The organism is Burkholderia sp. HAN2018 (assembly GCF_024704855.1).
Classification (GTDB): domain Bacteria; phylum Pseudomonadota; class Gammaproteobacteria; order Burkholderiales; family Burkholderiaceae; genus Burkholderia; species Burkholderia cepacia.
This window is the reverse complement of sequence record NZ_QOBB01000015.1, coordinates 1-57,671: the sequence shown is the minus strand read 5'-3', so window position 1 is coordinate 57,671 and position 57,671 is coordinate 1. Positions and strand designations below refer to the sequence as shown.

General features: G+C 65.5%; 46 protein-coding genes and 2 riboswitches (1 of these 48 running past the window's edge). Of the genes, 27 read left to right on the top strand and 19 right to left on the bottom strand.

Features of this window, described 5'->3' with window-relative positions; genetic code table 11:
• The 6 genes from DPV74_RS05815 to DPV74_RS05790 form a co-directional block, all read right to left on the bottom strand.
• A protein-coding gene (locus DPV74_RS05815) for a serine hydrolase (protein ID WP_119336745.1) crosses the window boundary here: on the bottom strand, nt 1–461 show its 5' portion. 802 nt of this gene lie to the left of the window's left edge; the window shows 461 of its 1,263 coding nt (coding positions 1–461); its start codon is at nt 459–461; its stop codon lies beyond the left edge, outside the window.
• A gap of 135 nt (nt 462–596) precedes the next feature.
• Nucleotides 597–1,553 (bottom strand): transporter, encoded by a 957-nt coding sequence (locus DPV74_RS05810; RefSeq protein WP_119336746.1) that lies wholly within the window; start codon nt 1,551–1,553, stop codon nt 597–599.
• A gap of 36 nt (nt 1,554–1,589) precedes the next feature.
• Nucleotides 1,590–2,117, bottom strand: a complete 528-nt coding sequence (locus tag DPV74_RS05805) for a flavin reductase family protein (protein WP_060316759.1) — start codon at nt 2,115–2,117, stop codon at nt 1,590–1,592.
• A 5-nt stretch (nt 2,118–2,122) separates the two neighbouring features.
• On the bottom strand, nt 2,123–3,361 hold the full coding sequence (locus DPV74_RS05800) for a styrene monooxygenase/indole monooxygenase family protein (RefSeq protein ID WP_119336744.1): 1,239 nt from the start codon (nt 3,359–3,361) through the stop codon (nt 2,123–2,125).
• A 64-nt stretch (nt 3,362–3,425) separates the two neighbouring features.
• On the bottom strand, nt 3,426–4,214 hold the full coding sequence (locus tag DPV74_RS05795; RefSeq protein WP_119336743.1) for an SDR family oxidoreductase: 789 nt from the start codon (nt 4,212–4,214) through the stop codon (nt 3,426–3,428).
• Nucleotides 4,215–4,254: 40 nt separating this feature from the next.
• Nucleotides 4,255–5,502: a dienelactone hydrolase family protein gene (locus tag DPV74_RS05790; protein WP_119336742.1), complete on the bottom strand. Its 1,248-nt coding sequence runs from the start codon at nt 5,500–5,502 to the stop codon at nt 4,255–4,257.
• 352 nt (nt 5,503–5,854) lie between these two features.
• On the opposite strand from DPV74_RS05790, the gene DPV74_RS05785 reads away from it, so the two are divergent.
• Together DPV74_RS05785 and DPV74_RS05780 are read left to right on the top strand one after the other, a co-directional pair.
• Nucleotides 5,855–6,880 carry an AraC family transcriptional regulator gene (locus DPV74_RS05785; protein WP_119336741.1) on the top strand — a complete coding sequence of 342 codons (1,026 nt, stop codon included), beginning with the start codon at nt 5,855–5,857 and terminating at the stop codon, nt 6,878–6,880.
• Between the two features lie 348 nt (nt 6,881–7,228).
• On the top strand, nt 7,229–9,406 hold the full coding sequence (locus DPV74_RS05780; protein ID WP_119336740.1) for a TonB-dependent siderophore receptor: 2,178 nt from the start codon (nt 7,229–7,231) through the stop codon (nt 9,404–9,406).
• Nucleotides 9,407–9,428: 22 nt separating this feature from the next.
• Here DPV74_RS05780 and DPV74_RS05775 read toward each other — a convergent pair whose 3' ends face one another.
• Nucleotides 9,429–10,235: a response regulator gene (locus DPV74_RS05775; RefSeq protein ID WP_027792706.1), complete on the bottom strand. Its 807-nt coding sequence runs from the start codon at nt 10,233–10,235 to the stop codon at nt 9,429–9,431.
• 1,146 nt (nt 10,236–11,381) lie between these two features.
• Here DPV74_RS05775 and DPV74_RS05770 point away from each other — a divergent pair.
• The 5 genes from DPV74_RS05770 to DPV74_RS05750 all read left to right on the top strand — a co-directional run bounded on the left by DPV74_RS05770 (nt 11,382) and on the right by DPV74_RS05750 (nt 18,913).
• The gene (locus tag DPV74_RS05770) at nt 11,382–15,716 is read left to right on the top strand and encodes a YadA-like family protein (protein ID WP_119336739.1); all 4,335 of its coding nucleotides are present in this window, start codon (nt 11,382–11,384) and stop codon (nt 15,714–15,716) included.
• A 135-nt stretch (nt 15,717–15,851) separates the two neighbouring features.
• Entirely contained in the window at nt 15,852–16,142 is a 291-nt protein-coding gene (locus DPV74_RS05765) for a hypothetical protein (protein WP_124544445.1), read from the top strand.
• A 146-nt stretch (nt 16,143–16,288) separates the two neighbouring features.
• Nucleotides 16,289–17,203: a hypothetical protein gene (locus DPV74_RS05760; RefSeq protein ID WP_119336738.1), complete on the top strand. Its 915-nt coding sequence runs from the start codon at nt 16,289–16,291 to the stop codon at nt 17,201–17,203.
• Nucleotides 17,204–17,518: 315 nt separating this feature from the next.
• The gene (locus tag DPV74_RS05755; RefSeq protein ID WP_027792704.1) at nt 17,519–17,926 is read left to right on the top strand and encodes a VOC family protein; all 408 of its coding nucleotides are present in this window, start codon (nt 17,519–17,521) and stop codon (nt 17,924–17,926) included.
• A gap of 237 nt (nt 17,927–18,163) precedes the next feature.
• The gene (locus tag DPV74_RS05750) at nt 18,164–18,913 is read left to right on the top strand and encodes an SDR family oxidoreductase (RefSeq protein WP_060316894.1); all 750 of its coding nucleotides are present in this window, start codon (nt 18,164–18,166) and stop codon (nt 18,911–18,913) included.
• Nucleotides 18,914–18,947: 34 nt separating this feature from the next.
• On the opposite strand, the gene DPV74_RS05745 is transcribed toward DPV74_RS05750, so the two are convergent.
• The gene (locus DPV74_RS05745) at nt 18,948–19,478 is read right to left on the bottom strand and encodes a toxin (RefSeq protein ID WP_119336737.1); all 531 of its coding nucleotides are present in this window, start codon (nt 19,476–19,478) and stop codon (nt 18,948–18,950) included.
• Nucleotides 19,479–19,881: 403 nt separating this feature from the next.
• Between DPV74_RS05745 and DPV74_RS05740 the strand changes: the two genes are divergently transcribed.
• A complete protein-coding gene (locus DPV74_RS05740; protein WP_240439930.1) occupies nt 19,882–21,096 on the top strand; it encodes an MFS transporter in 1,215 nt (404 codons plus the stop codon).
• Nucleotides 21,097–21,305: 209 nt separating this feature from the next.
• Here DPV74_RS05740 and DPV74_RS05735 read toward each other — a convergent pair whose 3' ends face one another.
• Nucleotides 21,306–21,437 (bottom strand): hypothetical protein, encoded by a 132-nt coding sequence (locus DPV74_RS05735; protein ID WP_257942958.1) that lies wholly within the window; start codon nt 21,435–21,437, stop codon nt 21,306–21,308.
• Between the two features lie 303 nt (nt 21,438–21,740).
• On the opposite strand from DPV74_RS05735, the gene DPV74_RS05730 reads away from it, so the two are divergent.
• The 3 genes from DPV74_RS05730 (at nt 21,741) to DPV74_RS05720 (ending at nt 28,494) form a co-directional block, all read left to right on the top strand.
• Nucleotides 21,741–23,438 carry a M4 family metallopeptidase gene (locus DPV74_RS05730; RefSeq protein WP_021158125.1) on the top strand — a complete coding sequence of 566 codons (1,698 nt, stop codon included), beginning with the start codon at nt 21,741–21,743 and terminating at the stop codon, nt 23,436–23,438.
• A gap of 569 nt (nt 23,439–24,007) precedes the next feature.
• Nucleotides 24,008–26,110, top strand: coding sequence for a bifunctional diguanylate cyclase/phosphodiesterase (locus tag DPV74_RS05725; RefSeq protein WP_119336735.1), 2,103 nt, complete (start codon nt 24,008–24,010; stop codon nt 26,108–26,110).
• Nucleotides 26,111–26,163: 53 nt separating this feature from the next.
• The gene (locus DPV74_RS05720; RefSeq protein WP_119336734.1) at nt 26,164–28,494 is read left to right on the top strand and encodes a bifunctional diguanylate cyclase/phosphodiesterase; all 2,331 of its coding nucleotides are present in this window, start codon (nt 26,164–26,166) and stop codon (nt 28,492–28,494) included.
• 104 nt (nt 28,495–28,598) lie between these two features.
• Here the strand turns inward: DPV74_RS05720 and DPV74_RS05715 are convergent, their stop codons facing one another.
• Nucleotides 28,599–30,710 carry a radical SAM protein gene (locus tag DPV74_RS05715; protein ID WP_119336733.1) on the bottom strand — a complete coding sequence of 704 codons (2,112 nt, stop codon included), beginning with the start codon at nt 30,708–30,710 and terminating at the stop codon, nt 28,599–28,601.
• A gap of 516 nt (nt 30,711–31,226) precedes the next feature.
• On the opposite strand from DPV74_RS05715, the gene DPV74_RS05710 reads away from it, so the two are divergent.
• Nucleotides 31,227–31,514: a hypothetical protein gene (locus DPV74_RS05710; protein WP_226151172.1), complete on the top strand. Its 288-nt coding sequence runs from the start codon at nt 31,227–31,229 to the stop codon at nt 31,512–31,514.
• Between the two features lie 118 nt (nt 31,515–31,632).
• Here the strand turns inward: DPV74_RS05710 and DPV74_RS05705 are convergent, their stop codons facing one another.
• The 4 genes from DPV74_RS05705 to DPV74_RS05690 all read right to left on the bottom strand — a co-directional run bounded on the left by DPV74_RS05705 (nt 31,633) and on the right by DPV74_RS05690 (nt 35,731).
• Nucleotides 31,633–33,777, bottom strand: a complete 2,145-nt coding sequence (locus DPV74_RS05705; protein WP_119336732.1) for a tryptophan 2-monooxygenase oxidoreductase — start codon at nt 33,775–33,777, stop codon at nt 31,633–31,635.
• 144 nt (nt 33,778–33,921) lie between these two features.
• On the bottom strand, nt 33,922–34,098 hold the full coding sequence (locus DPV74_RS05700; protein ID WP_162922960.1) for a hypothetical protein: 177 nt from the start codon (nt 34,096–34,098) through the stop codon (nt 33,922–33,924).
• Between the two features lie 118 nt (nt 34,099–34,216).
• Nucleotides 34,217–35,239, bottom strand: a complete 1,023-nt coding sequence (locus DPV74_RS05695; RefSeq protein WP_119336731.1) for an ABC transporter substrate-binding protein — start codon at nt 35,237–35,239, stop codon at nt 34,217–34,219.
• Between the two features lie 138 nt (nt 35,240–35,377).
• A riboswitch (guanidine-I (ykkC/yxkD leader) is annotated at nt 35,378–35,499 on the bottom strand.
• Nucleotides 35,500–35,569: 70 nt separating this feature from the next.
• Nucleotides 35,570–35,731, bottom strand: coding sequence for a hypothetical protein (locus tag DPV74_RS05690; protein WP_205571892.1), 162 nt, complete (start codon nt 35,729–35,731; stop codon nt 35,570–35,572).
• 202 nt (nt 35,732–35,933) lie between these two features.
• A riboswitch (guanidine-I (ykkC/yxkD leader) is annotated at nt 35,934–36,067 on the top strand.
• 57 nt (nt 36,068–36,124) lie between these two features.
• Between DPV74_RS05690 and DPV74_RS05685 the strand changes: the two genes are divergently transcribed.
• The 7 genes from DPV74_RS05685 to DPV74_RS05655 all read left to right on the top strand — a co-directional run bounded on the left by DPV74_RS05685 (nt 36,125) and on the right by DPV74_RS05655 (nt 45,450).
• The gene (locus DPV74_RS05685) at nt 36,125–36,880 is read left to right on the top strand and encodes an urea amidolyase associated protein UAAP1 (protein WP_060084668.1); all 756 of its coding nucleotides are present in this window, start codon (nt 36,125–36,127) and stop codon (nt 36,878–36,880) included.
• 11 nt (nt 36,881–36,891) lie between these two features.
• Entirely contained in the window at nt 36,892–37,548 is a 657-nt protein-coding gene (locus DPV74_RS05680; RefSeq protein ID WP_059699337.1) for an urea amidolyase associated protein UAAP2, read from the top strand.
• Nucleotides 37,545–41,153: an urea carboxylase gene (uca, locus tag DPV74_RS05675; protein ID WP_119336730.1), complete on the top strand. Its 3,609-nt coding sequence runs from the start codon at nt 37,545–37,547 to the stop codon at nt 41,151–41,153. Before DPV74_RS05680 ends, uca begins: the two co-directional genes overlap by 4 nt.
• Nucleotides 41,150–43,009 (top strand): allophanate hydrolase, encoded by a 1,860-nt coding sequence (gene atzF / locus DPV74_RS05670; protein ID WP_119336729.1) that lies wholly within the window; start codon nt 41,150–41,152, stop codon nt 43,007–43,009. The genes uca and atzF overlap by 4 nt, the downstream gene beginning before the upstream one ends.
• A gap of 64 nt (nt 43,010–43,073) precedes the next feature.
• A complete protein-coding gene (locus DPV74_RS05665; RefSeq protein ID WP_027792689.1) occupies nt 43,074–44,048 on the top strand; it encodes an ABC transporter permease in 975 nt (324 codons plus the stop codon).
• Between the two features lie 45 nt (nt 44,049–44,093).
• Nucleotides 44,094–45,008, top strand: coding sequence for an ABC transporter ATP-binding protein (locus DPV74_RS05660; RefSeq protein ID WP_021158111.1), 915 nt, complete (start codon nt 44,094–44,096; stop codon nt 45,006–45,008).
• A gap of 124 nt (nt 45,009–45,132) precedes the next feature.
• The gene (locus tag DPV74_RS05655; RefSeq protein WP_205571891.1) at nt 45,133–45,450 is read left to right on the top strand and encodes a hypothetical protein; all 318 of its coding nucleotides are present in this window, start codon (nt 45,133–45,135) and stop codon (nt 45,448–45,450) included.
• A 272-nt stretch (nt 45,451–45,722) separates the two neighbouring features.
• Here the strand turns inward: DPV74_RS05655 and DPV74_RS05650 are convergent, their stop codons facing one another.
• Entirely contained in the window at nt 45,723–46,106 is a 384-nt protein-coding gene (locus DPV74_RS05650) for a hypothetical protein (RefSeq protein WP_060084694.1), read from the bottom strand.
• Nucleotides 46,107–46,355: 249 nt separating this feature from the next.
• Between DPV74_RS05650 and DPV74_RS05645 the strand changes: the two genes are divergently transcribed.
• The 5 genes from DPV74_RS05645 (at nt 46,356) to DPV74_RS05620 (ending at nt 49,140) form a co-directional block, all read left to right on the top strand.
• On the top strand, nt 46,356–46,796 hold the full coding sequence (locus tag DPV74_RS05645) for an Hsp20/alpha crystallin family protein (protein WP_060196843.1): 441 nt from the start codon (nt 46,356–46,358) through the stop codon (nt 46,794–46,796).
• A 15-nt stretch (nt 46,797–46,811) separates the two neighbouring features.
• On the top strand, nt 46,812–47,219 hold the full coding sequence (locus DPV74_RS05640) for an Hsp20/alpha crystallin family protein (RefSeq protein WP_119336728.1): 408 nt from the start codon (nt 46,812–46,814) through the stop codon (nt 47,217–47,219).
• Between the two features lie 346 nt (nt 47,220–47,565).
• The gene (locus tag DPV74_RS05635; RefSeq protein WP_060084675.1) at nt 47,566–48,129 is read left to right on the top strand and encodes an Hsp20/alpha crystallin family protein; all 564 of its coding nucleotides are present in this window, start codon (nt 47,566–47,568) and stop codon (nt 48,127–48,129) included.
• A 67-nt stretch (nt 48,130–48,196) separates the two neighbouring features.
• Nucleotides 48,197–48,439 carry a hypothetical protein gene (locus tag DPV74_RS05630; protein WP_059699325.1) on the top strand — a complete coding sequence of 81 codons (243 nt, stop codon included), beginning with the start codon at nt 48,197–48,199 and terminating at the stop codon, nt 48,437–48,439.
• A 515-nt stretch (nt 48,440–48,954) separates the two neighbouring features.
• Complete coding sequence (locus tag DPV74_RS05620; RefSeq protein ID WP_119336727.1) at nt 48,955–49,140, top strand: hypothetical protein; 186 nt, start codon at nt 48,955–48,957, stop codon at nt 49,138–49,140.
• Nucleotides 49,141–49,321: 181 nt separating this feature from the next.
• Here DPV74_RS05620 and DPV74_RS05615 read toward each other — a convergent pair whose 3' ends face one another.
• Nucleotides 49,322–49,636, bottom strand: a complete 315-nt coding sequence (locus DPV74_RS05615; protein WP_027792681.1) for a hypothetical protein — start codon at nt 49,634–49,636, stop codon at nt 49,322–49,324.
• A 645-nt stretch (nt 49,637–50,281) separates the two neighbouring features.
• On the opposite strand from DPV74_RS05615, the gene DPV74_RS05610 reads away from it, so the two are divergent.
• Both DPV74_RS05610 and DPV74_RS05605 read left to right on the top strand, forming a co-directional pair.
• Nucleotides 50,282–50,515 (top strand): hypothetical protein, encoded by a 234-nt coding sequence (locus DPV74_RS05610; RefSeq protein ID WP_027792680.1) that lies wholly within the window; start codon nt 50,282–50,284, stop codon nt 50,513–50,515.
• Between the two features lie 55 nt (nt 50,516–50,570).
• Nucleotides 50,571–51,371, top strand: coding sequence for a Fic family protein (locus DPV74_RS05605; protein ID WP_059699319.1), 801 nt, complete (start codon nt 50,571–50,573; stop codon nt 51,369–51,371).
• A 667-nt stretch (nt 51,372–52,038) separates the two neighbouring features.
• Here DPV74_RS05605 and DPV74_RS05600 read toward each other — a convergent pair.
• The gene (locus DPV74_RS05600; RefSeq protein WP_060084679.1) at nt 52,039–52,977 is read right to left on the bottom strand and encodes a response regulator; all 939 of its coding nucleotides are present in this window, start codon (nt 52,975–52,977) and stop codon (nt 52,039–52,041) included.
• Nucleotides 52,978–53,221: 244 nt separating this feature from the next.
• Between DPV74_RS05600 and DPV74_RS05595 the strand changes: the two genes are divergently transcribed.
• A complete protein-coding gene (locus DPV74_RS05595; RefSeq protein WP_021158078.1) occupies nt 53,222–53,695 on the top strand; it encodes a thioesterase family protein in 474 nt (157 codons plus the stop codon).
• A 13-nt stretch (nt 53,696–53,708) separates the two neighbouring features.
• Here DPV74_RS05595 and DPV74_RS05590 read toward each other — a convergent pair whose 3' ends face one another.
• Together DPV74_RS05590 and DPV74_RS05585 are read right to left on the bottom strand one after the other, a co-directional pair.
• Complete coding sequence (locus DPV74_RS05590; RefSeq protein ID WP_119336726.1) at nt 53,709–55,151, bottom strand: sensor histidine kinase; 1,443 nt, start codon at nt 55,149–55,151, stop codon at nt 53,709–53,711.
• Between the two features lie 927 nt (nt 55,152–56,078).
• Nucleotides 56,079–57,569 (bottom strand): ISNCY family transposase, encoded by a 1,491-nt coding sequence (locus tag DPV74_RS05585; protein WP_119336725.1) that lies wholly within the window; start codon nt 57,567–57,569, stop codon nt 56,079–56,081.
• Nucleotides 57,570–57,671: the final 102 nt, after the last annotated feature.

The following is a 57,671-nucleotide window of genomic DNA, read 5'->3' as shown; positions in this document are numbered from 1 at the left end:
CTGCGCATGGTCAGCAACTGTTCAATCGTGATCGTATTGCCGTTGGGCACGTTCGCGACGAACTTGCTGACGGTGTCGCCGAGGCTCAGCCGGCCTTCCTGCACGAGTTGCAGGATCACCGTGCCGGTCCATGTCTTGGTCACGCTGCCGACGCGAAAGTGCGCGTTCGTCGGTATCGGCGTGTTCGTGCCCCGCACGGCCGTGCCGAACGATTCGAGCCAGTTCCCTTGCGGCGATTGCACATAGACGACTGCGCCGGGTGTCTGCGTATCCGCGAGCAGGGCGTTGATCTGCGGGCGCGCCGCGTTCGCGAACGCCGGCACGCTCGAGCCCGGCGAACTGTCGCCGCCGCACGCGGAAACGGCGATGCCGATGACCACGGCCGGTGCGACGGCCACCATGCCGTGCGCCAGCCGCCGCGATACGTTCGACAAGAACCGGGAGGTTGCTGAAGGATTCATCGCGCGGGTCCTCCGTGGTCGTGACGTATTGCCTGCGTTGTCTTCTCCAAAACTATAGGACAGGCGCGCCGGTGCGGGCAGCATGCATCATTCGTCCGACGAAACCGGCCGGGCCCGTTCGTCCGGTCGAGGCCCTCACTGAAAATGATGCACGTACCGCAGCACCATCCGCGTGCCCTGCGGCCGGTTCCGCGCATAGGTCTCGAAATACGCGTTGAACATCAGGTGATCCTGCTGCGAGAAGCTGTACATGGCCCCCGGGCCGATCGCGAACACGGCCTCCCGCGTGCCCGGCACGTCCTGCCCGTTTTCCTTCATGTCGGTGGTCTGGCGCAGCCAGTAGCCGTTGAGCCCCAGCCGCAGGCCGGGGCGCACCTCGTACTCGGTCGCGAAGTTCGCGTGGATCGCCTGGCCGGCCTGCGTCGACGTCACGTCCGGGCCGAGCGACGTGGCCGGCCGATGGTTGGTCGCGTTCCACAGATAGTGCAGCCGCCACGACACGGTCCATTTCGGCGTGAGCCACAGCGTCGCCGCCCAGTACGGGTCGAACGACCAGACATGGCTGCCCGGGTTGATCGCGCGCGACGGATCGTACGCGCCGGTCGGCGCGATGAACTGGAATTCCACGCGCTGCGCGAAGCGCGGGCCTTGCGCGCCCATCACCGGATCGAACTGGACGAACGGGCCGATCAGCAGGTCGCCGAAGCCGGCGCGCGCATTCAGCGCGACGTTGCCGATGCCGTCGTCGGTCCGCGCCGACGCGACCCACGGCAGGATCACGTCGAGGCCCGGATGCATGCCCGCGAACGTCAGCGGCGACTGATAGACGAGCTGGCTCAGCCCCGCGAACAGGTCGATGTCCTGCTTCGGCAACCCGACCTTGTTGCCCGCGTTGTCGTTGACGCGGCCGGCCGTGTAGTACTGCAGGTACTGCGTGCCGTACCAGCCGGAGCCGGCCGGCGGCATGCCGTCGAGGAAGCTGGTCATGCCGAGGTTGACCGCCGGCAGGTCGGTTGCGCGGGCCGGCGCGCTTGCGGCCATGCCGGCGATCGAGAGGCCCGCGACGACGAGCAGGCGAGAGCCGAATTTCATGTTCACCACCTCCTGGTTGTTTATCGGTATAACTAATCAAACGGTTCGAAAAAGATCGGGGTGATCGGCGATCGCACGATACTGGCCCGCGTGAAACACCAGCGGCGCCTTGCCGAACGCGGCGAACTGTTCGATCTGGCCGATGAAGAGCAGGTGATCGCCGCCTTCGTAATGGCCGACGTTGCGGCACACGAAGCGCGCGCTCGCGCCGTCGAGGCAGGGCACGCCGCCGGCGTCCGAATCCGCGTGCGGCACGCCGTCGAACTTGTCGGCGCTGGGCGTCGCGAAGCGGCGCGACAGGTCGATCTGGTCGTGCGCGAGGATGTTGATCGCGAAATGGGTGGCCGCGACGAAATCCGGGCGGCTCGGCGCGACCTTGCGGAGGCTCCACAGCACGAGCGGCGGATCGAGCGACAGCGACGAGAACGAATTGGCGGTGAGGCCCACCTTGCGTCCGTCGGCCGCGCACGTGGTGATCACGGTGACGCCGGTCGGGAACTGCCCGAACGCGGCGCGCAGCTGCATCGGGTCGAGGGTCGGGCGGTCGGTAGCGATCGTTTCCATGTCGGTTACTCCGAACGCGCACTGTGCTCGCGGATGAACGCCGCGCAGGCCGACGGCTCGAACCACCACGGCGAGAACCGGCGCGGATCGTCGAAGCCGTCGACGATCGCCGCGGCGAGCGACGGCAATTGGCCGGCCGCGCCGAGCAGTTCGAGGATGTGCGGCGGCGGCGGGGTGAGCAGCGAGTTAGTCCAGCGCACGACATGCTGCGCGTAGGCCCAGTAGCCTTCGAACGTCTGCTGCATCCAGTCTTCACTGAACGGCGCGGCATCGCGCGCGACGATCGCATCGAAATATGCGTTCGCGCATTTCGCGGCGTTGTTCGAGCCTTGCCCGGTGATCGGATCGTTGACGACCACCGCATCGGCCATCCCGAACACCGTGCGGCCCGACGGCAGCCGGAAGAACGGCTTGCGCACCGTCGGCGCGAAGCGGCCGGCCAGCGTGCCGTTCGGATCGGTGAGCTCGACGTCGCGACAGCGCTCGAATTCCCACGGCACGTATTGCCGCAGGAACGACAGGCTCCGGTCCAGATGCTGCTCGGGCGTCTTCACGTCGGCCCAGCAATCGAGCGGGCCGCCCGGAATGCCTTCGAACACCATGATTTCGCACGGGCCCGTCGTGGTCAGCGCGGGGAACACGAAATACTCGCCGATGCCGGGCAGCAGGTTGAAGCGCACGCGCGAATACGGCTGGCTCGGCGTCATCCCTTTCACATAGGTGAGGGCCAGCGCGCGTTGCGGGCGGTCGAACGCGCTGCGCGCGTCGTCGCGGCCGAGCAGGTTGACGATCTCGCCCTTGCCGGCCGCGAGCAGCACGAGGTCGTGGCTGCGCGCCAGTTCCTCGAGTTCGGGCACGCCGATGTCGCCGATGCGCACGTCCGCGCCACGGCGGCGCACGCCGTCGAGCCAGTCGGCCATCTTCACGCGCTGGTCGACCGACTGCGCGTAGCGGGTCAGCCGCGACGACCAGTCGATCGCCTTGCGGCCGCCGCTGTCCGGATGCGGTACCGCGATGCCGATCCCTTCGACGGACGGGCACGCTTCCTCCCAGGTGTTCAGGCCGAGGTCGCGTTCGATCTGCAGTGCGGTATGGAACATGCACTGGCTCGACATGACCTTGCCAGTGCGGATCTGTTCGGCGTCGCGATTGGTCGCGAGCGTCACGTGGTAGCCCTGGCCGAGCAGGGCGAAGGCGAGTTGCAGGCCGGACTGGCCGGCGCCGACGATGGCGATGCGTCTCATGGGGATGTCCTTGGTTGGCCGGATGCCGGCCGGAATGATTGCGGGAAGCGGCGGCGGGAAACGGTCACTCCGCGAGCCGCGGAATGGCCGGCACCGCCTGTTCGGGGCCCATTGCGGAATAACCGCCATCGACCGCGTAGTCGGCGCCCGTCACGAAGCTCGCCGCGTCGCTGCACAGGAACGTCACGACCTGTGCGACCTCGGACGGATCGCCGACGCGGCCGAGCAGGTGGAACGGCGCGGCGACGCGATCGGTCTTCGCGCGGTCGCCGTGCGTCAGTTCGTCCATCACGCGCGACCACGTCCATCCCGGCGATACCGAGTTGACGCGAATGCGCTCGGGCGCGAGATCCATCGCCATGCTGCGCGTGAGCTGGCGGATCGCCGCCTTGGACGTCGGGTACAGCCAGCGGCCGGTCTGCGCGCACTCGGCCGAGATCGAACTGAAGTTCACGATCGCGCCGCCGCCGCGCCGGGCCATGTGCGGGTGGACGGCCTTCGCGAGCATCGCGGCCGACACGACGTTGACGTCCATCGCGGCGAGCCAGTCGTTGCGGGTCGCCTGGATGCCGTTGTCGACGTAGCTGCACGCGAGGTTGACGAGCACGTCGATCGCGCCGAACCGCGCGACGATCGCCGATATCGCACGTTCGATCGCGCGATCGTCGGTGATGTCGAGCGCGACGAACATGGCCTTTTCACCGAGCGAACCGGCGACGCGCGCGCCGTTGTCCGCGTCGAGATCGAGTATCGCGACGCATGCACCGGCGCGGCTCAGGTCCTGCGCGACCGCGGCGCCGATCAGCGTGGCGCCGCCGGTGACGATCGCGACTTTGCCAGCAAGGGCAGTCATGGGGTGTCTCCGTGAATCGTGGGGTGAGGGAGGGGGCGCGTCAGTGCGCACCCGTCGACGGCTCGCTGTCCTGCCAGCGGCGCATCAGGCCGTTCGACGGCACGGTTTCGTCGAGCAGCTTGCGGGCCGTTTCGACGCCCGCGACCGGCAGGCCGGCCGGATCGAGCAGGCCGATCTGCACGAGCACGCTCGCCTGGTCCCAGTAGATATGCTCGTGATAGAGCTTGTCGCCGCGAAACTTGACGATCGCGACGAGTGGAATCTCGACGCGCTTGCCGGTGGGCGCGATGCCCGGCAGCATCCAGTCGATCTCGGTGGTGTGCGTGAAGCAGAACAGCAGCTCGTCGACGACCTGGCTCGCGCCGATCGTGCGCGAGATCGGCGTGATCGTCGTGTCGGGCGGATTCGCATGCACGAAGTGATGCGTGTAGAAGCGCTTGAGCTCGTCGTGGCCGACGCCGCCCGTCAGCGTCGGAACGTGGTTGACGTACGGCTCGGCGACCATCGTCGCCATCGTGGCATCGACGTTGCGCGTGGCGAATTCGTGTTCGAGATGCGCTTCCCACAGTGTGGACAGGTCGTAGTGCGGGCCGAGCGCGGCGCGGAACGCGGCGATCGCGCGCTGGTGGGCCATGACCGCGGCGGCCTTGTCGAAATGATCGCCGCCGACGCGGGCGAACGCGTGATCGACGCCCGGATACACATACACTTTGACGGCGTCGCGGCCGGACAGCGCGTCGGCGATGCGCTGCTGCGCGTCGGGCGGGCAGAAGCGGTCCAGCCCCGCGATCTGCAGCACGAGCCGGCCTTGCAGGTGCGCGGCCTCGTCCAGCGCCTGCTCGATGCCCACGCCGTAGTAGCTGACCGCCGCGGCCACGCCCGGCAGCCGGCACGCGGCGAGATAGGCGAGCTTGCCGCCGAGGCAGTAGCCGAGCACGCCGGCTTCGCCCGTGCATTCCGGTTGCTGCCTGAGCGCGTCCAGCGCGGCACCGATGTCCTCGACGCCCTTGTCTTCGTCGAACTCGCGATACAGGGCCATCGCGCGCTCGACATCGGCTGCCGCATGGCCGAGCTCGATCCCCGGCGCCTGGCGCCAGAACAGGTCGGGCACGAGCACCGTATAGCCTTCCTCCGCGTAGTAGTCGGCGGCCTCCCGCATCGTCGCGTTCACGCCGAAGATCTCGTGACACAGCACGATGCCCGGCCCCTTGCCGCCGGCCGGCGTGCTCAGGTAGGCGCGAAACGTTCCGCCGTCCGGCGACGGAATGTCGATGTGACGTCCTTTCATCTGTCCCTCCGTTGAATTCATTGCTGCGACGAGCCCAGTATTGGCGGACGAAACGTGCGCTTCTATCCGCTTTCTTCGGCCGGTATCCGCGAATTCCGGAAACCTGCGGCACCGGCCGCCGCGCGTGGGCAGGCGCGCGGCCGACTGCGGGTATGTGCGGATGCGGAAAGCCCGCACAGTTTTCTACGATGCGCGAACGGTCCGTTTCTTGCGTCGTTTGCGCGGGACTTGCGTGCTTTGGCGGCCGGACTGTCCGGATACTCCGGGCGCTATCCGGATCGTGCGGCGAATGCCCCCACACCGGGAACGCATGCACGGCGCGAGTGCAACCGAGCATGACGGGAGAACATCGATGGCGCAATTTTCCGGAACGGGCTGGCTGGCCGACACCGCCTGTTTCAATCACGACAACCTGCTGCTGCAGTCGAACGATGTCGACGAGGTGCGCGCGCGTGTCGCCGACGTCTTCAAGCCGCACCGGCTCACGCCGACCGGCGAATCGCGCGCGCTGCACAGCTGCATGCATCATGCGCGCTGGGGCAACCTGTCGTTGAACCTGCTCGATTACGGCGGCGGGGTCAGCATCGAGCCCGGGCCGCTCGAGCACTTCTTCCTGTTGCAGATCCCGCTGCGCGGCGACGCGGAGATCGAGTGCGGATCGGCGCGTTTCGTGTCGTCGCCGGGCACCGCGTCGTTGATCTCGCCGACGCTGCCGCTGAAGATGCGCTGGGGCGACGCGTGTCCGCAAGTCATCGTGCGCATCGAGCGCGAAGTGATGGAGCGCCATGCGCAGCGGCATTTCGGCGACGACCGGCGCGCACCGGTCGAATTCGAACCGGCATTCAGCCTGTCGTCGTCGCAAGGGGCGTGTCTCGCGCAGTTGCTGCCGGTCCTCGCCAGCGCGATCGCGACGGACGCGCATCCGCTGCGTCATCCGCTCGCGTTCGAGCCGCTCGAATCGACGCTGCTCAACCTGCTGCTGCACGGCCACCCGAACAGCGCGCGCAACGGCACGCGGCACCTGCCGGTGACGCTCGCACCGTTCTACGTGCGGCGCGTCGAGGATTACATTCGCGCCCATCTCGACGAGCCGCTGACGATCGAGCGGCTCGCCGACCTCGCCGGCGTGAGCCCGAGCACGCTGTTCGCCGGCTTCCGCCATCGCCACGGGATCACGCCGATGGGCTTCGTGCGGCAGTTGCGGCTGCAACGTGTGCGCGAGGAGTTGCTGGCCGACGAGTCGCCGGGGCTCGCATCGGTGACGGACATCGCGCTGAAATGGGGCTTCGCGCATCTCGGGCGGTTCGCGATCGAGTACAAGCGGGCGTTCGGCGAGTCGCCGTCGGCGACGCTCAGGATGCGGCGCGTGCGCGCCTAGTACCGCCGACGGCAGCCCACGGCCGTTCCCGGGGCGCATGCAGCCTGGCGTTCCCGTCTTTCATCTGCCTTCCTCGCGGGCCGCCGCATGGATCGATCCCGCGCCGGCCCCGCCTCCAACGCGCCAAACGCCGGCTTTTCCCGCCGGCGCACTTTTTTTAAAGACTCCGTTACGTTCGCCCGGTATGATCGCTGCGCTCGCGAACGACGCCATTGGCCGTTGCATGCCGACTCGCGCGCAACCAGCATCGCCGGCATGACAACACGGGGCGGGCGCCGGCGCTGCGTCGCGCCGAGATCGCGCCGCGATCAGATCGAATCGGCCACCAGCACGACGGAGCATGGAACGATGGTAACGGGGACGGGCGCGGCGAAACGCGCGATGGCGATCGCCGCCGGAGGCGCGTTGTACGTGGCGGCAGCGGGCGGCGCGCACGCGCAGGCATCGGGTGCGGCAGCGCCGCCGGCGGCCGTGCTGCCGGAAATCGACGTAACGGGGAAGGGCGACCGCTCGTCGAGCGGGCTCGTCGGGCTGCGCACCACGGCCGGCACGAAAACCGATACGCCGGTGGCTGAAGTGCCGCAGACGATCAACATCGTGACCGCGCAGCAGATCGAGATGACCGGCGCGACCGACCTGAACCAGGCGTTGCGCTACGTGCCGGGATTCGCGACGTTCGGCGCCGACAGCCGCACCGACTCGTATGCGGCGCTGCGCGGCTTCACGCCGACGCTGTACGTCGACGGCGTGGCCGCGCCGCATACGGCCGTGATCGCGGACTGGCGCGTCGACCCGTACACGATCGACTCGATCGCGGTGCTGCGCGGGCCGACGTCGGTGCTGTACGGCGCGGGCGAGCCCGGCGCGATCGTCGACGCGCACACGAAGCTCGCCGACGGCGAACGCGTCCGTGAAGCCGGCGTGCAGATCGGCAACGACGCGCGCAAGCAATTCATGGTCGATGTCGGCGATACGCTCGACCCGGACGGCCGGTACGCGTATCGCTTCGTCGGCGTGGCGCGCGACGGCAACGCGGAAACCGGCCCGAACGGCGACCGTCGCGTCGCGCTGGCGCCGTCGTTTCGCTGGCGGCCGAACGCCGACACTTCGCTGACGCTCTCGGCGACGTTCCTGCAGGACAGCGGCGATATTTCGTCGAACTTCCTGCCTGCGTCGGGCACGGTGCTGCCGAACCCGAACGGTCGCCTGTCGCAGGACATCTACATGGGCGACCCCGGGTTCAACGACTACCGGAAGAAGCAGTGGTCGCTCGGCTACGCGCTGGAGCACCGCGTGAACGCGATCTGGTCGCTGCACCAGGATGTGCGCTGGTCGCACCTGTCGCTCGACGACGCGACGGTGTTCGGCAACGGCTTCGCGCCCCGCAGCACCACCAACATGATGCGTACCGCAGGGCTGTTCCAGCTCAACTACAGCCGGCTCGACATCGACAACCACGCGCAGGCCCGCTTCGGCACGGGGCCGCTCGAACATACGCTGCTGCTCGGCGTGCAATACGACCGGCAGACGACGACCAACAGCGTGTGGCTTGCGATCGCGCCGTCGCTCAACCTGTATCACCCCGTATACCGGCCCGTCACGGACGCGATTTTCTCCGGCCCGACGTCGCTCGGCCACGTCGACCAGTACACGGCGATGAACACGTTCGGCGTATACGCGCAAGACCAGATCCGCTGGAAGCGCTGGACGCTGACGCTCGGCGGCCGCGAGGATTTCGTCAATGCGCGGTTCGACGACCGGACGGCCGGCAAGCAGGCGCGGCAGGACGTCAGTGCATTCTCCGGGCGCGTCGGGCTCACCTATCGGGGCGACGGCGGGCTGTCGCCGTATGTGAGCCATTCGACGTCGTTCGATCCCGTCATCGGCGTGCGGTTGTATGGCGGCGGGCTGCCGAAGCCGACACGCGGCACGCAGACGGAAGCCGGGTTGCGCTGGCAGCCGCCGGGCCGGAACCTGATGCTGAGTGCGGCCCTCTACCAGATCGACCAGACCAACGTCGTGACGCCGACGCCGGTCAATCTCGACCCGACCGGCACGACGTCCGTGCAGACCGGCAAGGTCCGCTCGCGCGGGATCGAGCTGAGCGCGGTCGGCAAGGTCACCCGCGAGTTGTCGGTCGTCGCGTCGTACGTCCATCAGGACGTCAAGAACGTGCAGGCGAACGACGCGTCGCTGAACCGCTGGCCGGTGGCCGTGCCGCTGCCGCGGCAGATGGCTTCGATGTGGGCCGACTGGACCTGGCGCGCGGGCGCGCTGTCGGGCCTCGGGCTCGGCGGCGGCGTGCGTTACCAGAGCGCGTCGGCGGGCGCGCCCGACAACTCGCTGACGGTGCCGGGCGTGACGCTGGTCGACCTGGCGCTGCACTACGAGATGCCGCACTGGCGGTTCGCGCTGAACGTCGCGAACCTGTTCGACCGGCGTTATGTCAGCGGTTGCCAGTCGTATAACGTGTGCGTGTTCGGCAACGAGCGGACCGTGCTCGCCAGCGCGAAATACAACTGGTAGGCGCGAGCGCACGGAACGCGTCCTACGCGTCGCGTTGCGGCTCCCGGCGCGCGGCGCGTTCACCGGCGTGGCGCTGGCGCCGCCACTCGGTCGGCGTGAGGCCGAAACGTTCGCGGAATGCGGTGGCGAAATTTGCCGGCGTGGAAAAACCGATCTCCTTCGCGATGCTGGCAATGCTGAGCGACGTCGAATCCAGCAGATCCTGCGCGATCCGCAGCCGCTCGTGCCGCAGATACTCGAACACCGTCTGGCCGAGATTGTCGCGAAACGCCCGCGACAGCCGCTTTTCATGCGTGCCGACCGCGCGTGCCAGTTGTTCCACCGTCGGCGGATCGTTCAGCGTCCGCGCCAGGTGGCGGATGGCCGCGCGCACGATGATGTCGTCGTCCTTGCCGGTCACGAACACGCTTTCCGTGTCGACGGGCCGCTCGCGCGTCGCCCGCGCGAGCTGCACGCGAATCCGCGCGAGCACTTCGGCCGGCTCGAACGGCTTCACCACGTAGTCGACGCAGCCGATCTCGAACCCCTCGAGGCGTTCGTGCAACGCGCCCGCCACGGTCAGGAAGATGACAGGAATCGCGCACGTCAGCGGATCGGCGGCCAGCAGCCGGCACGCGGTGAAGCCGTCCATGCGCGGCATCCGGACATCCATCAGGATCAGGTCGGGCATGAGCGCCTGCGCGCGCTGGCACGCCTGCAGCCCGTCGGATGCAATGCTGATCCGGCACCCGGTGCCGCGCAGGATGTCGATCAGCAAGCGAAGCTGGTCGGGCTGATCGTCGACGATCAGGATATGGGCGTCGCCCAATGCGGAGGTCGATGGATGCATCGTGCACCTGTTCTGGAATGGCTGCTGGCTGCGTTCCTGCGGGTGGCCGGCCCGGCTCGGATAATCGTTGGAAACTGCTCTATGGCAACGCACAAGCGCATCGATATTCGGATTTCGCGCAAACCGCGCGACAGACGACCGGTCGGCGTAATACCCGGCGTTGCTTGTATTGATCGCTGATCCGGTAAGGACGCGACGCGTTGCCGTCGCCGCGCGTGGAAAAGGGCGCGGCTGACCGTGTCGATGCGAGCCGAATTGTAGGGGGATATTTCGATTCTTGCCAGACGCATTGACTCTATTTGCTTCATTCGAGTTTTCTGATTCTTAATCAGATATTGCGATTTGCGTTGGCGGTGTGGCACCCTGATACCTGTCCATTTCCGCCATTTTCATTCTTGCCCGCATGCGATCGCGCGGCTCGGTGGTTTTTTCTGCAGAAATATTTTCGCTGGAATTTGTTTTTAATCCGCTTCGGCAAAGCATTTGTCCGCTCGACAAAACATCCGGATTAATTCCGGCGCCGCGAAATCGTTTGCGAGATGCGCATTTTTAACGCAACTTATTGAATATATTGGATTTTACAATCTATAAAGAATGTCGCCTTCAATAATTTAAGTGCGTGTCTCATAATTCGTCCGAACTTTGAACGCAGGGTTGCACGGGGCAGCACAAGGCACGGAGGGTTGTGACGGACGTTGCGTGATTCGGGGCCGTGGCATCAATTGATGCTCGTCCGAACGCATGTCCGTAGCGCTCAGGCGCACGTCCGGTTGCCGTCGATGAAATAAAAGAAGCGGGGTTGGTCGCGGTCGGCGCGACATCAAATCAGGGGTGTCCATAACGGCGGGTTGAATCTCCGGATTCAATCGATGGGCGAATTCGCCCATATAAAACGATATGCATTCCTAATGCATTAAGCGGATTAACGGAACGGGCCGTCACACCAACGGCGTGCCCGGGCTTTCGAACGTCCCGTCGCTACGGGCGGGCGATGCGTGTCGCCTTCGACACGCTCGGGCCGGGCATCGGAATCGGGTTCCGCACTGAAGTCGTAATCGTAATCGCAGTCGCAATCGCAGCTGAATCCTTCAAGCAAATTAAGTAGTCCGTATACAAACCAGACGCTACAAAACGGAGCAGAAGACCATGAAGAGGAAGCAGATTTCGGCGCTCGCCGCCGCCATGTTCACGGGCGCAGGTGTCCTGATCGCGGGGGCCGCGCATGCGGACAACTTCGTCGACCGCGGCAACCCGGACAACGCGCTGAACGGCCAGTGCATCGACGGGACGAACCCGCTGTGCGTGTCGACCAAGAGCGGAAGTTACGTGGCGGTGAGCACGGCAAACGTCACGATGGGGACGAACGCCAGGGCCGGTACCAGCGGGATCGCGATCGGCGACCAGTCGAATGCGAGCAGCAAGGGCGGCACCAGCAGCGGGGGCGCGATTGCGATCGGCGTCGGTTCGCAGGCGCTGGCAAACTCGGCCACGGCCATCGGCACGGTAGCCGTCGCGCAAGGCAATACGTCGCTCGCCGTCGGCCGCCAGTCGGCCGCGGTCGGCGACTTCTCGATGGCGCTCGGCAACGTCGCCGATGCGCGCGGCACGAGCTCGATCGCACTCGGCCACTCGGCGCTGGCAAGCGGCGACCGTTCGGTTGCGATCGGCGGTGCGAACCCGACTTCGAGCGACGGCGTGTCGGCCGGCGCGTCGTACGACGCGGCGACACAGACGCGCGCCGGCGGCACGCAATCCGTGGCGATCGGTGCGGGCGCGCAGACGAACGACAACAACCAGGTGGCGATCGGCTCGGGCAGCGTCGGCGCGAACAGCGGCGGCACGCCGGTGTTCGGCGGTACGGCTGCGCCGGTCGGCGGCGCGGTGTCGTTCGGCGCCATCGGCGCCGAGCGTCAGCTCAAGAACGTCGCGGCGGGCGCGGCCGATACGGATGCCGTCAACGTCCAGCAGCTGAAGAACGTGAACGGCACGCTCAGCACGAGCATCGCCAACGTCGACGCGCGCGTGACGTCGGTCGGCAATTCGCTGTCGACCACGATTTCGAACGTCGACCAGCGTGTGACCAGCGTGGGCAACAGCCTCAGCACCAGCATCGTGACGGCGACGAAGAACGTCGTGAAATACACCGACGATTCGCACGCGGCGATCGCGCTCGACGGCAGCAACGGCACCACGATCGGCGGCGTCGCGGCCGGCGTCGCCGACACCGATGCGGTCAACGTCGGTCAGCTGAAGGGCAGTGTCGCCCCGCTGCAGACGTCCATTTCGACGGCGGCATCGAACATCACGAACCTGCAAAGCAGCGTCACGGACATCAATACATCGCTGAGCACGGCAACCACGAATATCGGCAACCTGCAGGCGGCTGACGCACGCAACGTCAAGTACGACGGCCAGAGCGGCTTCGATTCGGTGACGTTCGCCGGCACGAACGGCACGACGCTGCACAACGTCGCGGCCGGTGTCGCCGATACCGACGCGGTGAACGTCGGGCAACTGAACGGCGGCCTGTCGTCGCTCAGCACGAGCGTGACGAACAACCTCAGCACGACGCTCGGCAACCTGAGCACGTCGATCACCAACCAGATCGGCGACGCGACGAAGAACGCGGTGCAGTACGACGATGACGCGCACAGCGGCGTGACGCTCGGCGGCAAGGGGGCGCAGTCGCCGGTCGGCCTGCACAACGTGGCGGACGGCGTTGCCGCGAGCGATGCCGTGAACGTCGGCCAGCTCGGCAAGGCAACCGACTCGCTGAACCAGTCGATTACGAATGTCGGCAACCAGGTCACGACGAACACGGGCAACATCGCGGCGCTCCAGCAGGACGCGCTTCTGTGGAACACGAACCTCGGCGCATACGATGCGAGCCACGGCGGCAACGGCCCGCAACGCATCGGCAACGTCGCGGCCGGCATCGCCGACACCGATGCGGTCAACGTCGGTCAGTTGAACAGCAGCGTCGCGCCGCTGCAATCGTCGATCTCGACCGCCGCGTCGAACATCACGAACCTGCAGAGCAACGTCACCGGCATCAATGCGTCGCTGAGCACGGCGACCACCAACATCAGCAACCTGCAGGCGGCCGACACGCGCAACGTGAAGTACGACGGCCAGAGCGGCTTCGACTCGGTGACGTTCGCCGGCACGAACGGCACGACGCTGCACAATGTCGCGGCCGGTGTCGCGAACACCGACGCGGTGAACGTCGGGCAACTGAACGGCGGCCTGTCGTCGCTCAGCACGAGCGTGACGAACAACATCAATACGACGCTCGGCAACCTGAGCACGTCGATCAACAACCAGATCGGCAACGCGACGAAGAACGCGGTGCAGTACGACGATGACGCGCACAGCGGCGTGACGCTCGGCGGCAAGGGCGCGCAGTCGACGGTCGGCCTGCACAACGTGGCGGACGGCACTGCCGCGAGCGACGCCGTGAACGTCGGCCAGCTCGGCAAGGCAACCGACTCGCTGAACCAGTCGATTACGAACGTCAGCAACAACGTGACGACGCTCGGCAACCAGGTGACGACGAACACCGGCAACATCGCGGCGCTCCAGCAGGACGCGCTCCAGTGGAACGCGAACCTCGGCACCTACGACGCGAGCCACGGCGGCAACGGCCCGCAACGCATCGGCAACGTCGCGGCCGGCAAGAACGGCACGGACGCGGTCAACGTCGACCAGTTGAACGCGGCGATCCAGGACGGCACGAGCCAGCTCGATGCACTCGCCGTGAAGTACGACGATGCGAGCAAGAAGCAGGTTTCGCTCGGCGCGGGCAACGGCGGGAGCCCGGTGCGCCTGACCAACGTCGCGGAAGGCAACGTCGCGGCCGGCAGCACGGACGCGGTGAACGGCGCGCAACTGCGCCGTGCAACCGACGGCACGGCGGCCGCGCTGGGCGGCGGTGCGACGGCGAATCCGGACGGCTCGATCAGCGCGCCGGACTATAAGGTCGGCGGCGGTTCGTTCAACAATGTCGGCGACGCGCTCACGAATCTCGACGGCCGCGTTCTCAACAACACGACGACGCTCGAGAATCACGAAACGCGCATCGGCAATGCGGAAACGAACATCGCCGGCAACACGGCCGCGATCGCGGGGCTGCAGCAGGACGCGCTGCAGTTCGACCCGACGCTCGGCGCCTACAACGCGGCGCGCGGCGGTGCACCGACGAAGCTGACGAACGTGGCCGACGGCAACGTCGCCGCGGGCAGCACGGACGCGGTGAACGGCGGCCAGTTGTCGGGCGTGAAGTCGTCGCTCGAACAGCAGATCACGCAGGTGTCCAACCAGGCGGGCGAGGCCGTGAAGAACGTCGTCAAGTACGACGTCGACGCGAACGGCAACCGGATGAATTCGGTATCGCTCATCGGCGGCGACCCGAATGCGGCCGTCGTGCTGAAGAACGTCGCCGCGGGCACCGCCGATACCGACGCGGTGAACGTCAAGCAGCTGAAGGGCGTGCAGTCGAGTCTCAACCAGCTCGGTGCGCTCGCGGTGCAGTACGACGACGCGTCGAAGAGCTCGATCACGCTCGGCGGTGCAGGCGGCACGCGCATCACCAACGTGCAGGCCGGCACGCTCAGCGCAACCAGCACGGATGCGGTGAACGGCTCGCAGCTCTACGCGACGAACCAGCAGGTCGCGAAGAACACGACCGACATCACGAACCTGCAGGGGAACGTGAACAACATCGCGAACGGCAAGGCCGGCCTCGTGCAGCAGCAGGATCCGAACGGCGCGATCACGGTCGGGAAGGACACCGGCGGCACCAGCGTGAACTTCTCCGGCACGTCGGGCGACCGCGTGCTGACCGGTGTCGCGGCGGGCGTGAAGGACAACGACGCGGTCAACATGGGCCAGTTCAACAACGCGCTGAAGAACGCGGCGGCCAACGACCAGATCCGTGCGGCGGCGACCGATGCGAACACGACGTGGATCGCACGTGCCGATGCCGGTTCGATCGGGTCGACGGCAACCGCAACCGGCAAGAACGCGGTGGCGGTCGGCCAGGGCTCCGTTGCCGATCGCGACAATTCGTTCTCGGTCGGTGCGATGGGCAGCGAGCGCCAGGTCACGAACGTCGCGGCCGGCACGGCGCCGACCGACGCGGTGAACGTGCAGCAGCTGAACGACAACCTGTCGACCGCCACGTCGCAGGCGAAGGGCTACACCGACCAGCGCATCGGCCAGGTGTACAACTCGTTCAACGACCTGAAGAAGGACATGTACGGCGGCGTGGCATCGGCAATGGCCGTGGCCGGCCTGCCGCAACCGACGGGCGCGGGCCGCTCGATGGTCTCGGCGGCGACGTCGAACTATCACGGCCAGCAGGGTTTCGCCGCCGGGTACTCGTACGTGACGGAAAGCAACCGCTGGGTCGTCAAGGCGTCGGTGACGGGCAACACGCGTTCGGACTTCGGCGCGGTGGTGGGCGCGGGTTACCAGTTCTGACGTTGTCCGCGCAGTATCGATCGAACGGTGGTGTCGGGCAGCGGTCGTGATGCCCGACATCGGCGGGAGATCCGTGGCCCGGGGTGTGTCTGTCGACCCCGGGCCATCGACGCTTGAGGCGTCGCGAAGAGCGGTATGGCTACGCCGGGCTCGTCCGGCAGCCGATGCCGTCGATGGATGATTTATTCGCCGATTGTGGAGATAATCGGCGCTGGCGCAATGCACTCCGCATTGAGCGTGTCCGAGCACGTCTTCCAGTCCCGTATTGGCGCCGACAACGACAAAATGAAAACGATGAAACCCGAGAACAGGATGCTTCCCGCGCAGCGCGTCGCGTTGCCGCGTCACATTGGGCTGCCTGCCTTCGCGGCGAGCGCCGCGTTGCCATCGGCTTTGCCGGCCGGTTACGGCGGCAGGTGCCGCTAGCGCCCGGACAATCCGCGCCATGGGTTCGACAAGAGAACCGGCGCCCGAATCGATCGGCCGGGCAACCGGTATCGAACGGCGATATCAATTGGTGCACCCGTGAGCGTGCATCGGGTCACTTGAAGACGCATCCGGGGTAAAGGCACATGATCGGGAAAGTTGCATGGCTGTCCGTCGTTTCGCTTCTGGTCGCGGCATGCGGGGATCGTTCCGGTCAGGCCGATACCGCGTCGAATGCGCAGCCGGCGGCCGCGTCGGCGACGCAGGCCGTTACCTCGCAGCGCGCAGGGCGCGACTCGCCCGTGCCGCCCAGGCCGGGCCAGGTGCTGGAGGGCATTTACCAGAAGGACGCGCATGGCGAGGCGACGATGGAGATCGCCAACGGAAGCCAGGCCACGTATTGGTACGGCCACGCGTTCGACCTGAACGGCGGCCGCTACTTCACCGGCTTCGCGTACGAGACGCCGAACAAGTACGCCGAACAGGAGAACACCGCCGAGCCGGCGCCCGATGCCAGGGTGACGATCACGGAGGCGACCTTCGAATGGATCTCGGACGGCGGCGTGGCCGGCTGGAACATGATCGAGTCGGAACGCTCGATCGGCGAGTTTGGCCGCTACGAAAAGGCTGACACGATCGACGACAGGGAACCGGCCGTGAGCACGACCCTGCCGGACGGACGGATCGTACTGGCCGTGCCGACCTGGTACCTGGCTTCCGGTACCCGGATCAAGTCGTTCGGCATGTTCGTCTATCGGCGCACCGATGCGTCCAGCAATCCTGACGATACCGACTGGACCTATGCCGGCAACGTATTTCGCGGTAACGACAGCGGCGCGGCATGCGAGGCCGCGGGTACCGGCAACCGGATACCGTGCGTGGAAAGCTCGTCGACGCTAACCTTCCTGCCGGCAGACGGCCGGGACTGGCCGCGCCTTCGCGTGGCGATGACCGGGACGGGCATCGACAACGCCGGCCGGAAAAAGACCGAGGGCGCCGCGGATGTCGTCGAATACCGGTTCAATCCGAAGACGAAGGTTTACGAAGCGGCGAAGACGTAGGGCGGCATGGGGCGTGTCGCTTTCAACGATGGTTCCACCTGTCCAGAAAGAGGATCCAATGGAGATGGCTCTCTCGAGCAATTAGGTGGGCGGCTGCCGGAAGTGATGTGGTTCAGCCAAATCACGGACAAATGCGAATGGCGCGATCCGCAGCGCTCGCAACCGCGCCCCGATCCGCGATTTCTCGCGGGTTCGCGCGCTGTCGAGCCAGGCGGCGAATGCGAATTGTCGAATGCGAGCCGCGGCTCGTATTCTGGGTGCGTCGGGCGGAACGGCATGGGGCCTCCGCCGATCGACGCATGACGGAGACTCGCAATGACTGCCATGACGCAAACCATGAAGCTCAATCACCTGAGCTTCCCCTCCGCCGACACACTGGCGACGGCCCGATTCTTCGAGCGGCATCTCGGCTTCACGATCGCGGGAAGCTGGGACAAATCCTGGATCCTCAAGCGCCCGGGCTTCGACGTAGTGATCGATCACGCCGGCGACGATGAGACCGCGTGGCCGACGAATTTCCACGTCGGGTTCGAACTGCCGAGCCTCGATGCCGTTCGCACGTTGTTCGAACGCTTCAGGGAAGAGGGCGTCGAGATGGTGACGGACGTCTTCAACAACGGGCGCGGTTCGCGTTTCTTCTGCCGCGCGCCGGGCGGCGTGATGTTCGAGCTGAACACGCGCGCGGATGCCGCGCCGGAATATCAAGGCACGTTCGACGACTGACGCCGGCAAGCGTCATACCGCGTTCGGGTGCCGGCGCGGGCCGCCGTTTCAATGACCGTGCAGGTCGGGAAGGCTGCGCATCTCCATCACGTGCAGATCGCCGCAGCGCGCGACATGGCCGTGCCGCACCACCCGCGATGCCGTTGCACCGGATTTCAACAGCAAGAAACGGAGTGTCTGCCTGCAAACGGTCGCCTACATTGCCGTGACTGACCTCACTCACGGGATGTGAAGAAGATGACCTTACTCGACGGGAAAGTCGCCATCGTCACCGGTGCCTCCACCGGAATCGGCCGGGCGATCGCATTGATGTTCGCGGCGCATGGCGCGTCAATCGTATTGGGCGCGCGAAGCGAATCCGCGTTGAATCAGGTGGCCAGCGAGATTCGTCGTCACGGCGGGCAGGCGTTCGCCTGCGCCGGCGACGTCTGTCACGTCGATACGCATCGAAGGCTCGTCGCGACAGCCCTGCGCGAGTTCGGCGGTCTCGACATCGCGATCAACAACGCGGGAACCGTCGGGCCGCTCAAACCGCTCGCGGACATCTCGCTCGACGATTGGCAGCACACGCTGTCTACCAATCTGACGGCCGCCTTCCTGGGCGCAAGCAACCAGATTCCCGCGATGCTCGAACGCGGAGGCGGCTCGATCGTCTTCACGTCCAGCTTCGTCGGAACCAGCGTCGGGCTACCCGGCATGTCCGCGTATGGTGCGTCCAAGGCCGGCTTGATGGGACTGGTGAAGGGCATCACCGCGGACTACGCGGCACGGGGGATTCGGGCAAACGCACTGTTGCCGGGCGGTGTGGACACCGCGATGGGGGGAGACCGTGAGCAGAAGGAATGGGCGGCCGGGCTCCACGCGATGAAGCGCATCGCCCGCCCCGACGAGATCGCATCCGCGGCGCTGTTTCTGGCGAGCCCGATGGCCAGTTTCGTTACCGGCTCGGCCCTGTTCGCCGACGGAGGCAATGCGGCCGTGAAGTGAATTCGCATCGCCGCAAACGCGCGTCGCGCCGCGCTCAACCGCCGGCGCGAACCAGCATGTCGATGACCGCGCGGGTGCGCGAAGGCAGGGTGATCTCCGTCCAGTGCAGATGCGCGTATTTCGGGTCGTCACGCAGGCCGGCGAACTTGACACGATTCCTGGCGAACGTGGTGTACGACCACAGCAGCACCGACTCTCGCGAAAATGCCATCCGCAGCGACTCGCGGTTGCCGTGCGAAAGTTCGGTGCGCATGAGCCCGCGGCTCAACGTGCGCCAGAGCACGCGGGAGAACACCGTCCGCCGCCCGAAGTTGAGCCAGATCACGTGAGTGGCTCTCGACCAGAGCACGTCGCGCACGGCGCTGTAGTTCCCGTCGGCGACCCATCGGTCGCCGGCCGTCGCGGCCAGCACGGCGCGCTCGAACTGTTCCGGCGGCACGGCAGTCCAGTCGGGGCCCCAGTAGAGTCGATCCAGCTCGATGTACGGGCAGCCTGCTGCCACCGCCAGTGCGCTGGAAAAGGTGGATTTCCCCGCTCCGCTGGTTCCAACGACGACGAAGCGCATGGGTTTGATCGCGGTTGAATGTTGAAGCCGGCTATTGTGCCTCATGCACGAAGCGGTCGCTCGGCTGCGGTTCGTCATTGAATATCGGCCATGGCCCTGCTTGCCCCACCACACTTCCTGCATTGTCGGGGCGGGCGGAGCCGGGAGCCCCTCGCCGCTCCGCAACGGTCATTTGAATTCGGCGTCTACCATTCGTTTCCCGCACCTTTGTACAATCAGCCGCTTCAGTCCTGCCGCCCACAACCGCGGCAAACCCCGAAAAAAATAACGTGAGAGAAACGATGGCGACCGAACCCGGATTTCAGACGCGCATGTACGCGGATAGCGCCCGCGACGGGAGCCCGTCATGTGCGCTCGAATGGGCAACGACCGGGTGCGCGTTCCGACCGGATCGAGGGCTGGCATGAGCGACAAACCCGTTCTTGCCGCCGGTGCGCCGTGCGAACCTGCGGCGTCGGCTGCTTCCCTGATGGCACTGGCGTGCCTGGTCGTATTCATGGCGCAAATGGCGACGACGGTGTACCTGCCGTCGCTGCCTGTCGTCATGCGCGAGTTGAAGATGACGCAAGGCGGCGCCGAGTTATCCATCTCCGCCTATGTGATCGGTGCCGCGCTGCCGGTGCCATTCTGGGGCGCTGCCGCGGAACGCTGGGGCCGGCGCGGCCCGCTGCTGATTTCGCTGCTGCTGTTCATTGGCAGCAGCCTGCTGCTCGCCGGCTGCACGGTCGCACCGGCGCTGCTCGTGTTGCGTGCCATCCAGGGCATCGGCGGCGGCGGCGCGGCGATCATCGCCCGAATCATCGTCCGCGACAAATGGCGCGGCGACGAACTGGCGCGACGCCTCTCCGTGTTGTCGATCGCCTTCATCACGGCCCTGGGCGGCGGCCAGTTCATCGGCGGGCTCATCGGCCGATACAGTCATTGGCAAACGGGTTTCGTGCTGATGGCCGTCGTCGCCGCGCTGTCGATCGCGTTGTCGTACGCGTTGCCGTTGAAGGCGGGAAGCCGAGCCGCCAAACCGTCGGGCCTGGCCGGTACCTACTGGCTCCTGCTGCGGCGCCCGGGCTTCCTGTGGCCAGCCTGCGCGGGCGGATTGGGGTTCGCGACGACCGTCACCTTGCAGGAGGTGAGCCCGTTCGTGTTCCAGGAACATTTCAAGCTGGCCGTGACGAGCTTCGGCAGTATCGGCCTGCTGCTCGGCGTGGCCTATTTCAGCGGGGCGATGCTGGTCAACCGTCTCGTGAGACGGCATGGCGGCGCCCGGCTGATGCATGCCGGCGCCGCGTTGCTTGCGTTCGCAACCACGTTGATGCTGGTGTCGTGGCTGAGCGGCCTGCTGACCCATTTCTCCGGCCTGTGGATCTTCATCGCGCTGTATTGCCTGGCGATCTTCGGCCAGGCGGTGCTGTTTCCGAACAGCATGGCGACCGCCGTCAGCGATGCGCATGAACACGGCGCGCATGCGATGGCCTTGTGCGGTTTCCTGCAGCAGGGACTGGCGGGCATCGCCGCGACGGCTGCGGTGCTGCAGCACCATGGCGGCACGTGGACGCTCGCTGTATTCGTGCTGGGGGCGCTGACGTGGCTGGTGGTGCAGGTCAAGGTGCGGGGCAGGTAGGCGGCCGACGTCGACGGATGGTCCATCGGCCGTATGCATCTCTCGCGAAAACAGCGGCGTGCGGCCGCGCATCCGCGTCACGCTGCGCGGATAGGGCGATACAAGAGGCAGTGTGACGCACTCATGCTGCCGGCTGAGCCGTACCGCTCAAACAAAAGATTCGTAGAAAACTTGTTCTCGCGCGTCATTCGCGAGGCTTTTACTACGAATTAAAAGGCAGTGTCATCAAGGGCGAGAATCGCAGGGGCATTAAAAATCCCGGCGGCGCGCCCGGAATGGCAATAATCAAAATCAATATTTAATAAAGCAAATAGCATCTGCCGCGCTACCTCGAGCTTCACACCCTCCATCCCGCCCGACCCGCGCCACGCACGCCTTTCCCCAGTAACGGCGGGCCCGTCACGCACATTCCGCCGATGCGGCGTTGCCGAAACCGGCATCGTAGCCGACGAGATCATTTCAGATTTCTCACCAAATCATGACTCGATTAACATCGCCGACAGAAAATATTAACCTGTCAGAAAATATCTTGTAATTATAAAAATGACCTTCTAGCATCCCTCTGCAGTTCGTGACATGTCCTGGATCAAAGTCTGTACTTGATGCATTCCTCGAACATCACCCATACATAACCGGGGGATTACATGAAGAAACTGTCTCGCCTGCTGTCCATCACCGCGATTACCGTCGCGAGTCTCAGTGCTTTTGCCCAGGCCGGCGACCAGTCGGCCACGGTCGACAAGGCACTGCAACTGATCCAGCAGAACCCGTCCGCCTTCAGTCTGGCCGCTGGCGGCGCAGCACGCACGTTGAAGTTCGCAGGGCCGCAGGCGAGTGCGCCGACGGACGGCGATCAATTCGAGGTGCGCGACGTGATCGTCGATCCCGACGGCACCGAGCACGTGCGTTTCGACCGCTTCTACGCGGGCCTGCCCGTGATCGGCGGTGACGTGGTCGTCCATTCGAGCAAGGGGCAGTTGAAGCAGGCGAGCGTGACCCAGCTCGCGCCGATCAATCTCGCCGGCACGATCGGCAAGGTCGGAAACCGCTCCGTGATACGCAACGCGCCCGACATCGGCAACGCCAGGGTCAAGCGCATCGCGACCGCGCGTTTCAACTCGGACGTGCGCCGCGTCGACGACGCGGAACTCGTGGTGTTCGCACGCGACGTCACGCCGACGCTGGCCTATGCAGTGCGCGTATACGGCAAGTCGAACGACGTGCACGGCGATGCGGTGCTGTACTACGTCGACGCACGCACGGGCGCCGTGCTCGATGCGCAGGACCTGATCAAGACCGCCGCCGCGACCGGCACCGGCCGCTCGCTGTACTACGGCAACCTGACGCTGACCACCGACCAGACAGGCACGAACGCATACCGGATGCTCGATCCGAATCGCGGCGGCGGCTCTGTGTACGACGGTCGCGGACTGATCGCGGAGGACGTCGAGCAGGCGACCGACCTGCCGATCTTCACGAGCAGCACGAACGTGTGGGGCAACAACGCGACCACCGACCGGCAGACCGTCGCCGCCGACATCGATTACGGTCTGGCGTTAACTTGGGATTACTACAAGACGACGCACAACCGCAACGGTATCTTCAACGACGGGCGCGGCGTGAAGAGTTTCGCGCACGTGGTGTTCGACACCGGCAGCGGCACGACCGGCGCGAACGCGGCATGGATGCCGTCGCACATCATGGTGTACGGCGACGGCCAGCCCGGCACGAGCCTGCCGAAGCCGGTCGTGTCGGTCGACGTGGCCGGACACGAGATGAGCCACGGCGTGACCGAGGCCACGGCGAACCTGAACTATTCGGGCGACGCGGGCGGGCTGAACGAAGCGACTTCCGACATTTTCGGCACGCTCGTCAAGTACTACGCGAACAACCCGAACGATCCCGGCAACTACGTGATCGGTGCGCGCGTGGTGAGCGGCGGCCTGCGCAAGATGTACAAGCAGGATCTCGATGGCAGGTCGTTCAGCTGTTACCCGTCCGGCGGATTCTCGTGGTCGAATCCGCGCCACGATCCGCATTTCACGTCGGGCGTCGGCAACCGCCTTTTCTACCTGCTGGCGGAAGGCCCGACGGTGCCGTCGACCGATACCGGCCTGACGAAGGCGAAACTGGTCTGCAACGGCGACACGACCTTCACCGGGTTGGGCCGCGAGAAAGCCGGCAAGATCTGGTACCGGACGCTGACCGTGTATCTGAACGCGAACTCCAGCTACCCGAACGCGCGGCGTGCGTCGATCCAGGCGGCGAACGACCTGTACGGCGCGAATTCGGCCGAAAGCGCGACGGTCGCTCGCGCATGGAGCGCGGTCGGGGTGAATTGATGGCGTTTGTGCCAGTGCGTTGAATGCCCGAGGATCGATCGCGTGGTGGCATTTCGTGTCGGAGAACGGAGAGCCGATCGAGGCCACGCGACGCCCGGGCAAATGACGGACGCGTGTTGATCGACCGCCTGCAATTGCGGGCGGTCGATCTCTGGAATCCGGTTTTTATCTCGCCAGCCACCTATCCCGTTCTTCGGCACTTCGTGCCGACATGGTTGCGCCTGCCGCACCTTCCTCGATAACCGCGCCGCGTTCCCTGGCCATCCGTGACGAACCCGGAAGAAACCTGACGGTGAAACGCGGCGGAATCCGGCCGTATCACCCATCGCCCACACCCGTCGGTCGATCGGCAAACCATCGGCCGATCCTTCGATATCCCGCCCCGTCTCGTTCCGGCACTTTTCCCAGAAAAAATATCTTCCGGGCAATCGTTTGCGTGCCGCCGCGCGGCGTTCAGTTTATTCATCGCATGCCGATATCCGGAAGGCGCGCCTGATCGAAGCGGCATCGCCCCGCGGTTTCGATCGGGAACGGCATCCACGCATGCGACGGATAGGGGAAGAAAGGTTTTGGCGACAGTTTTAGGGTGCATCGTTCAACGGCACAATCACTGGCTGGTCCTGCTTGCCGCGCTGTTGTGCGGGGCCGGCTCGTGGGTCACCGCGCGCCTGTTCCAGCGCACGGTGAACACCTCCGGCACGCAGCGGTTCGGCTGGCAGGTGCTGACGGCCATTTCGGCCGGCGTGGCGATCTGGTGCACGCACTTCATCGCGATGCTCGGCTTCGACGCCGGCGCGCCCGTGCAATTCGACCTGCCGCTCACGCTCGTGTCGCTGCTCATCGCGGTCGGCGGCAGCACGATCGGCTTCGCGCTCACGACCTGCCGCATCGTCAGGATCGCGCCCGCGCTCGGCGGCGCGATCGTCGGCGTCGCGATCGTGCTGATGCATTACACCGGCATGCTCGCGTGGCGGGTCGAGGGCATCGTGTCGTGGGACATCGGCTACCTGGTCGCGTCGGTGTTGCTGGCGATGACCCTCGCGGCGCTCGCGCTGCACCTCGCGCTGCGGCCGTCGCCGCACGCGGTCAACCAGATGGCCGGCGTGCTGTCGCTGGCGATCCTCGCGCTGCATTTCACCGGGATGTCCGCGCTGCGCATCACGCCGCTGACGCTCGACGGCGCGTGGACCGACGTGAACACGCTGCGTCCGCTGGCGCTGGCGGTCGCGGGTACGTCGCTCGTGATCGTCTGCACGGGGCTCGTGAGCTACGTGATCGACAGCAACGTGCGGGCCGAATCGCTCGAGCACCTGCGCCGGCTGGCATTGAGCGACATGCTGACCGGCCTGCCGAACCGGGCGAGCTTCAACGAGCGGCTGGACCTCGAAATCGCGCTGGCGCAAGAGCAGGGCACGAAGCTCGCGCTGATCGGCATCGACCTGAACCGCTTCAAGGAAATCAACGACCTGCGCGGCCACCACGCCGGCGACGAGGTGCTGCGCATCCTCGCGCGGCGCATGTCGAACCTGCTGCGCGAAGGCGAATTCGTCGCCCGCATCGGCGGCGACGAATTCGCGGCACTTTGCCGGATGGGCGACGACGCACGCCTGATGGACCTGCTCGAACGGCTCGAGCCCGCGCTCTACAAGCCGGTCAGGCTGGACGACTACGAGGTCGTGCCGGGCGCGAGCTTCGGTGTGGCCATCTACCCGGACGACGCAGCCACCAAGGCGATCCTTATCAACAACGCGGACCTCGCGATGTACCGTGCGAAGGGCAGCGTCGCGCAATCGATCTGCTTCTACGAGCCGGCGATGGACCTGATCGTCCGGGCGCGCCGCAGCCTCGCGGCCGACCTGCGCCGCGCGGTGGCCGACAACCAGCTGAGCATCCACTACCAGGTGCAGACGTCGCTGACGACCGGCGAGATCCGCGGCTACGAGGCGCTGCTGCGCTGGCAGCATGCGACGCTCGGCACGATACCGCCCACCGAGTTCATTCCGCTCGCAGAGGAGAACGGCGTGATCCTGGAGATCGGCGCGTGGGTGCTGCGCGAGGCATGCGCGCGCGCGGCCACGTGGGAGCCGCCCTATACGGTCTCGGTGAACGTATCGGCCGTGCAGTTCATGCACGCGGACCTGACGGCGCTCGTGGCGGACGTGCTCGAGGAAACCGGCCTGCCGGCGTCGCGCCTGCAGCTGGAGCTGACCGAATCGACGATCTTTGCCGGCCGCGAGCGCGCGCTGGATACGCTGCGGCAGATCAAGGCGCTGGGCGTGAGCATCGCGCTCGACGATTTCGGTACCGGCTATTCGTCGCTCGACACGCTGCGCTCGTTCCCGTTCGACCGCATCAAGCTCGACCAGTCGTTCGTCGCGGACGCGGAAGCGAAACCGCAGGATCGCGCGATCATCCGCGCCGTGCTCGCGCTCGGCAAGAGCCTGGGCATTCCGATCCTGGCCGAAGGCATCGAGACGCGCGACCAGCTCGTGCTGCTGGCCGACGAAGGCTGCGACGAAGCGCAGGGCTTCCTGCTCGGCAGGCCCGCACCACTCAACGAGATTGTCGGCAGCGGGCAGATCGCGCTGACCGGCAGCAACCGCGCCAGCGCGACGGTTCCCGCGTCCGGATCGGCCGTCACGGCCGAGATGGATCCGGGCCCGCGCCGGTAAGCGACAACGCCGGATACGGCAATCCGAACGCAGGTTGCAGCAGGCAGGCTCACATGAAAACCCACTACGCACGGATGGTCAGACTGGCAAGCATCGCGGCGCCGGCCCGGAACCCGGACCTGCTCGCGGCGCAATTCCGGGTATTCGCCGGCCAGCTCCCGGTGATGTACCTGATCCTCGTCTCGAGCACCTGGAGCCTCGCCGTCACGCACCTGCGCAGCACGCCGTGGTGGCTGTCGGTCGCGATGCCGGCCGGGATGACGCTCGTGTCGCTCGCGCGGCTGCTGCACTGGCGCCGCGCGCGGCTGGTGGAGCCGACGCCGGACACCGTGTCGCGTGCGCTCACGATGACGAACTGGCTGGTGATCCCGATCGCGGTGACGTTCACCCTCTGGGCGCTGCTGCTGTTCCCGTACGGCGACGCGTGGCAAAAGGCCCAGGTCGCGTTCTACATGGCGATCACGGTGATCGGCTGCATCTTCAGCCTGATGTACCTGCGCACGGCCGCGCTGATCGTGGCCGTGATCGTCAACGCCGCGTTCATCGCGTTCTTCCTCTCGACGGGCCAGCCGACGCTCGTCGCCACCGCGGTCAACATGGCTTTCGTGTCGGCCGCGCTGATCGCCGTCATCTCGGTCAACTACCGGGGCTTCGTGCGTACCGTCGACGCGCAGGCCGAATCGCGGATGCGCGAGCAGGCGCAGACGCGGCTGATGCGGATGATCGACGACATGCCGGTGGCCGTGATGACGGCCGACCCGGAGACGTTCCGCATCAACTACCTGAACACGGCGTCGCGAAACCTGCTGCGCTCGATCGAGCATTTGCTGCCGATCCGCGCGGACGATGCGCTCGGCGCGTCGATCGACTTCTTCCATCCGCACCCGCAGCACCAGCGCCGCCTGCTCGCCGATCCGGCGAACCTGCCGCATCGCGGCCGCGTGCGGCTCGGGCCGGAAGTGCTCGACCTCCAGGTCTCGGCGGTGCGCGATGCCGAGGGGCGCTACATCGGCCCGATGCTGTCGTGGTCGATCGTCACGCAGCAGGCCGAGGCGGAAGCGCGCATCCACCAGCTCGCGCATCACGATTCGCTCACCGGCCTGCCGAACCGCGCGACCTTCCTCGCCGAATTCGACGCGAGCCTGCGCCGCTCGGACAAGACGCTCGGGCTGCTCTTCATCGACCTCGACGGCTTCAAGCTGATCAACGACGCGTGCGGGCATTCGGCGGGCGACGAGGTGCTGCGCCAGGTCGCGGAACGCCTTCGCGGGCAGTGCCCGGAAGCGAGGACGATGTTCGGGCGCATCGGCGGCGACGAATTCGCGGTGCTGCTGCGCGACACCGACGCGGATGGCGCGATGGGCGCGGCCGCGCGGCTCGTCGACACGCTCGTCGCGCCCTATGCGCCGTCGCCCGAGCGGCAGTTCCGCATCGGCGCATCGATCGGCTGCGTGCTGGCGCCGCATCACGGCAACGACGCCGGCGTGCTGCTGTCACGCGCGGACATGGCGCTCTATGCGGCCAAGAAAGCCGGGAAGGGTACGTACCGGATGTTCTCGCCGGACATGGAAACGAGCGCGCAGGAGCGGATCGCGCTCGAATCGAAGCTGCGCGTCGCGCTGGACGAGAACCAGGGGCTGTACGTGTTCTACCAGCCGATCGTCGATGTCCGGACTCGCAAGGTGACGGCGCGGGAGGCCCTGCTGCGCTGGCATCACCCGCGCGCCGGCTGGATTTCGCCGGGCTACTTCATTCCGGTGGCCGAGCGCGGCGGCCTGATCGACCGGCTCGGCCGCTTCGTGCTCGACCATGCCTGCCGGGAGGCGGCGCGCTGGCCGGACGGCGCGCGCGTCGCCGTGAACGTGTCGGCGGCGCAGCTCGGCCACGGCACGATCGTGCCGGCCTTCGCGGCGGCGCTGGCCGGCGCGGGCCTCACGCCCGACCGGCTGGAAATCGAGGTGACGGAAACCGCGCTGCTGCATGACGAGGGCAAGGCGATCGCGGACCTGCGCGCGCTGCGTTCGATGGGCGTGCGCGTCGCCCTCGACGATTTCGGCACGGGCTTCTCGTCGCTCGCGCATCTGCGCGCGTTTCCGTTCGACAAGATCAAGATCGACGGCAGCTTCGTGCGCGATGCGATCTCGCGACCGGACTGCGCGGCCGTCGTGTGCGCGGTGGCCGATCTCGGCAAGCGCCTCGGTGTGACGACCGTCGCGGAAGGCGTCGAGACGGAGGAGCAACTGGCGTGCATCACGGATGCCGGCTGCCGCGAGGTGCAGGGCTTCCTGATCGGCAAGCCCGCGCCGGGCGAGCACGATGCGCCGGCCATTCGCTGGATCGAGCGGGCCGCGCTGGCTGCGCAGTCGACGGGCAGGCGGGCGTGAGCGACGGCGACGTGACCGGACTGCGCGATACCCGGATCGATCGACGGCCGAAAACGTGCATTCCGGGATGACGATTGCGCGCGCCGGGCGGGTTGCGTTGAAGGTCAGGAATGCACGTCCGCGATCACGCGTCGAATGGCAAACGCCAGCGGATCGACCTCGTGCACCCCGATGCTGAGCCTCGCATCGAACGACGCCGCAAGCTGCTCGAGTTGCCCGAAAGCGTATCCGGGGTCCGCGGTGACGATGGTCACGAAGGCCATACCCCGGCGATATCCCGCCTTGACATCGATGCGAACGCCGCCCGGAAACCGCTGGTGAAGCGCTTCGCGAACCAGGCCGATATCGATCTCGCCGGGTTCCGCGCGCCGGCCTTTCCGAGGGGTGACATCACGCACGAAAAAATAGGCGCTGACGCGCACTTCCGGGCCGTCGATGGCGCCGACATGCGCACCTTGCCGATAGGCGAGCACCGCGAGCCGCTTGCGCCGCTCGATTCCCGATACCAGGACACACGTGCCGGCGACGTTGGTCTGGCCTTCCGCGATCATTTGCGCGAATCGAACCGCCCGCTCGCCGGAATCCTCACGCGAGCCGAAATGCAGCGCAAGCCTTGGCGTTCTACCGATTTCCGCGCCGAGCCGCTTCTTGACCGACAGCATGGCCGCGTCGTCGATGTCGTCGAACACGAGTTCCGCGGCGAGCGGGCGACCGGCGCAATAGCCGGTGAGCAGTTGCCGGATCTCGACGAGTTCACCTGGCGCGCCGTCACCCTGCAGCTCGAGCGTGACGAGGACGACCTCTCCATGCAGCCAGGTCCTGGCGGCGGGATGGGGCTTCCGGGCGGCCAGATCGCGTGCGTCATCCGCGCCTGACGCACGCACCGCGGCCAGCAGGAACACGTCGTGGGCGTGGATGCCGCCGGGCACCACGTATGCGCCTTTCTTCCAGGCCAGCGCACGCAATTCCGGAAACAGGTCGTCCGCCTCGTATCCCGTTGCGATCACCGAGCGGCCGATCGCCGCCAGCTCGCGGGGCGACCCTCCGCCCGACAAGCCCGGCCCCGCGACCGCTTCCTCCTTGAACAGGCGCTTCCACTCGGACGAATACTCGGCATCGGGCGCCCATGACGGCAGCAGTTGTGCGAGGTAGGCGTCCGCATCCGCGATGGTCTCGAATTTTGCGACCATCACGCACTCACCACTGTTGTTGCCGGAGAAGGCCTGCCACACGCTGACCGGCGGCGTTGACCGGGTTCGACCGGCATCTGCGCCGCGACGTGCACAACCGCGCCGCGCACTGGGCTGCTCGAGATGCGCACGCGCGTTGCGCCACCCGTGCAGGATGTCCTCCGCACTGGCGGCAGGCAGGCCGCCGTCCTGGAACGAACAGCCCTGCATGCGTTGATCGGGCGTGATGGAGACGAAGTCCAGCCCCGCGCCGCAGTCGCCACTGCCATCGGCTCCGTCGAACAATCTGGATACGGGCACCGCGTCGCCGAAGCACACCGACAGGCGGCAGGCGATCGGCGAATCCTGCACGATAGCCGCGAGCTGCGCGCGCCCCCTCGGCGAAAGGTGCCTGCGCAAATCGGGGCCGATGTAGGACAGCAACGAGACATCCTGACAACCCAGCGCGGCCAGTTCGGCCAGCAGGGCGGGGAGGCCCGGCAGCACGGCGTCGTCGACGATCAGGTTGGCGCCCCACCTTTGCCCGTATTCCGACAGGACCGTGCCCGCGTCGCGCCAGCGCACATCGTCGTAGAGCGAGACGCGGACCTGGCCGAAGCGGCCCGCGTAGGGCGCGAACGTGTTGCGCCGGATCAGCGTTCCATTGGTCGTGACGTTCAGTGCAAGCGGCGTGGTGTGATGGAGGATGTCGATCAGCTCGGCGAATCCACGGAACGCGAACGGCTCTCCGCCGCCGAAGGCGACTTCCAGCGTGCCTGCCGCGGCGAGGCCGCGAAGGACGCCGGCGGCCGACTGGACGGACCAGGCGCTGTCGCGCCGCACATCACGCGAGCAGAAGTCGCAGGACAGATTGCACTTGTTCGTTATCCCGAACATCACGACCCGGGGTGCGAGGCGCCGCAAGTGGCGGGTCGCCGCGCTCTCGATCCGGACGTGCGTTCCTGTCGCGGGGTGAAAGCGCAGCAGCGCGCCGTCCAGCGGATACGCCCTGAATGCATTGCGGTCAAAACCAGTGGAAACCGGCATCGGCGAGGCCCTCTGTCTTTTTGTCGAGGATCCCCGTGAACCCGGTGGCAGCACGGGAAACCGTCATATTTGAAGCAACTCGCGCAGTCACCATCCATTGCCTCGCTGAGCATGAATGGCAGGCGCGGGGAATGGCGCAAGGCGCTTCACGCTCGGGGAGAAAGGAATCCTCGAGCGCGTCGCGCCCGAAAGGGAAATCATCCCGGCGTGTAGCCGGCAGCCGACACGCGCGGCCGCCGTAGAGTCGCACCGATTATAACGGCGGCCCGATCACGGCCCGGCCTGCGAGGTCAGATGCGGTCGAAGTTGAACGGCGTCACGTCCGGCAGGCCTTCGACCCGTTGTACCTCGACGCTGCGCCCAGTGCGGAGCGTGTCGATCGTGCGGCGCGCCTCGAGTGCCTTCTTTGAAACGACCCATCAAGCCGGACGGCAAGCGGATCGCGGAGAAGTGAACTGCGATGCTTGCTCGAGGTCATTGCGGTGCATGCGCAGCCGCCGTAGGATGGCGGGAGACGTGCGTTTCACATCACGTCATCTTGGCGACATCTTTCTCACGTACATCTATTGCACTTCGCCAGTTGGCGGGGTGCCGATTTTTCAAGGAAGACCGACCATGGCGGCAAAACGCCTTCGCATCAACATGATTACCCGTCGCCAGTCGACGTTCGACGGCCGTCATCTCGACACCGAGGCGGTACGCCGCTACGACGCGCAAGTGCAAGACGCGATTCCCGCCCAATTGAAAGGCACGCAGGGTGCCGAGGCGGAATGGCTGCCGCGCGTGAAGGTGAGCGAGCGTTAATCCGGATACACCGATTCCGCCGTCCGGCCGCGCGCCCCTGTTTCGATCGATGTGAAACGCGCCCGCCGGACGGCGGGCGCATGATGACGCGCGACGCGCGCGTCTCCTCGTTCGCGAATTACTGGCTGGTGGCCAGCTCCGCTGCGGGGACCTTCACGACGGGCCGCAAACCGATCACGAGCGGACGTGCCTCAGTGGACAGCGCGCTCACGTCGCCGCGATTGGCGCGCACGATCAGGCCCGCCACCGCATTCAGTGCGCTCATGAACGCGCCTTCGAGCCAGCCGCCGAGGTGGCTGTAGCTGTCGCTGGCGATGAAGAAGCGGTTGTCGAGCGACGCGGCGAGCGCATGCGTGTGATACCGGAAGCACAGGTTGCTCTGGTGATGGTCGCCCGTCATGTCGAGCTTGAAGCCGCCGGCCGTCTTGTTGGTCGTCCAGTCGAAGACAAAGCGGTCCGCCGTGCGTGCTTCCGCGAGCAGCCGATAGAACCACCACGGTTGTGCGTTCGACGCGCCCGCATACTTCACGTACCGATACGCGCGATTCACCATCGTCCGGTACATCCCGTCCGCCGTACCGGTCTCGGTTGCCGGGTTTTGCGGATACAACCCGAAATCGTGCTGAAGCCGGGTCGAATCGTCCTCCCACGTGTAGCTGGCGAGCAGGCTCGAATACTCGGGCGCCTGGCCGTCTTCGACGATGGGGCTCGGTACCACGTAGCTCGCCGCGAGGCCGCTGTCGGAGACGACGGCCTTGATCGGTTCGCCGCGCCATTGCGGGACCCACGGCTGGTCGAGCGCGGCGGTCTTGACGGTGGCGAACACCTTCGACGAGCGCGCCATGTGAAGCTGGCCGATCGCCGTGACGATCCGGGCGTTCGCAGCGGGGCTGCTATCGCTCAGCAGCAGCGGCGGATAGACCTGGTTGTACGTATGCGTTTCGAGGCCCAGGCCCGCGTCCCCCAGATTCTGGCTGGCGGCATGTTCGAAGCCGCTGCGGCTGACGATCGGTGTCAACTGATCGTGCGGGACGGCGAGGATCACGAAATCGTAGGCTTCGGAATGGACGGCGTTATGGCTGTCGTATGACAGCAGTTGTGCGCGCGCCGACGCGGTGCCGGAATGACAGGCGTTCGCGACGCGTTCCTGACGAACCTGGACGGCCAGCTTGCCGGCGCCGACGTCCTGGGCCTTGAGGAACAGATTCCGGATGAACTCGACGTTTTCCGTGACCGGCAGCGTGTATTCGTTCGAATAGTCCCAGAGGATCAGCCGCATCATCTCGACCAGCGAGATGTTGTACAGCGGCTTGAAGCCGCCGGTGCCGAAGCCGAAGCGGCCGAACAGTTCGACGTAGTAGCTGATCGATTCATCGACGTCGAGCACACCGTCGACCGGCGGCAGCGTTCCCTTCTCGAACGCAACCGTCACGATTTCGCGGACGGCCGCACCGAGCGTCAGGCCATCGTATTGCGCGATGAACTCGGGCCAGTACTTCGTCTGAATCCGCTCGAGGGCATCGGCCGGCGGCGTAGCCGCATTCAGGATCGCCGCGATCTTGGCCGGATCCACATTGGCGATCGGATACATCGCGACATTCTCGCCTTGCGGGTTGCCCGCCAGCCCGCCGGCGACGACACCCAGTACCTTCAACGTCGGCGAATCCGGATCTTCCCAGTCTTTCGGATCGCTCCCGACATAACGATCGACCCGATTGCCGAACACGAATTCGGTCGGCACCTTGCCGGGATTCGGAAATACCTTGATCGGTGCCGCGTCCCCGAATGCGGCGGACGCATAATGCCAGGTCAATCCGGCGATTTCCGGAAAGCGCATCGCGCCTACTTCGTAAATGGTGTCGCCGCCGGCGGGATCGCCGTTGTGAACGAGCGCCGCCGACACTCTTCCGGCCTTGAGCCCGCGTACCTTGATCGCCTTGATTCCCGGCCGGTCATGAAGAAACGAATCGGGATCGGCTTCGTAGATCTGCACGTCGATGCCGCTTCCTGCCGGCAGTGTCGCCGCGAGCCGGCCCAGTTCGTAGAGTGCGGCAATGCCGCCTGCTCCGCCGCCGACGATGGCGATCCTGTAGTTGCCGGCGGGCAGCGTACCCAACGGCGCGGCGGCGGCGACGGGATAGGACACCAGCGCTGAATCGGGATGCCGGTAGTTGATCCCGCTCAACCGGGCTTCACCAACGGTGGTGGCAATCTTCTTCTCGTCCTTCAGGCCGAGCAGCCGGGGAATGACGGTAACGCCCATGACGTTTCTCCATCGAGAGAGTGGAAACCGCGCGATATCGATCCCGCTTGCCGCTGGCACAGCGCGTCGGGACCGATTCAGGACAACGACAACGCATTGCGAACGAAGCTTGCGCAGTATGCGAATGCGGTTTCGCCAAATCAATCAATTTTTGTTTGAGAAACGATCGAGGAGAATGAGCGAAATGATGGAAAAGAGGCGGGCTTGGGAAAGGGGGGATTTCGTGGCGGTAAAAGTCACGGGATCCCGATCGAAGCGCCGACCAATCTTCGGATTGCAGAACACGCGACCGGTGAAGCGTGCGATCAGCTGCGCAAGCACCGCTGACTGGTGACGCCTGCCTCGACATCCTCGAAAATGCGCCTCCCCGTGCTCGATGAACCGGGGAGGCGCCTCGCCAGCCTGACAGAGCCGTCAAAGGTCCGACCGCACGCAACGGTCAGTTCGACATCCCGAATCGCGGATCGATATACGCATCGATATTCTGCGACTGCTTGTACACGCCGTTGCGCACGTTGAACGCATTCGCGTTGCGCGTCGAGCCATAGATCGAATCGAGACCGTCGCCCTTGCGGAACGCACGCTTCGCGGCCGCTTCGTCGAGCAGGTGCGTGCCTTTCAGCAGCGGGAGGTATTGTTCCGGCGTGAGCCCGACGCGCGCGGACATGATCCTGACCGCATCTGCCTGCGTCTTCGGGTCGTTGATGTACGCGACGCAGCGGTACCACACCTTGATCACCTTGGCCCAGTCGGCCCGGCGCGCGGCGAGGCTCGCAGGCGCGACCGTGATCGCATCGTAGATCAGCCCCGGCGCGTCGGCCGACGTGAAGATCGCGCGTGCGCCCGGCGCGCGCTTCAACGCCTCGTTCGCGTTCGGCTGCCATGCGGCGACGGCGGCGACATCGGTCGACGAGCCGAGCACCTGCGGCAGTTCGTTGGTCTTCGCATTGACCAGCGTCACGTCGCCATCCTTCAATCCGTGCTTTTGCAGCGCGGTTTCGAGCAACAGGTGATCGACGAGGCCGAGCTCGACGCCGACCTTCTTGCCCTTCAGCCCCTCGACGCTGCGCAGCGGCGGCTTCGCGATGATCATGTCGTTACCGGCGGAATAGTCGGTCAGCAGGATCATCACGTTCTTCGCGCCGGATGCGCCCGTCACGAGCGCATCGCCGTTGGTTGCCGCGACCGCGTCGAGCTTGCCCGCGGAAAACGCGTCGAGCGACGCCGAGTAATCGAACCATTCGAAATCGACGTCGACGCCGGCCTCCTTGAACCAGCCCTTGTCGAGCGCGACCTGGAACGCGACCCAGCCGGGCCAGTCGCTGTAGCCGATCTTCAGCGGCGCCGCCGCGTGAACGGCGGGCGCCGCGAGCAGCGCCGCAGCCGTGGCGGCGGCACCCCATGCACGACGGGCGGAACGGAAGGACAGCAGGCGGCGGAGTGCCGAGGCGGGACGGGTCATCGTGTTTCTCCAGGAGACCGGGATCGGGATCGTCGATACGGACCGTGCAGGAGCACGGTCCGGCTGCGTAGCCGGTTCCTGCGGATGCGGAACGAACGAAGCGGCCACGGAGAGGCGCGATGGCCGTTGCCATCGCCAGTCTCCCGGGCTTTTGTCCCGCCGTGTAGCGCGTGCGCGTCCGCTCTCGCGATCGGACGAACCCGTGCCGGGCTGCTCTCGGACCAGACGTTCGATGAACCGGAACCCTAGCATCCCTAAGATGCGACGCCGCCGCACCTCTCGGCGTCATGCCGAGCGAGAACCGTGCCAACGACGTGCGACGAGGGCGGCTCAGCGGCGGCGCGCGGCCCGTTGCAGTTCGATGAAGCGGGCGGAGAAGAGGGCTGTCAGCGCACGCCGGAGCAGGTCGAGCTTGTTCATGAGCGGTTGGATGTCGAGTGAAGGTGCCGCCATCGATGCAATGCCCATGCCATTGCGGATCGTGCCGTGCATGCGCATGCGACACGCACTGCGCCGGTGCGGGATCGCGTTCGCCTGGTGCGCGGCACGCCCGCCGCGAGGGCACGGGGCCGCCGCCATGTCGTGCACGCGGCGCACGTGCGGGCCGCCGCACCGCGTTGTGCAGCCGTTTCGTCGAGGCTGGCACGCAACTCGCTTGATCGTTGCCCGAGAGGTGCGAAGCAATTTGCATCATCTTCAGGATCGCTAGGGTTCCGGTCATGCGGCGTTCGCGCCGCACGATGCCTGGTCCGAGAGCAATCCGGTCTTGCCTTCGCCTCGATACGAGGCAGCGGCGAGGCTCCACGGAGGGATAAAAGCCCGGGAGGTCGCGATGTCGTTCGGTCGCCCTCTCACGCCTTTTATCCAACCGACCACGGAGCCGCCATGTCGCCGAGCCCCCAAGCCGTCCTCGCCCCACTACCGCACGTCGCGTGGGAAACGCTGATTCCCGCCGGCACCCACTGGTCCGGCATCCTGCGCCGCGGCCTCGCGCTGCGCATCGTCGATGTCGAAGGCGGCGCGAACCTGTCCGCCGTATTTCATCGCCAGGAAGACCCGCTCGAACGCTACAACATGGCCGATACGCTGAAGGCGCAGCACACCGCGCATCTCACGCGCGGCCATGCGCTGTACACGGACATGGGGCGCGTGATCGCGTCGATCACGGCCGACACGCTCGGCTGGCACGACCCGCTCGGCGGCGTCGGCGACGCGCGCCTGTTCGCACACAAGTACGGCACGACGACGTACCAGGCCGATCGCAACGCGATGATCCGCAACGGTCGCGACAGCCTCGTGCTCGAGCTCGCGAAGTACGGGCTGTCGGCGCGCGACCTCGCCGCGAACGTCAATTTCTTCAGCAAGCTCGAGACGGGGGACGACGGCACGCTCGATTTCGTCCCCGGCCATTCGACGGCCGGCAGTGCCGTCGACCTGCGCTTCGAGATGAACACGCTCGCGGCATTCTCGACCGCGCCGCATCCGCTCGATCCGCGTGCGGACTATGCGCCGAAGCCGGTGAAGCTGATCGCGTACCGCGCGTATCCGGCGGACGCCGCCGCACCCGAAGACGATCCGTGCCGGCGCGCGTGCGCCGAGAACATGCGCGGCTTCACCAACACCGACCGCCTGTTCGCGTAAGGAGCCGCACCATGCCGATCATCGAAAGCCGCCTCGACCCGCGCGACGCGATCCACGACATCACGCTGAACGCGGGCGAACCTTGGCTGCACGACCTGAAGCGCGGGCAGGTCTTCCGCATCCTCGACCTCGAGGGCAACCAGGCCGTCGACACGCTGTTCTACCGGTCCGACGACCCCGAGGAGCGCTACAGCGCACAGGACACGATCCGCGCGCAGCGCAACCTGTACCTGAGCGCCGGCAGCGTGCTGCTGTCGAGCCGGGGCAACGCGATGGCGACGATCGTCGCCGATACGTGCGGGCGTCACGACACGCTCGGCGGCGCATGCGCGGCCGAGAGCAACACGGTGCGCTATGCGCTCGACAAGCGGCACATGCACAACTGCCGCGACAGCTTCCTCAATGCAATCGCGCACTGCACGTGCGGCACGGGCGCGCGGCTCACCAAGCGCGACCTCGTCGGCAACGTCAACTTCTTCATGAACGTACCCGTCACGCCGCTCGGCGGGCTGACGTTCGAGGACGGCATTTCCGCGCCCGGCAAGTACGTCGAGATGCGCGCGGAGATGGACATCACCGTGCTGATCTCGAACTGCCCGCAGCTGAACAACCCGTGCAACGGCTACAACCCGACGCCCGTGCGTCTCACCGTGTGGGAGGCCGAATGAGATTCGCCAAAGTCCTCGTTGCGAACCGCGGCGAAATCGCGTGCCGCGTGATCCGGACGCTGAAGCGGCTCGGCATCGCGTCGGTCGCGATCTACTCGGACGCCGACCGCGACGCGCGGCACGTGACGCTCGCCGACGAAGCCGTGCGGGTCGGCCCCGCGCCGGCGGCGGAGAGCTACCTGAACGTCGCGGCGATCCTCGCAGCCGCGCGCGAGACGGGCGCGCAGGCCGTGCATCCCGGCTACGGCTTCCTGTCCGAGCATGCCGGTTTCGCCGATGCATGCGAAGCGGCCGGCGTGCGCTTCATCGGGCCGCGCGGCGACCAGATGCGCGCGTTCGGCCTCAAGCACACCGCGCGCGCGCTCGCGGCCGCACAGGGTGTCGCGCTGCTGCCTGGCACGGGCCTGCTCGACGACGTGGCGACGGCGCTTGCCGAAGCCGGTGCGATCGGCTATCCGGTGATGCTGAAGAGTACGGCCGGCGGTGGCGGGATCGGCATGTCGTTGTGCCGTGACGCCGCGCAGCTCGAGGCGGCCTTCGAATCCGTCGTGCGGCTCGGCAACGCGAACTTCGCGCATGCGGGTGTGTATCTCGAGAAATTCGTCGAGCACGCGCGGCATATCGAAGTGCAGATCTTCGGTGATGGCCGCGGCGGCGCGATCGCGCTCGGCGAACGCGATTGCTCCGTGCAGCGCCGTAACCAGAAGGTGATCGAGGAGACACCCGCGCCGGACCTGACCGATGCCGAGCGCGACACGCTGCACGCGAGCGCGGTGCGGCTCGCCCGCGCGGTCGGCTACGCGTCGGCCGGCACGGTCGAGTTCGTGTTCGACGCGAATGCGCGCCGGTTCTATTTCCTGGAAGTGAACACGCGGTTGCAGGTCGAACATTGCGTGACCGAAGCGGTCACCGGCATCGATCTCGTGGAATGGATGATCCTGCAGGCCGAAGGCGACCTGCCGCCGCTCGACACGCTCGCCGTCGCGCCGCGCGGCGCGAGCATCCAGGTGCGGCTCTATGCGGAAGATCCGCACAAGCAGTTCCAGCCGAGTGCCGGCGTGCTCACGCATGTCGCCTTTCCGGACGACGTGCGCGTCGACGGCTGGATCGACGCGGGCACCGAGGTCAGCGCGCATTACGATCCGTTGCTCGCGAAGCTGATCGTGCGCGGCGATACGCGCCGCGACGCGCTGGCGGCACTGCAGGCCGCGCTGGCGCGGACCGAGCTGTACGGGATCGAAACCAACCTCGACTACCTGCGCGCGATTGCCGGCTCGGATACGTTCGCGCGCGGCGCGCCGACGACGGCGTTCCTGTCGCGCTTCGCATTCGCGCCGCACACGATCGACGTGCTCGACGGCGGCGTGCAGACCACCGTGCAGCAGGCGCCCGGGCGCGTCGGTTACTGGAGCGTCGGCGTGCCGCCGTCCGGTCCGATGGACGATCGCGCGTTCGATCTGGCCAACGCGCTGCTCGGCAACGCACGCGACGCGGCCGGGCTGGAATTCACGATGGTCGGCGCGACGCTGCGCTTCAACACCGCGACGCTGTTCGTGCTCGGCGGTGCGCCGCTCGCGGCAACGCTCGACGGCGAGCCCGCGCCGTTCTGGCAGGTGCTGCGCGCTCGACCGGGCACGGTACTGAAGCTCGGCGGCGTGACGGGCGCGGGCGTGCGCGCGTGCCTGGCCGTGAAAGGCGGGCTGCAGGTGCCCGACTATCTCGGCAGCAAGGCCACCTTCACGCTCGGCCAGTTCGGCGGTCACGCGGGGCGCGCGCTGCGCAAGGGCGACGTGCTGCATCTGCACGCGGACGCGGGGCGCGGCGACGCCGGCGCGACGCTGGCCGAAGACGACATTCCCGCCTTGACGCATGCGTGGACGCTCGGTGTGCTGGACGGGCCGCACGGCGCGCCGGATTTCTTCACGCCGGATGACATCGCGATGCTCTACGGCACGCAGTGGACGGTCCACTACAACTCGAGCCGCACCGGCGTCCGGCTGCTCGGACCGAAACCGCAATGGGCACGCGCGGACGGCGGCGAGGCCGGCCTGCATCCGTCGAACATCCACGACAACGCGTATGCGATCGGCGCGGTCGATTTCACCGGCGACATGCCGGTGATCCTCGGCCCGGACGGTCCGAGCCTCGGCGGCTTCGTGTGCCCGGTGACGGTCGTGCGCGACGAGCTGTGGAAGCTCGGCCAGTTGCGCCCGGGCGATACGGTGCAGTTCGTGCGCGCGGCCGCGTCGGCCGGGAAGCCGGCTGCTGCGATCGTGCAACCGACGCGCGACGTCGCCACGGCTGCCTCCGCCGCGCCCGGCGAATGCGTGCTGCATCGCGACCCGTCGGCGGGCGGCGGCATCGGTGTCGTCTACCGGCGCTCGGGCGATCGCAACGTGCTGGTCGAATACGGGCCGCTCGTGCTCGACCTGAACCTGCGCTTTCGCGTGCACGCCCTCATGTGCTGGCTCGACGCGCACCGGTTGCCCGGCATGCTCGACCTGACGCCGGGCATCCGCTCGCTTCAGGTGCAGTTCGATGCACGCGTGCTGCCGCTCGATGTACTGCTCGCGCATCTGCAGACTGCGGAGCGGGAACTCTCCGACGTGGCCGACATGCGCGTGCCGAACCGCATCGTGCACTTGCCGCTGTCGTGGGACGACCCGTCGACGCGCATCGCGATCGAGCGCTACATGCAGTCGGTGCGGCCCGATGCGCCGTGGTGTCCGAGCAATATCGAGTTCATCCGGCGGATCAACGGGCTGGCGAGCATCGACGACGTGAAGCGCATCGTGTTCGACGCGCGTTATCTGGTGATGGGGCTCGGCGATGTCTACCTCGGTGCGCCGGTCGCGACGCCGATCGATCCGCGGCACCGGCTCGTGACGACCAAATACAACCCCGCGCGTACCTGGACACCCGAGAACGCGGTCGGCATCGGCGGCGCGTATCTGTGCGTGTACGGCATGGAAGGGCCCGGCGGTTACCAGTTCGTCGGCCGTACCGTCCAGATGTGGAACCGTCACCGCACGACGCGGGAGTTCGAAGCCGGCAAGCCGTGGCTGCTGCGCTTCTTCGACGAGATCCGCTTCTACGAAGTCAGCGAGGCCGAGCTGGCTGCGCTGCGCGCGGATTTCATCGCGGGCCGCGCGTCGCTGAAGATCGAGGAATCCGTGTTCGACCTGGGCGCGTACAACCGCTTCCTGCGCGACGAGGCGGAGTCGATCGCGACGTTCAAGGCCGCGCAGCAAACCGCGTTCGAAGCCGAGCGCGAGCGGTGGCGGGCGGCCGGGCACGCGGAGTACGTCGGCGAAGCGGAGCAGGGCGACGCGCAGGCGGCGCGGGAAACGGCCGCGCTCGACGATACGCAGCGCGCGATTGCCGCGGACGTGTCGGGCAGCGTGTGGAAGGTGCTGGTCGAACCCGGCGAGCGCGTGACCGAAGGGCAGGTCGTCGCGATCGTCGAATCGATGAAGATGGAGGTGGCGGTGACGGCAATGGAAGACGGCACGATCGAGACAATCGATTGCGCGCCGGGCGCGGCGGTCGTGGCCGGCCAGCGGCTGATGGTGCAGAAGACCGGCGCCGCCGAGGAGGTGGCATGAGCACGACACAACGTTCGCCGCTGCCCGGGCCGGGCTCGATCGCCGCGCTGCGTGCGTGCTACGAGGCGGGCACCCTGACGCCGCACGCGCTCGTCGACGCGATCGCCGCGCATTTCGACGCGGGCGATCCGCATCATGCGTGGATCCGGCCGCTGACGCACGCCGAGATGACGACCTACGCCGACGCGCTGGCCGGACGCGACATCGCGTCGCTGCCGCTCTACGGCGTGCCGTTCGCGATCAAGGACAACATCGACCTCGCCGGCATTCCGACGACGGCGGCCTGTCCGGCCTATGCGTACACGCCGGATCGCAGCGCGCCCGTCGTCGAGCGATTGATCGCGGCCGGCGCGATTCCGGTCGGCAAGACCAATCTCGACCAGTTCGCGACCGGGCTGTCGGGGCAGCGCTCGCCGTACGGCGCGTGCCGCAATGCGCTCGATCCGCGCTATGCGTCGGGCGGATCGAGTTCCGGGTCGGCGGTGGCGGTCGCGCTCGGCGTCGCGGCGTTCTCGCTGGGTACCGACACGGCCGGTTCCGGGCGCGTGCCGGCAGCGTTTCACGGGCTCGTCGGACTCAAGCCGACCCGCGGCGTGCTGAGTACGCTCGGCGTCGTGCCGGCTTGCCGGTCGCTCGATTGCGTGTCGGTGTTCGCGCACTCGCCGGCCGACGCACGGTCGGTGTTCGCCGTCGCGCAGGGCGTGACCGAAGGCGATCCTTACGGGCGCGCATGGCAGCCGCTGCCGGATGTCGACCGGGGGCGTTCGCTCGGCCAGTGGGGTTTCGGCGTACCGCGTGCCGATCAGCTCGAATTCTTCGGCGACGAATCGTATCGCGCGGCCTGGGAGGCGGCGCTCGAACGCCTGCGGGCGACGGGCGCGCGGATCGTCGAGATCGATTTCAGCCCGTTCCTGGCCGCCGCGCGGCTGCTCTACGAGGGCCCGTGGGTTGCCGAGCGGCTTGCCGCACTCGGCGCATTCGCCGCGCGGGAGCCCGATGCGCTCCATCCGGTGATTCGCACGATCGTCGGCGGCGCGTCGCGCTTCAGCGCGGCCGACGCGTTCGCCGCGTTCGACCGGCTCGCGACGCTGGGCATCGAGGCGGGCCGCGCATGGGCCGGGCTCGACGCGATCGTGATGCCGACCTCGGCCACGACCGCGACCGTGGACGCGCTCGAAGCCGATCCGATCGGCATCAATTCGCGCTTCGGCTACTACACGAACTTCGTCAACCTGCTCGACCTGTCGGCGATCGCGGTGCCTGCCGGTGTCTGCAAGACCGGGGCGCACGCGGGGTTGCCGTTCGGGATCACGTTCGTCGGCCGCGCGCACGACGATGCGCGGCTGCTCGATCTCGCGCAGGCGTGGGGCGACGGCGATCAGGCTGTCCGTGAGCCCGGGGGCGCTGCAACGGCGGATGCGGCGCCGACGGAATCCACCGGCGTCGTGCGCGTGGCCGTCGTCGGTGCGCATCTGCGAGGCGAGCCGTTGAACGGGCAGCTCACGCAGCGACGCGCGCGTTTCGTCGCGGCGACGACGACGGCGGCCACGTACCGTCTCTACGCGCTGTCCGGCGCGGCATCCGGCGGCAGCGTCGCCAAGCCGGGGCTCGTGCGCGTGCCGGACGGCGGTGCGCCGATCGCGGTCGAGATCTGGGAGATGCCGGTCGACGCGTACGGCAGCTTCGTCGCGGGCATTGCGGCGCCGCTCGGCATCGGCACGCTGACGCTCGCCGACGGGTCGCGCGTGCAGGGCTTCCTGTGCGAAAGCGCGGCGCTCGACGAGGCCACGGACATCACGCGCTTCGGCGGCTGGCGGGCTTACCGCGCCCACGCCGCGAGCAGCGCCTCGCAATGAACGTCCGGTCGCGCGATGCCACGGGCACCGCGCGACCGGTACCCGAAACGATACGGAGATTTCCATGTCAATGACCCGCAACACGACCGGATGGCTGGCCGTGCGCCGCGAACTGACGACGCGCGGCAAATGGACGCTCGGCCTGGCGTCCTTCCTGCTGCCGTTCGCCGTCTGGTGCCTGATCAGCTATGTGCCGTTCGTCTGGCATCCGCAGATGCGCATCACGAATCCGGGAAGCGTCGACTATTTCCAGACCGGCATGCAGATCGATCGCGACGTCTTCGACGACGAGCTCGCGCATGCACGGGAGATGCATGCGGCCGTGCCGGAGGGCGTGCGCGCGAATCCGGTCTACCTGCCCGCGCCGCACCAGGTGTTGCGCGCGTTCTACACCGCATTCACGACCCCGCCCGCATCCCGCGACGGCGTATGGCTGCACGAGAGCCTGTGGCACAGCATCCGGATCATTTTCTGGGGCTTCGTGATCTCGTCCGCGATCGGTGTGCCGCTCGGCATCGTCTGCGGCACCTTCAGCGCGCTCGCGAGACTTCAGGAGCCGTTCCTGGAGTTCTTCCGCTACCTGCCCGCGCCGGCGTTCGGCGCGCTGATGGTCGCGATCCTGGGCATCTACGACGCACCGAAGATCGCGATCATCGTGATCGGGACGCTGTTCCAGCAGGTGCTGATCATCGCGAACACGACACGCAAGCTCGAATACGGGCTGTTCGAGGCCGCGATGACGCTCGGCACGAAGAAGCTCAAGCTGCTCACCCACGTCGTGATTCCCGGTGTGCTGCCGGACCTGTATCGCGACCAGCGGATCCTGCTCGGCTGGGCGTGGACTTACCTGATCGTTGCCGAACTCGTCGGCACCAGTTCGGGCATCACGTGGTACATCAGCCAGCAGGCGCGCTACCAGCATTTCGACAACGTGTATGCGGCGATCCTGATGATCGGGGTCATCGGCCTCGGGACCGACATCGTGCTCGGGGTGCTCGGCCGCAAGCTGTTTCCGTGGGACCGCACGCTGAAAGCGTGATGCCCTTTGATTCGCAACCGTCAACCGATTTCCGCAGAGGGCATCATGCAGAATCCGCAAGCCGTTCCCGAGTACCTGATGCAGTCCGACGCGGTGCGCGAGCGCTTCGCACGACTGAAAACCCGCGACGTGATACTCGACGTGCGCCACGTCGGCAAGCGCTTCGCGACGCCGCAGGGCGAGTGCGTCGCGCTCGACGACATCAGCTTCCGTACACACCGCCGCGAATTCGTGTGCGTGATCGGCCCGTCCGGTTGCGGCAAGTCGACGCTGATCCGCATCCTGGCGGGGCTCGAAGCGCAGACAAGCGGCGAAGTGCTGCTGGACGGCAAGCCCGTGCAGGGGCCGGGCGCCGATCGCGGGATGGTGTTCCAGGGCTACACGCTGTTTCCGTGGCTCACCGTGAAGAAGAACGTGATGTTCGGTCTCCGGATGAACGGGAGCAGCAGCGGCGAGGCCGAACGCGAAGCGCTGCAGTGGCTCGATCTCGTCGGGCTGACGCGTTTCGCCGACGTGTATCCGCACCAGTTGTCCGGCGGGATGAAGCAGCGCGTGGCGATCGCCCGTGCGCTGGCGAACCGCCCGCGCATCCTGCTGATGGACGAGCCGTTCGGTGCGCTCGACGCGCAGACGCGCGCGCGGATGCAGACGCATCTGCTCGACATCTGGCGCAATATCGACGTGACGATCCTGTTCATCACGCACGATCTCGACGAGGCGATTTTCCTGGCGGATCGCATTCTCGTCCTCAAGGCGAATCCGGGCGCGGTGCAGGAGTTGATCGAGGTGCCGGTGCCACGGCCGCGCGATTATTCGCAGGTCAATTCGCCGGCCTTCGTCGCGACGAAGGCGCGGCTCGAAGCGCTGATTCATCCGAAGGAGGCCGTGCCTGCCGATGACGACGACGGCGTGAAACCGCACATGATCCGGATGACGGACGTGTCGGACAACGTCGAGTAGACCGGGACGGGGAACGGCCGGGCGATCGGCACGGGCGCGGTCGGGCGCGTGCCGGAGGCGACGTGTTCGGGCTCCGTCCACGTAGGTAGTCGTAGCCGACGGCACAGGTCTGGCGCGTCTGGTCTTGGCCGCCCGCGTCGCGGCCAAGACCCTGATCGAGCCGCATTTGAAGGAGTGCGGCACGCGTTTTTTCGCGCTCGGCCTAGAACTGGTCATGGACGACAGCCTGGCCAACATCGTGGCGGACGGATGCGATGTCGGCATCCGGATCGGCGAGAGCCTCGCGCCGCACATGATTGCCGTCTCCATCACGCCGTCACTGGAGAGGGCGGTGGTCGGCACGCCGGCGTATTTCAGGGGCCATGGCGTACACGCGACGCCGGCCGATCAGCGGCGCCATTCATCCGTGCATCGGACGACTCGCGTTTCATCGGTCGCATGATCCGGATCGGGGGATGATGCGGATGAAATGGACGCCGCGCACGATAGTGCATGCGCCCTGGAAGCGCTCCCGCCGGGGTAGCCGACCGGAAATGCGAAGTCCGGCGTCGGTGCAAACCGGGTTCCGAAATCCGGCCAGGTAATACACGTCTTTCACCGCGACCCGCTGGTTAAGCTACGGCAACAACAGCAAGTGCTCGGTGGTGCCAGCCTGGCCGAGCTGAATGTCGGTCACGACCCCGTCGACGCATGGCCGAGCGCTGGACCGATCGGTCAGCGGGGCGGCGCAGCCGTACTCAGCTTCTCCGACAGCATCCGCTCGTACACGCCAAAGTGCAGATCGACCTCCTTTTGCGTGACCGGGGTGACCGTGATGTTGATCTGGTCGGGCAACAGGCCCAGCACAACCGCAACCGCGGCTTCAAGTTGCGGCGCACAAACCTTGTCCTCCGCCATCGTCGTGCCGACCAGCACGTCGTAGGTCTGTTCGTGCCGGCAGACAACCTCGACGAGTCGCGCCCGCGCGCTCATGTTGTTGTCGATCGCGAGCCTGACGACCTCGGTCACAGTGCGCATCGTCTCGGTCGGAAAGCCCTTCGTCGAGCGCAGCCGGATACGATGCCTGCCCAGCGTAAGCCAGTCCGTGTCGAATTCCATGGCGTCCTCCGCATGCAGTTCCAAGCCGCTGCGATGATAGGTTCCAGCACCGGAATTTCAAGTGCAAAAATCTGCCGACGCACCTTGAAATTTTTCGCGGAGTGCCTATCTTAGGTTTCGCTCAGGCAGATGCGCGGGCCTCTGGATCCCGCGCGCTGCGTGTTTCGATTTGTTTGCCGACAGTCTGGCAGGCGAACTGGAGCGCGTAGGCCCGTTCGCCTCCCGGCTGCATTCAAGGAGGATACGATCATGAGCGATCTTTACTTCGGAACCGACCTCTTCAGCGAGTTCGACCGCCTGCAGCAGCAGATGGCGCAACTCCTCGGCGGCTTCCCGTCCAGCATCCGCGCTGGCCGGCTTGGCGCGTTTCCTCAGATCAATATCGGTGCGACCGACGAGTCGATCGAGATCGTCGCCTTCGCCCCGGGCATCAACGCCGCCGAACTCGACGTATCGATCGACAAGGGCTTGCTGACCATCAGCGGCGAACGCAAATCGACACAGCCCGGCACTGGCAGCGAGACGCGTACGTATGCGCAGGAGCGCTTTGCCGGCGCCTTCAGGCGCGTCATCGAGCTGCCCGACACCGCCGATCCCGACAAGGTCCAGGCGCGCTACGAAAATGGCTGTCTGTCGATCAGTGTCGGCAGGCGCGAATCGTCCAAGCCGCGCGCCATCACTATCCAGTAATCCGAGGAGTCGATCATGAATGACACGACCCAACTGGCCGAACGCGGCCCGTCCACCGTGGCACGTCGCGACACGGAACAGCCCAAGCGCCGGATCACGCTCGTACCGGCCGTCGACATATACGAGGACAGCCAGGTCGTCACGCTATGGGCGGATCTGCCCGGCGTGACGAGGGACAAGCTGGACGTCAAGGTTCACGACAACAGCCTCTCGATCGAGGCCGAGGCGGCGGTGCCGACGCCGGCAAATCTGCGGCTGCAGCATGCCGAGGTCCGCGAACCGCACTTCGCCCGGACGTTCACGCTGTCACCGGACTTCGATACGTCACGGATAGAGGCGAGCCTTCACGACGGGGTGCTGAAGCTGACAATCCCGCGCCGCGACGAGGCGCGCCCACGGCGCGTTGAAGTCAGGACCCGCTGATCATTCGGCAACGGCAGGTCGGCAACGGCAGGTCGGCAACCAGGGCGGCAGCGATCGCGCTGCCGCCTGCGCGGACCAGGTGCAGGGGGGCGGGTGTCTGATGTTACGCAGGAGTCCTGGAAAGGACACGCGATCGATCTCCGCGCCATTTCCGTGCGACGGATCGTGACCCGCCTGTCCGCACTGGAGGGCTACATCGCTATCGTCCGGATCGAACGGAACGATGAGGTGTAGGCCGACCGGCATCCGCCGCGTTTCAGCGAACGCTGGACAAGCGCGACCGAAGCGCGGCGCGATGCGGTCGAGTACGCGGTGAAATCAGATTGAAGCTGAATCGGAGGACGCCATGAATACCGATTTGAAAAAGTGGAACCCCTTCAAGTTTCTTCGCGGAACTGCCCGCAAGTCCGATGCGGAAGGCGCGGAAAGCACGCCGACAGGCGAACAGTGGCGGGCTTCGTGGCCTGACATCCCGCGATTGTTCTCACGTGACCCGTGGCGTGCAATGGAGGCGTTCTTTCACGACCCGTTTGCAGGCGGTGGCGCGCTCGAACGCTGGTTTGGCGACTTCAGCTCGTCGCGCTTCCAGCCGCGCATCGACGTCGTCGATGAGGGGCAGGTGCTGCGCGTGACCGCCGAACTGCCCGGAATGGAGCGCGAAGATCTGAAGTTGAGCGTCGAGGATGGAGCAATCGTGCTGCGTGGAGAGAAAAAGCAGGATGTGCGCAGCGAGGAAAACGGCTGCTACCGGCTGGAGCGCGCCCATGGAAGCTTCATGCGCACGATCCCGATGCCGGAAAACGCTGATCCCGACCACACCCTGGCAAAGTTTGATAACGGTGTACTCACGTTGACCGTGCCGAAATCGGAACCGGTGCAGTCCGCCAGTCGCACGATCGATATCGGCTAGGGCAAGCACGCCAAGATCCCGCATCGCCGGGCCCGCTTCGGGTGCAACACGCTGCAGGAGGTGTCATATGCAAACGGACAACGTCATGGAGTATCACGGCTGCGAGGTCCGGCCGGTGGTAACCGTCACCGGAAACAGCCGCTACGCGGCGGCGGCCATTGTCACCGACCGGGCCGGCGAGACACGCACGCTCGGCGTCGATGGCGATTTCGCCAACGCCCAGGAGGCACGCGATGAAGCGCTGGAGCTTGCCGTCGCATGGATCCAGCAACGCTCGGTCGTTTCGGAGCGGTATGTCCGACGGATCTAGCGTGCCGGTCGAAAGCCGAGGGCCGGGCGCGAAGCAGGCACCTGCGGAATTGATGGGCGATTCGCTCCCGGTTCCGATGGCTACGGCCGGTTAGCGACCGTGAATACAAGCGACGGGAAAGGGTAGGGTCAATACCGGGCCGATAACAAGAGATGTCATGACGTCACGGCTTATGATAGGGAATTGCGCTTACCTTGCTCATGCCCCTGACAGGGCGCCTCAATGGATTGCGGGAGCAAAGAGCCGCGATCGTTTTTTGATCAAACAATGAGTCGAGTCGACGATTGAGCACAAAGCCGCTAACCCTGGAAAACGGGAAATACTGGGCGACGTGTCGCGAGCGAACGGTTTTCGCGGCCACGGCAAATGGATATGGTGACGTCTTTCCCGGTGCAGAGGTGATCGTCAAGGACGGATGGGCTACCTTTACCCGTGACGGCGTCGAAGTGTGGAACTGCAGTGCACGCTATGCTGCCGCACACTTCGACGTTCAGACTGCTTAGGAAAATCCGCACATGAGCCAGCTTGTTCAGATTGCGCCCGGCGTTGTGTTCTCATCTGATGTGCTTGGCGTCGATTGGGCGCGGAAATATCGACAGGACGACGGCGATGCTCAGTCCACGAACCGGCAGGACTTGGCGGTAAACGAAAGCGATCAGGCAGGTCGCACGAGCATGCCGGCTCAGTTGTCGTTGTTGTAGAGAACCGCCGATCGCAGGCACCTTGCGTCTGTCGCGCCTTCGCGTTGCCGCCGACGTTCGCTCCTGCGTCGATGCCCGACGCCGGCACCGGTTTCTTCCGCGAGTGAGTGCCGGGCCTGACCAAACGTCAACGGGTAGCGCGCACGCGAGCGCGAGGTCGCGCTTCCGTTCCGACCGCCTCTTACGCGTCTTTCAGCCAGGGCATTTCCACGGGTGACACGACCAGTTGCCGGAATTCGCGTTTCAGATCGAAGATGAACCCGACCAGGATCATGGATTCGGCGTAAGGAATCGGAAAGACGTGCGGATTTTCCGGAGTCCGCAGGGGGCGCTCGGGCGTGTCGGCGGTCGCCGCGGCATTCTCGCGAACGCTTTCCAGTTCTTCAGCCATGGCCGGGTCACCGACTTTCAACACACGGTTGCGCAGGTCGCTGAAGGGCTCGATGCGCGCAGCGTCTTCGTGGTATTCGGGTACTTCGTAAACGAACCAGGACATTTTCGTCTCCCATGAGAAGGGGCGCTATTCTAACGCTGCCCGAGGATCCACCGAAAATCGGCCATGTCGTGCGATGGCGGTGGGCGCTGGGCGCTGCAAGGAAGTGGGCCTTCGAGGTGTGATCACCAATGCGTCTCCCTGAGTCACCCGAAAACCGTCGCGACCATGAACCGATACATCGAATGGCGCTGGAAGCGCAGCAAAGTAACGACGCCCGACCGGAGCAAGTGGCGGGGACTATGCCTGCCGTGCCGCTCATCTTGACGCACAAGCGTACACGCCACGAGTTGAACGTGAAGCGTCCCGTCAACGACGACGGCGAAACGTTCAAACATCTCGCGGTGGACAGCCTTCAGCACGATGTAACCGGACTGTACCGCGCCGCTGGTTTCGGTCGAGGGATTTCAAGCCACCCAAGATGCCGGACCTTCGCGAATCGCCCTTATTGCACAGCGTCACTCAATCGAAACGGTGCAGTCACTTCTCGGCCACATCCATCTTGATCATTTCGCTCCATATCTCAAGATCTCGAAGAAGGCGATGCGCAAGGCGATGGCCGATCTCGACGGATATTTCGCTGATGCTTGATTGTCATCCCCGTTGGGGATATAAGTCCGGAAGTGACTTTGACCGTTGAATTGACGCATGACTACGAAGGAAGATCTCGCAGCACTTCCCCAGCAGGAACTGCTGCGCGTAGCGATGGATCGACTGGGTATGACGCGAGCGGAGTTTGCCGCGCGCTTGAGCATTGCCGTGCGGACGCTGGACAAGTGGCTTCTGCCGGCAGACTCGCCAGACTCGCGCACCATGCCCGATATGGGCCGATCATACGTGCTGGAAATCCTGCAGTGGCAGCAAATGCGGAAACCCGCTTGATTGTCCCCATTGGGGATATATACTGACGAATAGTGAACCTCGCCTTGAGAAGCAAATGCCGAATCAAACTTCCGCGCTGCTGAACACGATCGACGCCGACAAGGCGACACTCGACGCCGCGCGTCCGCTGCCACAGCACACCGTTGCCTCGCTGCGCGAAAAGTTGTTGCTCGAGTGGACGTATCACTCGAACGCGATCGAGGGCAACACGCTGACGCTGCGAGAAACCAAGGTGGTGCTCGAAGGCATCACGGTCGGCGGAAAATCCCTTCGCGAGCACTTCGAGGCGACAAACCATCGTGACGCGATCGTCTATGTCGAGGACATCGTGGCGAAAGCGGAGGCACTGTCGGAATGGCAGATTCGCAACATCCACAGTCTCGTGTTGAAGGGCATCGATGCTGAAGAAGCGGGCCGGTATCGCCGCGAAAACGTGGTGATCGCGGGTGCGAGTACAACCCCGCCGGATTTCATGCATCTGCCTGCTGAAATGGCCGCGCTGATCGACTGGTATGAGGCGGCCGGAGACAGGCATCCGGTCGAGCGGGCGGCGGAACTGCACACGCGATTCGTGAAGATCCATCCGTTCATTGATGGCAACGGGCGGACGGGGCGGCTGCTGCTCAACTTCGAGTTGATGAAGGCGGGCTATCCGCCCGCGATCATCCGCAAAGAGGATCGGCTTGCCTACTACGACGCGCTCGACAAAGCATGTGTTAGTGGCGATTACGGCGACATTACGCGACTGGTTGCCGAATCTGCACAACGCTCGCTTGACACATATCTCGACGTGCTCGGGCTGCGTCATACACCCGCACCGGATACGGCTCCGCCGTCACCGGGTTTTCGGCCGTAATCAAATATGAACTGGTTTCAGAAGAATTTATAAGGAACGAACCCGTTATTGAGCGTTTGGACGCGCAGACGATCTGCATTTCGAGTCCTTCGTCTCGGTATCGGAAGGGGCGTTCAACGACATTCTGGATCAGATATCGCCCTCATACAGCAGGTCCTGAGCGGATCACGTTCTCGCGGGCGACGACACGTGCAATACGCACGCGCAGATCGAGCACATCGAAATGTCTGGGGCAGAATTCACCCGGTCTCGCCGTGCAAGCGCCGCGCGGCGACACGCGCGTCACGGGATCACGATCGACCGCGATGGGCGCCGGCCGGAAACGTGCTGCCGCCCCATCGAGGTCGCGCGGGGATAGCAGGGAGCCTTGATTTTGCTGCGTTTTATCGGCGTAGATCGAACCAGATCCGCCAAGGCTTACCACGCGGCACCTGAAACAATACTCAGCGGTATCAGTCGCTTGCTGAATGGCCCTTCCGCACTTCTGATACCTGCCCTGAATGAATGTGCCGCCTGATTGGAATAGTGGGTGGCCCTCGGAATAGGGCGCTATTGAAACAAAAGTCCGTGCCGCCGATAACTGTCAACATTGACAGGGATTGCTTCAAATCGAATTCTTGCCGGCTCGACGACAGCACCACCTGATTGAAGACAGGCAGATGATTCCTCAAGCGTGACGCCATTTCGCCAACGTGGGCAGCTCGCGTTCGGTGGCCGTATCGTCCAGACGGGTCCAGCTATAAAACGTGCCGTCCCATCCCGGAACGGGCAGGGGCGCCGCGCATTTGACGTCGGCGAGGCCGGGCCGATAGGCCTGCGATGGCCAGAACAGCGGCATGATGCTGCGCGCCTCCATCCCTTGGCGCAATTCGGCCGGACCGTTCGCGTCGGCCACGATATCGCAGTGAAATGACCAATCCTCTTCGTTCCAGGCGAGAAATACACTCGGCGCGCCCGCGGCGTCGAACATCAGCACCGCGTCCTGATTGGGGCGCCAGTAGTATTCGACGATGCCTTCCCGCGCGGCCACCTCGTCGATCAGTTTGACGATCCTCGGATCCCGGTAGGTCGACCCTGCTTCATGCAGGCTGATGTGCCCGCGAGCCGCGCAGTGCTTGCGTTTCGCGTTGTCCAGCACGGTTGCCAGCTTGCGTGGCATCTCGACGTCGGTTTTCTTCAGAAAGCAATCGATCAGTCCCGCGTTGAACGCGTCCACCGCCTCGCGCTCGTCGGCAACACCGGTGAGCAGGATTTTCATGCAGTTTGCGTTGCGGATGGAGGAAAGAAGCTGGATGCCGTCGACCTCCGGCATTGAAAAGTCCACGACCACCGCGCCCACCGCCTCGAATCGGGCGGGATCGGTGAGCGCATCCTCGCCGATCGCATTCCCGCCTTTTTTCTCCGCACCGAAATAGTCGGCGGCCGTTGGCGGCATCTCCACGTCACGCGACGACACGAAGTCGAGCGCCACCCGGGGTTGCGTGAAAAAGCGGTTCAGGTGTTCGTCCGGAAATGCGCCCCGCAGTGCCTGCAGGAAATCCGGATTGTCGTCGACAAACACCACGGACACGGGATAGAGCACCGGCTGCCTGACGAAGGTTTGCATACGAGTGTCGATAAATCAGCAGAAAAAGATTCGATAACGGAGACGCGTTTCCAAAAATGACGGCCGCGTTGCATGACCGCGCCAATTATCGGGCGAAAGTGGGATTTACATCAACCATTTGTCAACCACTAATTTGGCATGTATTGACCGAAGCGCTCAACAGAATTGCACGGCGAGAATCTGGCCATTCCTTCTCGTTGAAGGAATGCGCCGCTACCGCCAGTAGCGATTCAAGGAGTTTTCCATGTTGACGCAAGACGCGATTCTTCACGTCCTTTCCAACGAAACGGCACATCAGTCCGAAAAAACCTTCCACCACGTGGTCGACATTTACCTCAAGGATTCCAATGCCTTCATGAATACCTATTTCGCACGCTACTTCGAATGGCAGGGCGTGTGCCGTGAACGCTGGTTTCACGAATGCATCCACAACAACCTGCTGGCGGCCGGCGGGTCGTTCGTGACGAAGCGCGCGCATCAGGAATACGTCCAGGAGACGTTTCCGTTCCAGCGGGTCGACTGCTTCCTCAATACGTTCGAGGTCCGGCAGTGTTCGGCGTATCTGCTGTTTCGCTTCTACGTCGACGGACGACAGGTGTCGCTGGGGTACCAGCAGATCGTGTTTGCCGGGCCCGACAAGCGGATCAGCCGGTTTCCGGCGGGCATCATCGAGCGCGTCAAGGCGTATGAACTGATCCTGCCGTCCGCCGCGAACTGAAGGTGAGACTGCCTTACCCGATGCGATAGTGCCGGGTGGGCGCCGGCGGATCGCGCAACGCCTGGTCCGCCGGCGAACCGGGCTCCGGCAGCCGAATCGTGAACGTCGTCCGCACGCCGGGGATGGATTCACACGCGATGGCGCCGCCGAGCGCTTCGCATGCACGACGACAGAAGCTCAATCCCATGCCGGCGCCGCACCCGTGCGACTTGGTCGAGAAGAAGGCGTCGAAGATTTGAGGGAGCACCTCGGGAGCGATGCCCGGACCCGTGTCGCTGAAACGCACCACGCAGTAACCGTTGCTGCGATGAGCGTCGATCTCGATCTGCCCACGGCCGCTTGCGTCGATCGCATACAGGGCGTTTTTCAGCAGGTTGAAGATGACGAAGATCACGAGCGAGTCGGTTCCGGAGAACCGGAGGTCCGGATCGATCGCGCCGACCGACACGCGGTCACGCTCCCCCGGACGGAAGGGAAAGCGATCCACCGCGGCGTCGACACAGGCCCGAATCGGATAGGCCGCGAAGCCGTGGCGATCGAGGCGGTCCAGCGTAAAGGACGCCAGGGACATTTCGACCACGGTGCTCGTGGTGTCGACCTGGCGCCGGATCGACGATGCGAGCGTCGGCAGCCGGTCCAGCTGCCCCGGATACAAGCTGTCGGCGCACAACCGGTGCTCCACCGCCAGCCGATACCCGCGCAGCAGCGCCGGCAGGACGTTGCGCAGCTCGTCCGCATGCAGGCCGATCGCCGCCAGCGGCGTGGCCACTTCGTGCGCGACCGTCGCGGCCAGGAGATAGGGGCCCATCAGGCCATAGCGGACGATCGACGTCGCGAGAATCCCGAGACTCATCGCAATGAACAATACCCCCACCGGATAGAACTCGACGCCGTAGTTCACCGCGTAGTCGGTGGCCGCGAGCGAGTAGAGGCCCAGGCTGACGAGACATTGCGTGAGCAGTTGCCGGACATCCCGCGCGCGCGTCTGTCGCCGTACCTCGATCAGGAGCCAGCCGCTGCGGCCGACCAGGAGGACGGTCTGCACGACGTGCAGCGGATGCAGTGGGCCCGCCTTGGGATACGGGCCGAAGAAATGCAGGCGGAATCCATCGACGACCCCATTGCCCGTGACCAGCAGTACGGCCAGCAGCACGCAAAGGCCGTAGGAGGCGAACATGAACGGCCGCTCGTCCCGACGCGACACGATCTCCGTCACGAAATGATAGAAGGTCGTCGGCAGGAAAAGGATGAACAGATAACCTGCCTTGACCAGCAAGTTGGCGACGTCCGCGTCGGTCGTCTGGAACAGGAAGGCCCACGTTCCCTGCCAGACGAAGGTCGCCGCGCACATCAAGGCGAACGGGACGGATACCCGCGTGAGGCCCTTGGTGGCCAGCACGTAGAGGCCGAACCCGAGAAACAGCGCAGAGACGAACGCGGGCAAGATCGAGTACATGATGCGTGAATCCACAATGTTCACTGGTCGCGCACCACTGTACTGTCCTGGCCGGTGCCGGTTGCGAGAGTAGCATGCAGCGGCAGGCGAGCGAGCGCGGGCGGGTTTGTCCACGAGGGTTTCGCGCATCTCGATTGCGGATCGTGCGCGTGGCGGATCCTGAATAGGATAATCGATCGCCGTCGTGATCAGGAACTGGCCATGGGCTAAAACTTTGCCGCATGCGAACCATGCATTCACGATTGCATTCGTTATTGCGATCGCGCGAACTATCGCCGTGACAAATGCCGGGAACCGCGCAGTAACAAACGCTGCGGCCGATCGGGTGAAGCGGGAATTCGAACAATGCAACAATTTGCCGCAGCCAACTGCCCGATCAGCGGATGAGCCGTCGTCGATTTTCAAGCTATTTTTAGAAGCAATCGCGCCGATCGAACACGAAATCCAGAATAATCGACCGAACCGTTACATCTTTCCGGGAACCCGCGTTCCCTGTCATGGAAAAATGACGTCACCCGGATAGCAGATGCATGCTTGCGGTAAACACCGCGGGCTACGCATTAACACCGAGTTTCGCGAATATTTCTCGATGCTCGAAAATCGCACGGATTATCGAATCAAATTCGATGCCCATGGCTGCGGCACGGCCATCATGGAATCAGCATGACTTTTTTGCGGTCCGCGACGTCCTGGATGACCTTAAACCTGTCCAACTCGCGCATCGTCATCGTGATCCGTTCCAGCCATCGCAGCCTCCGGCGCTGGATTCCCAGCGGCCGATCAGCTTACGATGGGTCGAAAAGCGGATATTTCAATCTAGCCGCTACAAAATCTGTCATACCCGGATTCAGATGTCCACCTTCCAGCTATTTAGAGATGTCCGGTTTTAAGGTCGGTTTTGCTGCGTCTCTTTCCTCGCTTTAACCGTTACGCAGTGTCGAAGGCCGGCGCCTGAACGGGCAGGGCGCTTGCGTTCGTTTCCTCCGTTTTTGCAGACCGACGGCCAGGTTTGTTTGGCGGCTTTGCGGTTTGCCGACGTTGCGCCAGATCCACGATCACATGCTCGACGTCAGCCTGCGTGATCTTGCGTTGCTTCTTCTTGCCCGGTTCAGCCTCGTTTCGATTGGTCCGGGTCGCGTCGCCTCGATGTGTTCGGGACGGGGCTTTACCGATTCGGCTGTTATCGCGTTGCGCCTGAAGCGCTTGCGCGACCTGCAGCACATGGCTCAAACGCTTGTGCTCAACGACGGCACCTTGATCGATTTCAGCCAGGCGGTCATATTCCTTGTAGGGCAACGCTCGACCATCAGCACGAATCTCGATCCGCCCATCCGGGTACTCCCACACCTCGATCTGCCGGTCGATCAGCTTCCGGTTCTCCAGTGTGTCGTCCAGTAAGTACATCACCCGGTCGTACTGCACCGTCAGCGACTTCGTTACTTTCCGCGGCTCGCGCCACGTCAGCACCAGATCCAGACTCTCGTCGGCCCGCAGCGGCCGGTGCGCATTGAACTCGCTCTTCGGCGGCTTCGCGAAGCGCGCGTTGTAGGCGGCCATGAAGGAGGGCGCGTAAGCGTTGGCGTCGACCACCGTGTTGATCCCGCGCAATCTCAACTCCTTGACCAGTCGATCCTGCAACGTCAGGTGCGCTCGCTCGACGCGCCCCTTGGCCGAGCTGCTGTTCGCGCAGAACGTGTCGATGTTCAGCTCGTACATCGCGCGGCCGAACGGTGTCACACGGTTACCGGTCTTGCCTGGCTTCACGTTGCGGAACACGCTGGCCTTGTCGCTGTAGAACGCCCCAGGTTTGCCGTGCCGTTCGATGTACGCGCGCGTCGCCTCGAAGTAGCTGAACGTCGACTCCGTCTGCGTGAAGTGCAGCATCATCAACCGGCTCGTCGCGTCGTCCACATACACCAGCAGCGCGCAGGCCGGCGCCCGGTTCTCGAACCATCGATGATCGCTGCCGTCGATCTGGATCAGTTCGCCCAGGCACGCCCGGCGCGCACGCGGCTGATAGACCTTCGGCGGTCGTTGCCGGCGTGGAATCCACAAGCCAGCCTCCGTCATCAGCTTCCTGACCGTTTCCTTGGCCAGCCGAATGCCGTGACACTCCCAGAGCTTCTCGCAGGCCAGTGTCGGCCCGAAATCGGCGTAGCGATCTCGGATGATCGCCAGCGCACGATCGGCGGCTCCTGGGTCCAGCCGACGGTTGCCGGGCTTCGCTCGGTGTCCCGATACCAAACCCGCCGCGCCATGTTCCCGAAGTCGGGCGACCAGCCGGCGAATCTGCCGGGTCGTCAGTTCCAGCCGTTCCGCTGCACGCCACGGCTTGAGCTTGCCATCCGCCACGTCCTGAATGACCTTGAATCGGTCCAGCTCGCGCATCGTCATCGTGATCCACTCCGTTGCAGCCATCGCAGCCTCCGGCGCCGGACACCCGGCGGCCGGACAGCTTACGCGGCACGAAAGCGGACATTTCCATGTAGCCAAAAGCGGACATTTCCATCTAGCTACTAC

What these genes read in the sequence shown, in the direction of transcription:
- DPV74_RS05810 (WP_119336746.1), bottom strand. Translation starts at nt 1,553, where the DNA reads ATGAAATTCGGCTCTCGCCTGCTCGTCGTCGCGGGCCTCTCGATCGCC.
- DPV74_RS05805 (WP_060316759.1), bottom strand. Translation starts at nt 2,117, where the DNA reads ATGGAAACGATCGCTACCGACCGCCCGACCCTCGACCCGATGCAGCTG.
- DPV74_RS05800 (WP_119336744.1), bottom strand. Translation starts at nt 3,361, where the DNA reads ATGAGACGCATCGCCATCGTCGGCGCCGGCCAGTCCGGCCTGCAACTC.
- DPV74_RS05795 (WP_119336743.1), bottom strand. Translation starts at nt 4,214, where the DNA reads ATGACTGCCCTTGCTGGCAAAGTCGCGATCGTCACCGGCGGCGCCACG.
- DPV74_RS05790 (WP_119336742.1), bottom strand. Translation starts at nt 5,502, where the DNA reads ATGAAAGGACGTCACATCGACATTCCGTCGCCGGACGGCGGAACGTTT.
- DPV74_RS05785 (WP_119336741.1), top strand. Translation starts at nt 5,855, where the DNA reads ATGGCGCAATTTTCCGGAACGGGCTGGCTGGCCGACACCGCCTGTTTC.
- DPV74_RS05780 (WP_119336740.1), top strand. Translation starts at nt 7,229, where the DNA reads ATGGTAACGGGGACGGGCGCGGCGAAACGCGCGATGGCGATCGCCGCC.
- DPV74_RS05775 (WP_027792706.1), bottom strand. Translation starts at nt 10,235, where the DNA reads ATGCATCCATCGACCTCCGCATTGGGCGACGCCCATATCCTGATCGTC.
- DPV74_RS05770 (WP_119336739.1), top strand. Translation starts at nt 11,382, where the DNA reads ATGAAGAGGAAGCAGATTTCGGCGCTCGCCGCCGCCATGTTCACGGGC.
- DPV74_RS05765 (WP_124544445.1), top strand. Translation starts at nt 15,852, where the DNA reads ATGGCTACGCCGGGCTCGTCCGGCAGCCGATGCCGTCGATGGATGATT.
- DPV74_RS05760 (WP_119336738.1), top strand. Translation starts at nt 16,289, where the DNA reads ATGATCGGGAAAGTTGCATGGCTGTCCGTCGTTTCGCTTCTGGTCGCG.
- DPV74_RS05755 (WP_027792704.1), top strand. Translation starts at nt 17,519, where the DNA reads ATGACTGCCATGACGCAAACCATGAAGCTCAATCACCTGAGCTTCCCC.
- DPV74_RS05750 (WP_060316894.1), top strand. Translation starts at nt 18,164, where the DNA reads ATGACCTTACTCGACGGGAAAGTCGCCATCGTCACCGGTGCCTCCACC.
- DPV74_RS05745 (WP_119336737.1), bottom strand. Translation starts at nt 19,478, where the DNA reads ATGCGCTTCGTCGTCGTTGGAACCAGCGGAGCGGGGAAATCCACCTTT.
- DPV74_RS05740 (WP_240439930.1), top strand. Translation starts at nt 19,882, where the DNA reads ATGAGCGACAAACCCGTTCTTGCCGCCGGTGCGCCGTGCGAACCTGCG.
- DPV74_RS05730 (WP_021158125.1), top strand. Translation starts at nt 21,741, where the DNA reads ATGAAGAAACTGTCTCGCCTGCTGTCCATCACCGCGATTACCGTCGCG.
- DPV74_RS05720 (WP_119336734.1), top strand. Translation starts at nt 26,164, where the DNA reads ATGAAAACCCACTACGCACGGATGGTCAGACTGGCAAGCATCGCGGCG.
- DPV74_RS05715 (WP_119336733.1), bottom strand. Translation starts at nt 30,710, where the DNA reads ATGCCGGTTTCCACTGGTTTTGACCGCAATGCATTCAGGGCGTATCCG.
- DPV74_RS05705 (WP_119336732.1), bottom strand. Translation starts at nt 33,777, where the DNA reads ATGGGCGTTACCGTCATTCCCCGGCTGCTCGGCCTGAAGGACGAGAAG.
- DPV74_RS05695 (WP_119336731.1), bottom strand. Translation starts at nt 35,239, where the DNA reads ATGACCCGTCCCGCCTCGGCACTCCGCCGCCTGCTGTCCTTCCGTTCC.
- DPV74_RS05690 (WP_205571892.1), bottom strand. Translation starts at nt 35,731, where the DNA reads ATGCACGGCACGATCCGCAATGGCATGGGCATTGCATCGATGGCGGCA.
- DPV74_RS05685 (WP_060084668.1), top strand. Translation starts at nt 36,125, where the DNA reads ATGTCGCCGAGCCCCCAAGCCGTCCTCGCCCCACTACCGCACGTCGCG.
- DPV74_RS05680 (WP_059699337.1), top strand. Translation starts at nt 36,892, where the DNA reads ATGCCGATCATCGAAAGCCGCCTCGACCCGCGCGACGCGATCCACGAC.
- uca (WP_119336730.1), top strand. Translation starts at nt 37,545, where the DNA reads ATGAGATTCGCCAAAGTCCTCGTTGCGAACCGCGGCGAAATCGCGTGC.
- atzF (WP_119336729.1), top strand. Translation starts at nt 41,150, where the DNA reads ATGAGCACGACACAACGTTCGCCGCTGCCCGGGCCGGGCTCGATCGCC.
- DPV74_RS05665 (WP_027792689.1), top strand. Translation starts at nt 43,074, where the DNA reads ATGTCAATGACCCGCAACACGACCGGATGGCTGGCCGTGCGCCGCGAA.
- DPV74_RS05660 (WP_021158111.1), top strand. Translation starts at nt 44,094, where the DNA reads ATGCAGAATCCGCAAGCCGTTCCCGAGTACCTGATGCAGTCCGACGCG.
- DPV74_RS05650 (WP_060084694.1), bottom strand. Translation starts at nt 46,106, where the DNA reads ATGGAATTCGACACGGACTGGCTTACGCTGGGCAGGCATCGTATCCGG.
- DPV74_RS05645 (WP_060196843.1), top strand. Translation starts at nt 46,356, where the DNA reads ATGAGCGATCTTTACTTCGGAACCGACCTCTTCAGCGAGTTCGACCGC.
- DPV74_RS05640 (WP_119336728.1), top strand. Translation starts at nt 46,812, where the DNA reads ATGAATGACACGACCCAACTGGCCGAACGCGGCCCGTCCACCGTGGCA.
- DPV74_RS05635 (WP_060084675.1), top strand. Translation starts at nt 47,566, where the DNA reads ATGAATACCGATTTGAAAAAGTGGAACCCCTTCAAGTTTCTTCGCGGA.
- DPV74_RS05630 (WP_059699325.1), top strand. Translation starts at nt 48,197, where the DNA reads ATGCAAACGGACAACGTCATGGAGTATCACGGCTGCGAGGTCCGGCCG.
- DPV74_RS05620 (WP_119336727.1), top strand. Translation starts at nt 48,955, where the DNA reads ATGAGCCAGCTTGTTCAGATTGCGCCCGGCGTTGTGTTCTCATCTGAT.
- DPV74_RS05615 (WP_027792681.1), bottom strand. Translation starts at nt 49,636, where the DNA reads ATGTCCTGGTTCGTTTACGAAGTACCCGAATACCACGAAGACGCTGCG.
- DPV74_RS05610 (WP_027792680.1), top strand. Translation starts at nt 50,282, where the DNA reads ATGACTACGAAGGAAGATCTCGCAGCACTTCCCCAGCAGGAACTGCTG.
- DPV74_RS05605 (WP_059699319.1), top strand. Translation starts at nt 50,571, where the DNA reads ATGCCGAATCAAACTTCCGCGCTGCTGAACACGATCGACGCCGACAAG.
- DPV74_RS05600 (WP_060084679.1), bottom strand. Translation starts at nt 52,977, where the DNA reads ATGCAAACCTTCGTCAGGCAGCCGGTGCTCTATCCCGTGTCCGTGGTG.
- DPV74_RS05595 (WP_021158078.1), top strand. Translation starts at nt 53,222, where the DNA reads ATGTTGACGCAAGACGCGATTCTTCACGTCCTTTCCAACGAAACGGCA.
- DPV74_RS05590 (WP_119336726.1), bottom strand. Translation starts at nt 55,151, where the DNA reads ATGTACTCGATCTTGCCCGCGTTCGTCTCTGCGCTGTTTCTCGGGTTC.
- DPV74_RS05585 (WP_119336725.1), bottom strand. Translation starts at nt 57,569, where the DNA reads ATGGCTGCAACGGAGTGGATCACGATGACGATGCGCGAGCTGGACCGA.